This is a genomic window from Kitasatospora sp. NPDC054939 (assembly GCF_053610105.1).
Window position 1 is genome coordinate 555 of sequence record NZ_JBSGXP010000067.1, and the last position, 41042, is coordinate 41596.

The window sequence follows — 41042 nt, forward strand, 5'->3', positions numbered from 1 at the left end:
TGGTGGGGGCCCGGGGGGGCTGTGCCCCGTGGGCGGGGTGTGGCGCGTAGGGGTTGGGTCGGGGCCGGCACCCGACCCCGTGGGGCCCGCGAGACCTACCCGCGGCGGCGGTACGGCACCGGGTTGAGCTTGGCGGTGAGCGCCGAGAGGAAGGTCGGGAGCTTGTCGACCATGGCCCTGGGGACCGGGGTGGTCTGGACGCCGCCCCGCCGCAGGTCCTCGACGAGGAGGGTGTAGGTGCCGTTCTCCTCGACGAGTTCGGCGGCGTAGAGCAGTGTTCGGGTCGAGGTTTCCATCGGGGGTCCTAGGCTTGGGTGTCGTTGAGCCAGGCGTTCCACGCCTTGGTGGTCTGCTGCTCGTCGGTGTTCTCGGCGAACAGGTGGTGGCCCAGCCAGATGGGTACGTTCCAGGTGCTGCCGTTGAAGAACCGGTAGAGCGCGTCGGGGCCGCGCAGGCCGACGAAGTCGGCGCTGAGCCAGTCGACGACCACCTCCTCCGAGCCGCCGTCGGTGCCCGGGACGTGGAGCGGCAGCCGGTCGCCGACGACCGCGCCCTCGGTGAGGCCGAGGCGGCGGCGCAGGGCGGCGAAGTCGGCGGGGTCGGAGGTGGGTTCGGGGCGCGCCGCCCTGACGTAGACGGCGGGGCGGCCGGGGAAGTGCCGCAGGTACTCGGCGAGGCCGTGCTGGTAGAAGTCGACGTGCTTCTCGGCCGCGTCCGACTTGGCGTCCCACCTCCAGGTGTCGTCGACGACGCCGGTGTGCACCCAGTGGATTCCCATCCGCAGGTGGGTCGCGCCGTCGTCGCCCGGCTCGATCCGGTAGGTGAGCGTGTTGGAGAACCCGCCGTCCTGGGTCGCCCGGACCGCGAAGTGCCGCGGCGGCTCCCATGCCACGACGGTGGAGTCGCCCCGGGTGGCCTTTCCGCCGACGCGCGGCTCGACCTCCATGGGGTACAGCCAGCCGAGGTTGCCGGCGCCGGTGGCGACCGCGTCCCAGACCTGCTCGGGTGTGGCGGGCAGGTCCTGTTCCCGGCGGACCTCGAACTCTCGGGCCATGGTGGGTTCTCCTTCGTCGTCGTTCATGGGTCAGTAGGTGATCGGGAGGGCGCTCAGCCGCCGTTGCAGCGGGTTGGGCCGCCAGTCCAGTGCCGCCTTGTCGGCCAGCCGCAGCTGTGGCAGCCGGCGGACCAGGGTGCCGACCGCCACCTCGGCCTGGAGCTTGGCGAGCGGTCCGCCCAGGCAGAAGTGCGGGCCGTTGCCGAAGCTCAGGTGCCGGTTGCCGGGGCGGGTGAGGTCGAGCCGGTCGGGGTCCTCGAAGCGCTCGGGGTCGCGGTTGGTCGCGCCGAGGAACAGGTACACCAGCTCGCCCTCGCGCAGGGTCCGCCCGCCGATCTCCAGGTCCTCCGCGACGACCCGGACGATCGCCTGGGTCACCGTGTCGTAGCGGGCCAGTTCCTCGACGGCGCCGCGGATCAGCCCCGGGTCCGCGCGCAGCCGGGCCAGCTGGTCGGGGTGGCGCAGCAGGGCGAGCACGCCGTTGCCGATCAGGTGGGTGGTGGTCTCGTCGCCGGCGGTGATCAGGACGAAGCAGGTGGACAGCAGTTCGGAGTCGGTGAGCCGGTCGTCGTGCGCCTGCGTCGCGACCAGGGCGCTGATCAGGTCGTCGCCCGGGTCGGCCCGGCGGCGTCGGACGAGCCGGGCGAGGTACTCCTCGTACTGCTCGATCGCCTGCTCGGACTTGTCGATGTCCTCGCTCAGCCGGCCGAAGCGGCGGAACCACGTCTTGACCTGCGGGAGGTCCTCGGGCGGGATGCCGAAGAGCTCGCAGACGACGGACATCGGCAGCGGGGAGGCGACCGCCTCGATCAGGTCCGCGGTCGGCCCGGCCGCGACCGCCTCGTCGATGAGCCGGTCGACGATGCGCTGGACGCCGTCGCGCAGGGCTTCGACGCGCCGGGCGGTGAAGGCCCGGTTGGCCAGCTTGCGCAGCCGGGCGTGGTCCGGCGGGTCGGTGTTGGTCATCACCCGGCCGAGCCGGTCGGAGAGCCGGCTGAACGCCTTCAGGTCGCCGCCGAGTGCGACGTAGGCGCGGGTCATCCGGTCCCGGTCGTTGGACAGCCGCAGGTCGCCCAGGGCCGCCTCGACGTCGGCGTACCGGGTGAGGTACCAGATGCCCTGGGCGCTGCGGTGGACGGGGCTCTCGCGCCGCATGCGGGCGTAGAACGGGTAGGGGTCCCGCCGGGCCTCGGGGGTGAGCAGGTCCGCGGCGAGGTCGTGGGGCGGGGCGAGGTCGTGGGGCGGGGCGAGGCCCGCCGTGGGGCGGGCCTCGTCCGTGGTGTCGGTCGGGTTCACTGCGGGCCGCGCTACCGCTGGGTGTCCATGGCGTCGGCGAGGCTCCTGGGCCGCATGTCGGTCCAGGACTTCTCGACGTACTCCAGGCAGGCGGCGTTGGTGTCGGGGCCGTGGACGACGGTCCAGCCGTCGGGGACGTCCGCGAACTGCGGCCACAGCGAGTGCTGGTTCTCGTCGTTGACGAGGACGAGGAAGGTGCCGTCCTGGTCGTCGAAGGGGTTGGTCATGGGTCAGTCCTCCTGGGGGGAAAGGGTGGTGTCACCGGTGGCCTCGGCGAGCCCGGCGGCCAGGATCGGTCCGATCTGGGCCAGCGAGCCGGCTTGGGTCATCCGGTCGTGCCGGGTGGTGATCTCGTGCGATTCGATCCGGCCGGTGACGTAGGGGCGCCAGGTCTCGGGCCCGGCGTTGTCCTCGGCCCGGTCGAGCGTGGAGTTGAACAGGAGCAGGTCCCCGTCGTACCTGCCGGGGACGAAGTCGACCGCCAGCTTCGCGTTGTTGATCATGATCTCGACGATCACCTCGATCTGTCGCTCGTTCAGGCCGGCCAGCGCGCTGCCCCGCCGGTTCAGCACCTCGGCGACCTCGGTGTAGGTGATCTCGCGGTCGCCCAGCTCGTCCGGGTCGACGTCGAGCACACCGACGAGCACGTCCCGCACGGTGGGCACCGGGGCCACCTCGAACTGCACGTCCTTCACGGGGTAGGCGTCGAGGATCGCCAGCAGTGCGGTCCGCTCGCCGCGCGCCTGCAGCTCGCAGGCCAGCGCGTGGGCGATCAGCCCGCCGGCGGACCAGCCGAGCAGCAGGTACGGGCCCTCCGGCTGGATCTTCTGGATCTGGTCGGCGTAGTCGGCCGCCATCTCCTCGCAGGACGTCGGCAGGGGTTCGGGCCGGCCGAGGCCGCGCGCCTGGATCGCGTAGACCGGGTGCTCGGGACCGACGTGGTTCAGCAGGCCGCTGTACGACCAGCTGATGCCGCCACCGGGGTGGATGCAGAACAGCGGTGTGCTGGTCCCGGTCGAACGCAGCGGCAGCACCACGTCCAACGCGTCGTCGGGATTGTCCATGACCAGGCGCCCGGTGAGACCGGCCACGGTCGGTGCCTCGAACAGCATGCGCAGGCCCAACTCCAGGCCGAGGGTCTCCCGGACGCGGGAGGCCAGGCGGGCGGCCAGCAGCGAGTGCCCGCCGAGGTCGAAGAAGTTGTCGTCGATGCTCACCTGCTCCCGGCCGAGGACCTCGGCGAAGAGTCCGCACAGCAGCTGCTCCTGCGGCGTCCGGGGGCCGCGCCCGGCGTCCGACGCCCCGTACGCGGGGGCGGGCAGGGCGGCCCGGTCGAGCTTGCCGTTGGCGGTCAGCGGCAGCGCGTCCACGGTGACGAACGCCGCCGGCACCATGTAGTCGGGCAGGTCGCGGCGCAGCCTGGCGGACAGCTCGCCCGCCTCGGGCGCGCCCTCGGGGGTGGGCACCAGGTAGGCGACCAGGCGCTTGTCGCCCGGCCGGTCCTCGCGGGCGACCACGGCCGCCTGGGCGACGCCCGGGCAGCCCGCCAGGACCGCCTCGATCTCTCCGGGCTCGATCCGCAGGCCGCGCAGCTTGACCTGGTGGTCGGCGCGTCCGGCGAACTCCAGGATCCGGTCGGCCCGCCACCACGCCAGGTCGCCGGTGCGGTACATCCGGCTCCCGGGCGGTCCGTAGGGGTCGGCGGTGAAGCGCTCCGCCGTCAGGCCGGGCCTGCCGAGGTAGCCCCGGGCGACCCCCACCCCGGCGAGGTACAGCTCGCCGACCAGGCCCGTCGGTACCGGCCGCAGGTGGTCGTCGAGGACGTAGGTGCGCATGTTCGCCATCGGGCCGCCGATCGGCACGGTCGCGGCGTGTTCGGGGAGGGTGTGCACCGGGTGGCAGGTGGCCAGGGTGGTGGCCTCGGTGGGCCCGTAGCCGTTGACCACCTCGATGCCGGGGCAGGCCGCGAGCACCCGGGCCGCGGCGGCCGGGGAGACCACGTCGCCGCCGGTCCACACCTCGCGCACCCCGGCGAGCAGGCCCGGGCGCTCCTCGGCGACGAGCCGGAACAGTCCGGCGGTCAGCCACAGTCCGGTCACCCCGTGCGAGGCGATCGTGTGCTGGAGCAGGTCGAGGTCGAGCTGCTCGGGCGGCGCGACCACGATCCGGCCGCCGTTGAGCAGCGGCACCCAGAGCTCGTAGGTCGAGAGGTCGAAGGCCGTCGGGGAGTGCATCAGCACCCGCTCGTGTCCGCCGCCGCGGAATTCGGGGGTCAGTGCGTGGCCCACCACGTCATGGTGGGTGACGGCGACGCCCTTCGGCCGGCCGGTCGAACCGGAGGTGTACATGATGTATGCCAACTGGCCCGGTTCGCACGGGACTTCGAGGGCGGACCGGTCGGGCTCGGCCTGCACCAGGGCGGCCAGCACCTCCCGGGTGAGCACCAGGGCGGCCCCGCTCTCCTCCCGGATCAGGTCGATCCGGGAGGAGGGGAAGCGCGAGTCCAGCGGCACGTAGGCGCCGCCGGCCTTGAGGATCGCCAGGATCGCCACGACCAGCTCCGCCGAGCGCTCCAGCAGCACCGCGACCGGTGTCTCCGGCCGTACGCCCTGGCGGACCAGTGCGCGGGCGAGCCGGTTGGAGCGCAGGTCGAGCTCCCGGTAGGTCAGCTCGGCGGCGCCCGCCACGACGGCCACCGCGTCCGGGGTGGCCCGCACCTGGCGGGCGAACAGTTCCGGCACGGCGGCGCGGGGCAGCTCGGCCGCCGTGTCGTTGAACCCGTACAGCAGCCGGTGGCGTTCCGCGTCGGACATGATGTCGAGCCGGCTGAGCGGCCGGTCCGGGTCGGCGACCGCCGCCCGCAGCAGCCGGGCCCAGCGCTCGAACAGCAGCTCCACGGTGGCCGGGTCGAACAGGTCGGTGGCGAACTCCACCGCGCCGACCAGGCCGTCGGGGCCGGGGGCGGCTCCGTCCGGGCGGAACTGTTCGGCCAGGCTGAAGGTCAGGTCGACCCGGGAGGTGCCGGTCGGCGCATCCAGGTGGCCGGTCTCCAGTCCCGGCAGCCCGAACTCGCCCAGCGGCGCGTTCTGCAGGGCCAGCATGACCTGGAACAGCGGGTGGTGGGCCAGCGACCGGGCCGGGTTGACCACCTCGACCAGGTACTCGAACGGCACGTCCTGGTGGTCGTAGGCGGTGAGCGCCTTCTGCCGGACCCGGCCGAGCAGTTCGGCGAAGCCGGGGTCGCCGCTCGTGTCGGTGCGCAGCACCAGGGTGTTGACGAAGAAGCCGACGAGCTCGTCCAGTGCCTGGTCGGTGCGGCCGGCGATCGGGCTGCCGATCGGGAGGTCCGTACCGGCGCCGAGCCGGGTGAGCAGCGCGGCAAGACCGGCCTGGAGCACCATGAACATACTGGCGCCGCGCGCGGCGGCCAGGTCCCGCAGGGCCTGGTGCAGGTCGGCGTCCAGCCGGACCGCCACCCGGCCGCCCCGCTGGGAGGCCACCGGCGGCCGGGGCCGGTCGGCGGGCAGCTGCAGCTGTTGCGGCACGCCCGTCAGCTCCTGCTTCCAGTAGGCCAGTTGCCGGGCGAACAGGCTGTCGGGGTCGGCGGCGTCGCCGAGCAGCTCGCGCTGCCACCGGGAGTAGTCGGCGTACTGCACCGGCAGCGGGGACCACTGCGGTTCCTCGCCCCGGCAGCGGGCCGCGTAGGCCGCTGCCAGGTCCCCGGCGAGCGGGCCCATCGACCAGCCGTCGGCGGCGATGTGGTGCACCACGACCAGCAGCGCGTGCCGGTCGGGGGCGAGCGCGTAGAGCTCCGCCCGGACCGGTGGCTCCGCCGCCAGGTCGAAGCCGCGCCGGGCCGTCTGCGCCAGCCGCTCGGCCAGTGCGCCCTCGTCGAGCTCGACCACCGGCAGTGCGGGGTGTGCCTGCGCGGTGCTCAGCACGACCTGGTACGGCACGCCGTCCGTCTCGCGGAAGACCGTCCGCAGGCTCTCGTGCCGGGCGATCACGTCCGCGAGCGCGGCGTGCAGGGCCGGCCGGTCCAGTGCGCCGGTCAGGCCGAGCGCGAGCGGCATGTTGTAGGTGGCGCTCGGCCCGTCCATCCGGTGCAGGAACCACAGGCGGCGCTGGGCGAAGGACAGCGGAACCCGGTCGGGGCGCGGCTGGGCGGTGAGCGCGGGCCGCGCCGTTCCGGAGCCGTCCAGGCGGGCCGCCAGGGCGGCCACGGTCGGGGTCTCGAACAGCGTCCGGACCTCCAGCTCGGCACCGAGGGTCGCCCGGACCCGGGAGGCGAGGCGGGTCGCCAGCAGGGAGTGCCCGCCCAGGTCGAAGAAGCTGTCCTCGACCCCGACCTGCGCCAGCCCGAGCACCTCGGCGAACAGCTCGGCGAGGAGCTGCTCCTGCGGGGTGCGCGGCGCCCGCCCGACACCGGCCGAGCCGAGGTCGGGAGCGGGCAGTGCGCGGCGGTCGAGCTTGCCGCTGGTCGTCAGCGGCAGCGCCTCCAGCGCCACGAACGCCGACGGGATCAGGTAGTCGGGAAGCCGTCCGCGCAGCCAGTCGCGGAGTTCACCGATGAGGGCGCCGGTGCCCCGGCTGCCGGTCGGGCGGTTGGTCAGCGCGGACAGCGCGCCGCCGGTGGCCCGGGCCGTCCGGTACGGCTCGACCGGGGAGCCGTGGTGCGTCCGCGGGTCGGCGAAGACGACGTCCACGGCGTCGGCCTCGGTGGCCGACCAGGTGACGCCCACCCGGCGGTCGAACTCCCGCCCGAGGGCGTGGAAGTCCTCCGGGTCGGGAAGGTCGCACTCCTCCGGGGCGTGCAGCCGTTCCAGCAGCTCGGCGAGCGAGGCGTCCCCGGCCTGCACCGCCCGGGCCAGGGCGGCTTCCCGCGCCACCCGGCGGTTCGGCACCCCGGTGATCCGCAGCACCTCGGCGCGCGACTCGGCGAGCAGCGCGCGCAGCCCGGCCGGTCCGGCGACCTGCCGCCCCCACTCCAGCTCGACGCACCGGCCCGGGGCCGCCGGGGCCACCGGCGGCTTGTGCAGCGTCACGTCGTAGCGGTAGCGGCTCAGTTCGTTGTGATGGCGGCCGCGCTTGACCTCCACCACGACCGCGCCGATCTCCGTGCCCTGCTCCCGCAGGACGGTGAAGAAGTCCGGGTCGACCAGGAGTTCCTTCTCCACCCGCACGGCCTGCTCGACCGCCCGGCGCACGGCCGCGAGGTCGCCGCCGTCGCCGGTCCGGTGCAGCTGGACGGCGGTGGCCAGCGGGCGCAGCAGGCGCAGGTTGCGGACGTCGCCGATGAAGAGCGCGCCGCCGGGGGCGAGCAGCCTCATCAGCTTCTCGACGACGTCGGCGAGGTAGGCGGCGGACGGGAAGTACTGCACCACCGAGTTGATCACGATGGTGTCGAACTGCCCGGCAGGAAGGCTTTCGGTGTCGTGTGCGGGGCGGGTCTGCAGCACGACCCGCCGGGCCAGGCCGTCCTGTCGGCCCACCTGGGCGGCCAGGGCGTCGACGGCGGTGGCGGAGAAGTCGGTCGCCCAGTACGACGCGCAGTGCGGTGCGACCTGCGAGAGCAGCAGTCCGGTGCCGACGCCCACCTCCAGCACCCGGCGCGGGCGCAGGGCCAGGATGCGGGCCACGGTGGCGTCGCGCCACTCCCGCATCTGCTCGACGGGGATCGGGCCGGCGTCGTAACTGCTGTTCCAGCCGACGAAGTTCTGGCCGAAGGCGGTCTGCTCGGGGGTGATGGGCAGGGCGTCGTAGATGTCCTGCCACTCGCCCACGTGGTCCGCCTCCAGGCCGTCGTCCCGGGCGGTGTCCTGGCGCGGGACGACGTAGCCGATCAGCCGGTCGTCCTGGGCGAGGACGGCGCTCCGGGCGACGGCGGGGTGCTCGGCCAGGGCGGCCTCGACCTCGCCGGGCTCGACGCGGAAGCCGCGCACCTTCACCTGGTCGTCGGCGCGGCCCACGTACTCCAGCTGCGAGTCGGCGCGGAAGCGGACCACGTCACCGGTGCGGTACATCCTGGCGCCCGAAGGGCCGAACGGGCAGGCCACGAAGCGCCCGGCGGTCAGGCCCGGCCGGTTCAGGTAGCCGCGGGCCAGGCCGGCGCCGGCGACGTACAACTCGCCCGGCACGCCCGGGGGCACCGGCCGCAGCCGCTCGTCCAGGACGTACACCCGGGCGTTGGCGATCGGGCGGCCGATCGGCGGCACGCCCGATCCCGCGGCCAGCGGGTCGCTCATGGTCGCGCACACCGTGGTCTCCGTCGGACCGTACGCGTTGATCATCCGCCGGCCCGGCGCCCAGCGGGCCACCAGCTCCGGCGGGCACGCCTCGCCCGCCACCACCAGCGTCGACACGGTCGTCGCGCCCTCCGGCAGGGCCGCCAGGACGGACGGGGGCACGGTCGCGTGGGTGACCGCGAGGCCCGGGTCGGTCAGCGCCGCGACCGGGTCCGCTGCCGGGGGCAGCACCAGGGCCGCGCCGCACAGCAGGGCGGTGTAGATCTCCGACACCGAGGCGTCGAAGCTGGGCGAGGCGAATTGGAGCACCCGGCTGCCGGGGTCGATCGCGAACCGCTCGATCTGCCCGGCGACCAGGCTCGCCACACCGCCGTGGGCGACCACGACACCCTTGGGGCGGCCCGTCGAGCCCGAGGTGTAGATCACGTACGCCGGGTGCCGGACGTCCAGCGCGACCACCGGATCGGTCTCCGGCCACTCCCCCTCGACCACCATCGCCGGATCGTCGACCATCAGTACCGGACGGGCGTCCGCCAGCATGAAGTCGATCCGCGCCCGCGGGTACGCCGGGTCCACCGGCAGGTACGCCGCCCCGGCCTTCAGCACACCCAGGACCGCCACCACCGACTCCACCGAGCGCGGCAGCGCCACCGCCACCACCCGCTCCGGACCCACCCCCCGGGCGATCAGCGCATGCGCGAACCGGTTCGCCCGGGCGTTCAGCCGGCGGTAGGTCAACTCTTCATCGCCGCACACCAGCGCCACCGCGTCCGGCGTCGCCGCCACCTGGGCGGCGAAGGCCTGCGGCACCGGGACGGCTCCCACCTCGCGGTCGGTCGCGTTGCTCCGTTCCAGCAGGCGGTGCCGCTCGTCGGCGTCGAGGAGGTCGATGCGTCCGATCGGCCGGTCCGGGTCGGCGGTGACGGCCTCCAGCAGGAGCGTCCAGCGCCGGACGAGGGCCTCGACCGTCGAACGGTCGAACAGGTCGGTGGCGTACTCGACCGCGCCGACGATCCCGGCCGGGCTCCCGTCCGCACCGAACTGCTCGACCAGGCTCGCCCCGAGGTCGAACTTGGCGGTTCCGGTGGCCACCGCGTACGTGGCCACGTCCAGGCCGGGCAGCGAGAAGCGGCCCATCGGCGCATTCTGCACGGCCAGGACGGTCTGGAACAGCGGGTGGTGCGACAGCGAGCGGGACGGGTTCAGCACCTCCACCAGGTGCTCGAACGGCACGTCCTGGTGCGCGTACGCCGACAGCGCCGTCTCCCGCACCCGGCCCAGCAGCTCCGCGAAGCTCGGATCACCGCTCGTGTCCGTCCGCAGCACCAGCGTGTTCACGAAGAACCCGACCAGATCGTCCAACGCCTCGTCGGTGCGCCCCGCGATCGGCGAACCGATCGGGATGTCCGTCCCCGCACCCAGCCGCGTGTACAGCGCGGCCAACGCCGCCTGCAGCACCATGAACAGACTGGTGCCGGTGCTCCGCGCCAACTCCGCGAGGTCGGTGTGCAGTTCGGGGCCCAGCTCCAGGCCGACGTGGTCCCCGCGCCAGCCGGCGACGGCCGGCCGCGGCCGGTCGGCGGGCAGCTGGAGCAGCTCCGGCAGCTCGGACAGCTGCCGCTTCCAGTAGTCGAGCTGCTCGGCGAACCGGCTCCGCGGGTCGGCGGCGTCGCCGAGCAGCTCGCGCTGCCACAGGGTGTAGTCGGCGTACTGCACCGGGAGGTTCGACCAGGTCGGCGCCCGGCCCTCGCTCCGGGCGGCGTACGCCTCGGCGAGGTCCCGCGCCAGCGGGCCGGTGGACCAGCCGTCACCGGCGATGTGGTGCATGACCAGCAGCAGCACGTGCTCGTCCGGCGCGACGGCGAACAGCTCGGCCCGCAGCGGGGGTTCCGCCGCCAGGTCGAACGGCCGCCGGGCGAACCCGGCGAGCCGGTCGTGCAGTTCGGCCTGCGAGACCTCGGTCAGCCCGGCCCGGGGCCGGGCCTCGGCCGGGTCCAGGACCCGCTGGCACGGGACGCCGCCCACCTCCGGGAAGACCGTGCGCAGGCTCTCGTGCCGGGCCACCACGTCGGCCAGCGCCTGGTCCAGCGCGGACCGGTCCAGCGTCCCGGCCAGGTGCAGCGCCAGCGGGATGTGGTAGGTGGCGGCGCTGCCGTCCATGCGGTGCAGGAACCAGAGCCGGCGCTGGGCGAAGGAGAGCGGCACCGCCTCCGGCCGCTCGTGAACGGTCAGCGCCGGGCGGGTACGGCCCGCCCCGGCCAGCGCCTCGGCCAGGCCCGCGACGGTGGGCGCCTGGAACAGTGCGCGCAGCCCGAGCTCCACGCCGAGCACCGACCGCACCCGCGCGGTCAGCCGGGTGGCGAGCAGGGAGTGCCCGCCCAGGTCGAAGAAGTGGTCGTCGACCCCGACCCGCGGCAGGCCCAGCACCTCGGCGAACAGCTCGCACAGGATCTGCTCCTGCGGGGTGCGCGGCGCCCGGCCGGCCTCGGCCGTGCCGGGGTCGGGAGCGGGCAGCGCGGCGCGGTCCAGCTTTCCGTTGGGCGTCAGCGGCAGCGCGTCCAGCACCGTGAACACCGCCGGCACCAGGTAGTCGGGCAGCCGGTCGCGCAGGTGCGCCGCCAGCCCCGCCGGCCGCGGCGCCGTACCGGGACGGGCCGCCACGTAGCCGACGAGCCGGTCGTCCCGGGCCACGACGGCCGCCTGGGCGACGGCGGGGTGCTCGGCCAGGGCCGCCTCGATCTCGCCGAGTTCGACCCGGAAGCCGCGGACCTTCACCTGGTCGTCGGCGCGGCCGACGTACTCCAGCTCGCCGTCGGACCGCCGGCGCACCAGGTCACCGGTGCGGTACATCTGCGCACCCGCCGGGCCGAACGGACAGGCGACGAAGCGCCCCGCCGTCAGGCCCGGTCGGTTCAGGTAGCCGCGCGCCAGACCGGGGCCGGCGACGTACAACTCCCCCACTACGCCCGGCGGCACGATGCGCAGCCGCTCATCCAGGACGTACACCTGGAAGCCCGCGACCGCGCGGCCGATCGGCGGCACGCCGGCCCCCGGCGACAGCGGATCGCTCATGGTCGCGCACACGGTCGTCTCGGTCGGACCGTACGCATTGATCATCCGACGCCCGGGCGCCCAGCGCTCCACCAGCTCCGGCGGGCAGGCCTCGCCCGCGACCACCAGCGTGGCGGCCGTGACGTCGGCGCTGTCCACCGCTGCCAGGGCCGAGGGCGGCAGGGTCACATGGGTGACGCCGAGCCGACGGTCCGTCAGCGCCTCCAGCGGGGCCTCGGCCGGGGCGAGGACGAGGGCGGCGCCGCTGAGCAGGGCGCTGCAGAGGTCCCAGAAGGACGCGTCGAAGCTGGGCGAGGCGAACTGGAGCACCCGGCTGCCCGGCGCCACGCCGAGCCGCTCGACCTGCGCCGCCACCAGGCCCGACACCCCGCTGTGGCTCACCAGGACGCCCTTGGGGCGGCCGGTCGAGCCCGAGGTGTAGATCACGTACGCCGGGTGCCGGACGTCCAGCTCGACCACCGGATCGGTCTCCGGCCACTCCCCCTCGACCACCATCGCCGGATCGTCGACCAGCAGCGCCGGACGGGCGTCCGCCAGCATGAAGTCGATCCGCGCCCGCGGGTACGCCGGATCCACCGGCAGGTACGCCGCCCCGGCCTTCAGCACGCCGAGAACCGCCACCACCGACTCCACCGAACGCGGCAGCGCCACCGCCACCACCCGCTCCGGACCCACCCCCCGGGCGATCAGCGCATGCGCGAACCGGTTCGCCCGGGCATTCACCTGCCGATACGTCAGCTTCCGACCGGCGCACACCAGCGCCACCGCGTCCGGCGTCGCCGTCACCTGGGCGGCGAACAGCTCCGGCAGGCTGACGCCGGCCGCCCCGCCCTCGACGGCGGGCAGCAGCTCGCTGCGCTCCTCGGCCGACAGCAGGTCGATCCCGCCGATCGGCCGGTCGGGCGCGGCCGCGACCGCGGCCAGCAGCCTGGTCCACCGGGCGGCCAGGGCCTCGACCGTCGAGCGGTCGAACAGGTCGGTGCTGTACTCGACCGCACCGCTGAGCCCGGCCGGCGCGCCGTCGGGCCCGTGCTCCTCCGCGAACCCGAAGGTCAGGTCGAGCCGCGCGGTCCCGGTGAGCACGCTCACCCCGGAGACCTGGAGACCCGGCAGCTCGAAGTCACCACCCGGCGCGTTCTGCACGACCAGCCCGGTCTGGTACAGCGGGTGGTGGGACAGCGAGCGGGACGGGTTCAGCGCCTCCACCAGGTGCTCGAACGGCACATCCTGGTGCGCGTACGCCGACAGCGCCGTCTCCCGCACCCGGCCCAGCAGCTCGGCGAAGCTCGGGTCACCGCTCGTGTCGGTGCGCAGCACCAGCGTGTTGATGAAGAACCCGACCAGGTCGTCCAGCGCCTCGTCGGTGCGCCCCGCGATCGGCGAACCGATCGGGATGTCCGTCCCCGCACCCAGCCTCGTGTACAGCGCGGCCAACGCGGCCTGCAGCACCATGAACAGGGTCGCACCCGAGCGTCGCGCCAACTCCACCAGCGCCGTGTGCAGTTCGGCGTCGATCCGGAGTTCCAGCAGGTCGCCGCCGTACGACATGGCGGCCGGCCGCGGCCGGTCGGCAGGCAGCTGCAGCTGCTCGGGCAGCCCGGCCAGCGCCTGCGTCCAGTAGGCGACCTGGCGGGCGAACACGCTGTCGGCGTCGTGCTCGTCGCCCAGGATGTCGTGCTGCCACAGGGTGTAGTCGCCGTACGTCACCGGCAGCGGCGGCCAGGCCGGCGCCCCGCCGCCCTGCCGGGCGGTGTAGGCGGTGGCCAGGTCGCGGGCCAGCGGCCCCATGGACCAGCCGTCCCCGACGATGTGGTGCATGACCAGCAGCAGCACGTGCTCGTCCGGCGCGACCGCCAGCAGCTCCGCCCGCAGCGGTACCTCCGAGGTCAGGTCGAAGCCGCGCACCGCCGCCTCGCGCAGCAGGGCGGGCACCTCCGCCTCGCCGGCCGCGCGTACGGTCAGCGGGACGGCGACCTCGGCGGTGTCCAGCGTCCGCTGGTACGGCACTCCGGCGGTGTGCGGGAAGACCGTGCGCAGGGTCTCGTGCCGGGCCACCACGTCCGCGAGCGCGGCGCTCAGCGCGGCCCGGTCGAGGTCGCCGGACAGCCGCAGCGCCAGCGGCATGTGGTAGGTGGCGCTCGGCGCCCCGAACTGCTGGAGGAACCAGAGCCGGCGCTGGGCGAACGACAGCGGCATCGGTTCGCGGCGGGGCCTGGGCACCAGGGCCTGCCGCGCGGCGCCGGCGTCGTGCAGCCCGGCCGCCAGCCCGGCGGGTGTGGGGGTCCGGAACAGGCCGCGCAGCTCCGGTTCGACCCCGAGGGTGGCCCGGACCCGCGAGACCAGCCGGGTGGCGAGCAGGGAGTGCCCGCCCAGCGCGAAGAAGTCCTCGTCGACCCCGACCCGCGGCAGGCCCAGCACCTCGGCGAACAGCTCGCACAGGATCTGCTCCTGCGGGGTGCGCGGCGCCCGGCCGCCGACGGTCGTACCCGGCTCCGGCGCGGGCAGCGCCGCCCGGTCCAGCTTCCCGTTCGGCGTCAGCGGCAGCGCGTCCAGCAGCACGAACGCGGACGGCACCAGGTAGTCCGGCACCCGCTCGCGCAGGTACGCCGCCAGCTCCGCCGCGGTCGCCCCGCTCCCGGCCGGGGGGACGACGTACGCGACGATCCGGTCCTCGCGGGCGAGCACCGCGACCTGGGCGACGCCCGGGTGCGCGGTCAGCTCGGCCTCGATCTCGCCCGGCTCGACCCGGAAGCCGCGCACCTTCACCTGATGGTCGACCCGGCCGGCGAACTCCAGCTCCCTGTCGGCCCGCCAGCGGACCAGGTCGCCGGTGCGGTACATCCTGGCGCCCGCCGGACCGTACGGGTCGGCCACGAAGCGCCCGGCGGTGAGCCCGGGCCGGTTCAGGTACCCCCGGGCCAGACCCTCCCCGGCCAGGTACAGCTCGCCCAGCACGCCGGGGGCGACCGGTCGCAGCGCCGAGTCCAGCACGTACACCCGGCAGTTGTCGATCGGACGGCCGATCGGCACCGGCAGCGGGCAGTCGGCCGGGTCGGGCGGCAGCGGGTAGGCGGTGATGACGTGGGTCTCGGCGGGGCCGTAGTGGTTGTGCAGCACCCGGCCCGGCCGGCGCGCCCGGAAGCGGCGCACGGCACCGCCGAGGCGCATCGCCTCACCGGCCTGGGCGACCAGCCGCAGGCTCGGCAGCTCCAGCCCGGCCTCCTCGGCGGCCTCGGCCAGCGCCTCGACCACCAGGTTGGGCGCGAACAGCTCCTCCACCCGGTGCCGGTCCAGCCAGTGCGCGAACAGCTCGGCGCTGCGGCGCTGCTCCTCGGTCGGCACGACCAGGGTCTTCCCGTACAGCAGCGCAGAGAGCACCTCCTGCACCGAGACGTCGAAGCTGATCGCGGTGAACTGCGCGACCCGTGTGCCGGGCTCGCCGCCGACGGCCCCGTGGTGCCACGCCAGCAGGTTCAGCAGCCCTGCGGCGGGCATCACCACGGCCTTGGGCCGGCCGGTGGAGCCGGAGGTGTAGATCACGTAGGCCGGGTGCCGGGCGTCCACGGCGACGGCCGGATCGGTCTCCGGCAGGTCCCCGTCCGGTACGACGGCCGCGAGGTCGTCGAGCACCACGGCCGGACGCGCGTCCTCCAGCATGTACGCGATGCGGGCGGCCGGGTAGTCCGGGTCGACCGGCAGGTAGGCCGCACCCGTCTTGAGCACAGCGAGGACGGCGACCACCAGCTCGGCGGAGCGCGGCAGCCGCAGCGCGACGACCTGCTCCGGGCCCACTCCGCGTGCGATCAGGGCGTGCGCCAGCCGGTTGGCCCGGCGGTTCAGCTCGCGGTAGGTCAGCACGCGGGACATCGGCTCGCCGGCCTCGAACAGCACCGCCTCGGCCTCCGGGGTCGCCCGGACCTGCGCCTCGAACAGCGCCGGCAGGGTGGCCGCGGGCACCGGGCGGGCGGTGTCGTTGCGGGTGACCAGCAGCTCGTGCCGCTCCTCGGCGGTGAGGACGTCGATCCGGCTCAGCGGGCGGTCCGGCGCGGCGACCACCGCCGCCAGCAGCCGCAGCCACCGGGCGACCAGCGCCTCCACCGTGGCCGGGTCGAACAGGTCGGTGCTGTACTCGACCCGCCCGACGATGCCCTCGGCGGGCCCGCCGGTGCCGCCGCGCTCCAGCAGGTGGAAGCCGAGGTCGAACATCGCGGTCGGCGTCCGCACCAGGACGATCTCGGCGGTCAGACCGCTCAGCGCGAACTCGGTGCGCGGCACGTTCTGCAGCGCCAGCAGCACCTGGAACAGCGGCTGCCGGGCGAGCGACCGGGACGGGTTGAGGGCCTCGACGACGTGCTCGAACGGCAGGTCCTGGTGCGCGTACGCGCCGAGCGCGCCCTCCCGGACCCGGACCAGCAGCTCGGCGAAGGACGGGTCGCCGCCGGTGTCCGTGCGGAGCACCAGGGTGTTGACGAAGAACCCGACGAGGTCGTCCAGCGCCTGGTCGGTCCGGCCGGCGATCAGGCTGCCGACCGGGATGTCCGTGCCCGCGCCGAGCTTGTCCAGCAGCGATGCCAGGGCGGCCTGCAGCACCATGTACACGCTGGCGCCGTGCTCCCGGCCCAGTCGGACCAGCCCGGCGTGCAACTCGGCGTCCACCTCGATCGCGAGGTGACCGCCCGCGTAGGAGGGGGTCGCGGGGCGGTGGCGGTCGGCGGGGAGCGTGATCTGCTCCGGCAGGTCCGCCAGCGTCCGCGTCCAGTGGGCCAGCTGACGGGTGAACAGGCTGTGCTCGTCGTCCGCGTCACCGAGCAGCCGGTCCTGCCACAGGGTGTAGTCGGCGTACTGCACCGGCAGTGGCGCCCACTGCGGCTCCTCGCCCCGGCGGCGCGCCGCGTACGCGGTGGCCAGGTCGGCGGCCAGCGGGCCGAGCGACCAGCCGTCGCCGGCGATGTGGTGCATCACCAGGAGCAGCACGTGCTGGTCCGCCGAGAGCGCGAACACCTCGGCGCGCAACGGTGGTTCGGCCGCGAGGTCGAACCCGCGCGCCGCTGCCGCCGCCAGCAGCCCCGGCAGGGCCGGCTCGTCGGCCGGGGTGACCGACAGCCTCGGGCGCGCCGCTCCGGCGGCCAGCACCTGCTGGTGGGGCACGCCGTCCACGGCCGGGAAGACCGTGCGCAGGGTCTCGTGCCGGTCGGCGAGGTCGCCCAGCGCCGCCTCCAGGGCCGCCGGGTCCAGCGGTCCCGAGAGCCGCCAGGCGAGCGGCATGTTGTAGACGGAGTCGGCGCCCTCCAACTGGCGCAGGAACCACAGCCTCCGCTGAGCGGACGACAGTGGGACGAACGCGGGCCGCTCCGCCCGCTCCAGGGCGAGCCGGGCCCGGTCCGCGCCGCCCAGCCCGGCGGCCAGCCCGGCCACGGTCGGGCTGCGGAACAGGGTGGCCAGCGGCAGCTCCACGCCCAGCGTCGCCCGGATCCGGGCCACCAGCCGGGTGGCCAGCAGGGAGTGCCCGCCGAGGTCGAAGAAGTCGTCGTCGACGCCGACCGCGGACCGGCCCAGCACCTCGGCGAACAGCTCCGCCAGCACGTGTTCCTCGGGAGTGTGCGGTGCCCGGCCGGCCCGCGTCACGGTGGACTCGGGCTCGGGCAGTGCGCGCCGGTCCAGCTTGCCGCTGGCGTTCAACGGCAGGGCGTCGAGAGGGACGAACGCGGACGGCACCATGTAGTCCGGCAGCCGCTCGCGCAGGTGCGCCCGCAGGTCGCCGGGCTGGGGCTCCGACCCGGTGGTGGGCACCAGGTACGCGACCAGCCGGGCGTCCTGCGCCCGGTCCTGCCGGACGATCACGGCGGCCCGCGCGACCTGCGGGTGGTCCGCCAGGACCGCCTCGATCTCGCCGAGTTCGATCCGGAAGCCCCGGACCTTGACCTGGTCGTCGGTGCGGCCGAGGAACTCCAGGTCCCCTTCCGGGTTCCACCGCACCAGGTCACCGGTGCGGTACATCCGAGAGCCACTCGGACCGAACGGGTCCGCGACGAAGCGCCCCGCGGTCAGCCCCGGCCGGTTCAGATAGCCGCGCGCCAGGCCCGCACCGGCGATGTACAGCTCCCCCGGCACACCGGCGGGCACCGGCTGCAGCGCGCCGTCGAGCACGTGCAGCCGGACGCCGCCGAGCGGTCGGCCGATCACCGGGCGCGGGCTCGAACCCACCGGGGCGACCACCGAGTCCACCGTGCACTCGGCCGGCCCGTAGTAGTTGAGGGAGAGCACCCCGTCGGCCGCCCGCAGCTGCTCCCACAGCCGCTCCGGCACGGGCTCCCCGCCCAGCCCGACCATCGAAGGACGCCACCGCGGGTGGTCCAACAGGCCGTGGTCGACGAGGACCTGCAGGTAGGACGGGGTTCCGCCGACGGTGTCCAGCCCGGCCCGCGCGGCGTACGCGAGGTAGGCGTCCGGGTCCGTCCAGGTCGCCTCGTCCAGGACGTGCAGCTCGTGGCCTGCGAACAGGGCGAGCAGCTGGTCGCAGGAGGCGTCGAACGACACGGACGTGGTCAGCCCGATCCGCATGCGCTCCTTGATCCGCAGGAACAGCGGACCCTGGTCGGCGAACAGGTTGGACAGGCCGCCGTGCGTCGCCACCACGCCCTTGGGCTTGCCGGTCGAACCGGAGGTGTAGATGACGTAGGCCGGGTGGCCCGGGTCGACGGCCACGGCGGGGTCCGTCACCGGGCAGCCCGCCACCAGCGCGGCCGTCTCCGGGTCGTCGGTCACCAGCCACCCGGCCGGACCGTCCGGCAGCCGGCCCCGGGTGCGGGAGTCGGTCACCGCCAGGACCGGCCGGGCGTCGTCGAGCATGTACCGGATCCGTGCGGCCGGGTACTCCGGATCGACCGGGAAGTACGCGGCGCCCGTCTTCAGCACCGCGAGGATCGTCACCACCAGCTCGGCCGAGCGCGGCAGCGCCACCGCCACCAGCCGCTCCGGCCCGGCCCCCCGCGCGATCAGCGCATGCGCCAACCGGTTGGCCCGCGCGTCCAGCTCCGCGTACGTCAGCGACGCGTCCGGCCCCACCAGGGCAACGGCGTCGGGATTCGCACCCGCCTGGGCCCGGAACAGCTCCGGCAGGCTCGCGGTGAAGGCCCGGGCCGCCGGGCCGGTGCCCAGCGCCGTCAGCTCGGCGCGCTCCTCGGCGGTGAGCAGGCCGAGCCGGCTGAGCCGCCGCCGCGGGTCGGCGACCGCGGCGCGGAGCAGCCGTTCCCACCGGCCGATCATCGTCTCGACGGTGGCCGGGTCGTAGAGGTCACTGGTGTACTCGACGGACCCGTCGATGCCCTCCGGGGAACCGTCCTCCGCGTGCCGCTCCGCCATGGTGAAGATCAGGTCGAGCTTGGCGGTGGTCGACGTCGACGGCACGTCCTCGACGCGCAGCCCGGGCGGCGCGAAGTCGGCCCGGGGTGCGTTCTGCAGCACCAGCATGACCTGGAACAGCGGGTGGTGGGACAGCGACCGGGACGGGTTCAGAACCTCGACGAGGTGTTCGAACGGCAGGTCCTGGTGGGCGTACCCGGCCAGCGCGGTGTCCCGGACCCGGCCCAGCAGCTCGGCGAAGGTCGGGTCGCCCGAGGTGTCGGTGCGGAACACCAGGGTGTTGACGAAGTAGCCGACCAGCTCGTCCTGCGCCTGGTCGGTCCGGCCCGCGACGGGGCTGCCGACCGGGATGTCGTCGCCCGCGCCGAGCTTGTTCAGCAGCGCCGCCAGCCCTGCCTGGAGCACCATGAACAGACTGGTGCCGTGCGCGCGGGCGAGCTCGCGCAGACCTCGGTGCAGCTCGGCGTCCAGCCCGGCAGGCACGGAACCGCCCCGGTGCGAGGCGACCACCGGGCGGGGCCGGTCGGTGGGCAGCTGGATCCGCTCCGGCAGGCCGGCCAGCTGCCGGGTCCAGTGGGCCGCCTGGCCGGCGAACAGGCTGTCCGGGTCGGCGGAGTCGCCGAGCAGGTCGTGCTGCCACAGGGTGTAGTCGGCGTACTGGACCGGCAGTTCCTCCCACTGCGGCTCCTCGCCGCGGCAGCGCGCCGCGTAGGCGGCGGTCAGGCCCTGCGCGAGCGGGCCCAGCGACCAGCCGTCACCCGCGATGTGGTGGAGCACCACCTGGAACACGTGCTCGTCCGGTGCCAGCTCGAACAGCGCGACGCGCAGCGGCACATCGGCCGCCAGGTCGAACCGCCGGGCCTTCGCCTCCGCCATGGCGGCCGGCAGGTCGGACTCGGTGCTCCGGGCCACGAGGAGCCGCGGGCGGGCCGCCTCGACGTCCAGCACCTGCTGGTACGGCACGCCGTCCACCGCCGGGACGACGGTGCGCAGGCTCTCGTGCCGGGCCACCACGTCCGCCACCGCGGCTTCCAGGGCGCGCCGGTCCAGATCCCCGGACAGCCGCCAGGCCAGCGAGATGTGGTAGTTCCCGCCCGCGCCCTCCAGCTGGTGCAGGAACCACAGCCGCCGCTGCGCGAACGACAGCGGGATCACCTCGGGGCGCTCGCGCCGTGCCAGGGCGGCCTGAGCCGGCCCGGCCGCCACCAGGGCGGCGGCCAGGCCGGCCGGGGTCGGTGCCTCGAACAGGGTGCGCAGCGGCATCTCCACGCCGAGTGTCGCGCGGATCCGGGCGGCCAGGCGGGTGGCGAGCAGCGAGTGCCCGCCCAGGTCGAAGAAGCCGTCCTCGACGCCGGCCGACGCCACGCCCAGGACCTCGGCGAACAGCTCGCAGAGCACCTGCTCCTGCGGGGTGCGCGGCGCGCGGCCGGGGGACGCCGGGGCGGGGTCGGGGGCGGGCAGGGCCCGGTGGTCCAGCTTGCCGTTGGCGGTCAGCGGCAGGGCGTCCAGCACGACGAACGCCGACGGCACCATGTGCTCCGGCAGCCGCTCGGCGAGGTGTCCGCGCAGGTCGGCCGGGCGCGGCGTCGCGCCGGAGGCCGGTACCAGGTAGGCGACCAGCCGGGTGTCGTCGGCCCGGTCCTGCCGGGCCAGGACGGCGACCTGGGCGACGCCGGGGTGGCCTGCGAGCGCCGCCTCGATCTCGCCGAGCTCGATCCGGAAGCCGCGCACCTTCACCTGCTGGTCGGCCCGGCCGACGTAGCGCAGGCTGCGGTCGGCGGCCCGGCGCACCACGTCGCCGCTGCGGTACATCCGGGAGCCGGCCGGCCCGAAGGGGTCGGCGACGAACCGCCCGGCGGTCAGGCCGGGGCGGTTCAGGTAGCCGCGGGCCAGCCCGGGGCCCGCGACGTACAGCTCGCCGGGCACGCCCGGGGGCACCGGTCGCAGGCCGTCGTCGAGCACGTACGTCCGCAGGTCCGGGAGGGGCGCGCCGATCCGGCCGGCGGAGGTGCCGGTCCGGTCGAGTGCGGCGTACGTGACGTGCACGGTGGTCTCGGTGATGCCGTACATGTTGACCAGCCGCGGCGCGTCGTCCGGGTGGCGCTCGTACCAGCTCGCCAGCCGGGCGTGCTCCAGCGCCTCGCCGCCGAACACCACCGTACGCAGGGCGAGTTCGCGCGGGTGCTCGGCGTCCTCCGGCATCAGCTGGTAGAAGGCGGACGGCGTCTGGTTGAGCACCGTCACCCGCTCGCGGGCGAGGAGTTCCAGGAAGCGGCCGGGCGAGCGGCTGGTCTCGTGGTCCACGACCACCAGCCGGCCGCCGTGCAGCAGGGCGCCCCACAGCTCCCACACCGAGAAGTCGAAGGAGTAGGAGTGGAAGAGGGTCCAGACGTCGTCGGCGGTGAAGCCGAACAGCTCCTCCGTCGTCCGGAACAGGCGCACCACGTTGCGGTGCGGGACCACCACGCCCTTGGGGTCGCCGGTGGAGCCGGAGGTGTGGATGACGTAGGCGGGGTGGCCGGGGTCGACGGTGATGCCCGGGTCCGTGTCCGGCAGCCCGTCCAGGTCGGTGGCGTCCAGCAGCAGCCGGTCCAGGTGGTCCGCCCCCGCCGGCTCGCCGGTCCGGCTCGTCGTCACGAGCAGCGCGGGCCGGGTGTCCTGGAGCAGGTAGGTGATCCGGGCGGCCGGGTAGGCCGGGTCGACCGGCACGTAGGCGCCGCCGGCCTTGAGCACCGCGAGGACGGCCACGACCAGTTCCGCGGAGCGCGGCAGGGCCAGCGCGACCAGGTGCTCCGGGCCGATGCCCCGGTCGATCAGCGCGTGCGCGAGCCGGTTGGCGCGGGCGTTCAACTCTCGGTAGGTCAGGGTGAGTTCGCCGTCCGTGAGGGCGACCGCGGCCGGCTCGGCCCGGACCTGCCGCTCGAACAGCGCGGTCAGGCTGCTCTCCGACAGGTCCCCGCTCCGGTCGGAGTCGGCCGGGAGCAGCGTGCGGAGCTCGTCGGCGGACAGCACGTCCACCCGGCCGAGCCGTCGGCCGGGGTCGGCGACGACGGCCCGCAGCAGCCGCAGCCACCGGTCGACGATCCCGGCCACGGTGGCCTCGTCGAACAGGTCGGTGCTGTACTCGACCACGCCCGCGAGCCCGTCGGGCTGTTCGGCCAGGATGAAGGTCAGGTCGCACTTGGCCGTCCCGGTGTGCACCAGGTCGGTCGCCACCCGCAGCCCCGGCAGGTCGAAGGTGCCGAGCGGCGCGTTCTGCAACGCGAGCATGGTCTGGAACAGGGGGTGGTGGGCCAGCGTCCGAGCGGGGTTCAGGGCCTCGACCAGGTGCTCGAACGGCACGTCCTGGTGCGCGTACGCGGCCAGTGCGTCGCCGCGCACCCGGCCGAGCAGTTCGGTGAACGACGGGTCCCCGGACAGGTCGGTGCGCAGCACCAGGGTGTTGACGAAGAAGCCGACCAGGTCGTCCAGGGCCTCGTCGGTGCGTCCGGCGATCGGCGTGCCGATCGGGACGTCGCTGCCCGCGCCGAGCTTGCCCAGCAGGGCGGCCAGCCCGGCCTGCAGCACCATGAAGAGGCTGGCGCCGCCGTCCCGGGCGAGGGCGCGCAGGCCCTGGTGCAGTTCGGCGTCGATGCGCATCCGCAGGTGGGCGCCCCGGTAGGACATCGCCGCCGGCCGGGGCCGGTCGAACGGCAGCTCGACCTGCTCGGGCAGGTCCGCGAGCTGCTCGCGCCAGTAGGCCAGTTGACCGCTCAGCAGGCTGTCGGGGTCGGAGCCCTCGCCGAGTAGTTCGCGCTGCCAGAGCGCGTAGTCGGCGTACTGGACGGGCAGCGGTGACCATTCCGGCTTCGCGCCCTCGGCGCGGGCCGCGTAGGCGGTCGTGAGGTCCCGCGAGAGCGGGCCCGTCGACCAGCCGTCACCGGCGATGTGGTGCACCACCAGCAGCAGCACGTGCTCGTCGGCCGCCGTCCGGAACAGCTCGGCGTGCAGCGGCGGTTCCTCGGCGAGTTCGAAGCCGTGCCCGGCCGCCTGCGCCAGCCGGTCCGGCAGCTCGTGTTCGCCGACCTCGGTCACCCGCAGCCGCGGCCGGGCCCCGTCGAGGTCCAGCACCCGCTGGCACGGCACGCCGTCGAACACCGGGAAGACCGTGCGCAGGCTCTCGTGCCGCTCGACCACGTCGGCCAGGGCGGCTTCCAGGGCCCGCTGGTCCAGGCTTCCGGACAGCCGCAGCGCCAGCGGGATGTTGTACGTGGCGCTCGGGCCCTCCATGCGGTGCAGGAACCACAGCCGCCGCTGCGCGAAGGACAGCGGCATCGCCTCCGGCCGCTCGCGCCGCTCCAGCGCCGGGCGCGCCCGGCCCGCGACATCCACCGCCGCGGCCAGTTGGGCCACCGTCGGCGCGTCGAACAGGTCGCTCAGCCGCAGCTCCACGCCCAGCACCGACCGTGCCCGGGCGACCAGCCGGGTGGCCAGCAGGGAGTGCCCGCCGAGGTCGAAGAAGCCGTCGTCCGCGCCGACCTCCGGAACGCCGAGCACCTCGGCGAACAGCCCGGCGAGCAGGTGCTCGGTCGCGGTGCGCGGAGCGCGGCCCGGGTCGGCGGGCTGCCGGTCGGGGGCGGGAAGGGCCCGCCGGTCGAGCTTGCCGTTCGGGGTGAGGGGCAGGGCGTCCAGCACCACGAAGGCCGACGGCACCAGGTGCTTGGGCAGCCGCTCCCGGAGGTGTTCGCGCAGGGCGGTGTCGGTCACCGTGGCACCGGTCTCGGGGACGGCGTAGGCGACCAGCCGGGGCTCCTCCTCGGTGCGCACCACGACGGCGGCCCGGGCGACCTGCGGGTGCTCGGTGAGGACGGCCTCGATCTCGCCGAGTTCGACCCGGAAGCCGCGGACCTTGACCTGGTCGTCGGTGCGGCCGAGGAACTCCAGGTTTCCGGCCGCGTCCCACCGCACCAGGTCGCCGGTGCGGTACATGCGGGAGCCGGCCGGTCCGAAGGGATCGGCGACGAACCGTCCGGCGGTCGGGCCCGGCCGGTTCAGGTAGCCGCGGGCGAGCCACGGGCCGGCGATGTACAGCTCACCCGGCAGACCGGCCGGCAGCGGCCGCAGGGCTCCGTCGAGCACGTACAGCCGGGCGTTGGTGGCGGGCCGGCCGATGACCGGGCGCGGGCTCGACGCCACGGACGCGAGCACCGGATTGACGGTGCACTCGGACGGTCCGTAGAGGTTGAGGCAGGACACCCCCTCGGCTGCCCGCAGCTGCTCCCACAGCCGCTCCGGGACGGCCTCGCCGCCTGCTGCGACCAGCGCCGGGCGCCAGCCGCGGTGGCCCAGCAGCCCGTGGGCGACGAGGACCTGGAGGTAGGACGGAGTCGCCTCGATGTAGTCCAGCCCGCGGCGCGCCGCGTAGTCGACGAAGGCGTCCGGGTCGGTCCAGGTCGCGTGGTCCAGGACGTGCAGCTCGTGGCCCGCGAACAGGGCGAGCAGTTGGTTCCACGACGCGTCGAACGACACCGAGGTGGTCAGGGCCACCCGCAGCCGCTGCCGTTCCCCGAGCACCGCCGGGACGTGCACCTGGCGGAGGTCGGTGAGCAGGTTGAGCAGGCCGCCGTGGGTCGGCGCCACGCCCTTGGGCCGTCCGGTGGAGCCGGAGGTGTGGATGACGTACGCCGGGTGACGCGGGTCGACGGCCACCATCGGGTCGGCCGCGGAGCGGCCCGCCACCAGGGCGGCCGTCTCCGGTTCGTCGAGCACCAGCCGGTCCGCGGGACCGGCCTCGGGCAGGCGCTCCCCGCTGCGGGTGTCGGTGACCACCAGGGCCGGGCGGGCGTCGTCGAGCAGGTACGCGATCCGGGCGGCCGGGTACTCGGGATCGATCGGGACGTGGGCCGCCCCGGTCTTCAGCACCGCGAGGATCGCCACCACCAGGTCGGCCGACCGCGGCAGCGCCACCGCCACCAGCCGCTCCGGGCCCGCTCCCCGCTCGATCAGGGCGTGCGCCAAGCGGTTCGCCCGTACGTCCAGCTCCGCGTACATCAGCGAGAGGTCGCCGCAGACGAGGGCGACCAGCTCCGGGGTCGCCCGCACGTGCTCCCGGAACAGCTCCGGCAGGCTCGCGGCGGGTGCGGCCGCCACCGGCCCGGCACCGAGCGCCGCCACCTCGGTGTGCTCCTCGGCGGTGAGCAGGTCGATCCGGCCCAGCAGTTCGTCCTGGTCGCAGTCCGCGGCCGTGTCCAGCAGCGCGAGCAGCCGCTGCCGGTGGCCGGCGAGGTCGTCGTCGCCGTACGCCTCCGGGGAGCCGTGGAGGCGCAGGAGCGGCGGGTTTCCGTCCCGGTAGTCGAACACCCAGACGGCCAGGTCGGTGGTGGACCCCGACACGAAGTGGTGGACGGAGGCCGGGTGCCCGGCGAAGTCCGGCCGGGAGTTGAAGGCCATGATGTTGACGATCAGCGGGAACGCCGTCCCGATGCTGCCGGGCGCGCCGAGGTCCCGGAGCAGGTCCTCGCTGCGGTAGCGCTCGTGCGCGACGGCCGCGGCGACCTCCTGTGCGACCTGGGCGACGAGTTCCCCCCACCGCATGTCCGGCCGCACGGTCAGCCGCAGCGGCACCACGTTGGACATCGTGCCCGGCACCGACATCAGGTCGCGGTCGGCGCCGCGGCGGGCGGTGACGGGCATGGCGAGCACCACGTCCTGGTTGCCGGTCAGCCGGTGGGCGTAGAGCGCCGTCGCCGCGATCACCACCCGGGACCACCGGACACCGGCCCGTCCCGCCGCGGCCCGCAGGGCGTCCGGGCGGTGCAGTGCCCGCTCGTCGGCCAGCCGCAGGGCGCGGTGCGGGTCGGTCGCGGTGGTGTCGGTGAGCCGGGTCGGGGCGGGCAGGTCGGCGAGGCGCTCCGTCCAGTAGGAGCGGTCGGCGGCGAAGTCGGTGGAGGCGCGGTAGACGGCGTCGCTGTCGACCAGGTCCCGCAGTGGGCCGAACGGGCAGGGCGGCACGGCGCCGCCGCCGGCCAGTGCCGAGTACACCTCGCCGACCCGCTGCCGGAGCATGGAGCTGCTGATCGCGTCCAGCACGACGTGGTGGTAGTTCAGGTACCAGAGGAATTCGGTCGGCGACGCCTTGATCAGCGCGTGCCCGAACAGCGGGTCGCGGGTGAGGTCCAGTGGGCGCATCAGGTCCCGCTGCATCCATGCCATGGCCGCTGCCCGGGGGTCCGGTTCCCCGCTGAGGTCGAGGTGCGCGGGCGCCCAGTCCCAGCTCTCCCGGAGGACCTGGCGCGGGCCCTCGCCGGTGTCGACGAAGGTCACGTGCAGGGCGTCGACCTCGTCGACCACCCGGCGCAGCGCGGTCTCGAACAGGTCCCGGTCCACCGGCCCGTGGATCTCCAGGCACTCGCCGACGCGGTAGCCCGGGATCGCCGTGCGGGAGCTCTGCTCGGCGAGCCAGATCTCGCGCTGGGCGGCTGTCAGGGGAAGGGCGTCACCGTCGCGACGGGACATGGGGGTACCTCCGAAGGTGTGGGCAGGCGTGGTGGCAGGGCGCGCCGGGCCGCGCCGACCGCGGTGGTGTCACGCGGTCGGCGGGCGAGTGGGCGCGGGGTGCTGCGGTCAGGCGGCGGGTTCGCCGGCCTGGAGCTTCCAGAGGGATGCGTAGAGTCCGTGCCGGGCGACGAGTTCGTCGTGGGTGCCCTGTTCGGCGACGATGCCGCCCTTGTCCATGACGTAGATCCGGTCGGCGTGGCGGACGGTGGAGAGCCGGTGGGCGATGATGACCATCGTCCGGTCGGCCGCGAAGCCGCGGAGGGTGCGCTGGATGGCGGCCTCGGTCTCGTTGTCCACGGCGGAGGTGGCCTCGTCCAGGATCACGACGGGCGCGTCCTTGAGGATCGCCCGCGCCAGGGCGATCCGCTGGCGCTGGCCGCCCGAGAGTGCGGCGCCGCGCTCGCCGATCAGCGTGTCGTAGCCGTCCGGCAGCGTCGAGATGAAGGTGTGCGCCTCGGCCATCGCGGCGGCCTCGGCCACGGCCTCGTCCGAGGCCCCGAAGCTGCCGTAGCGGATGTTGTCGGCGATGCTTCCGTCGAAGAGGAACGGGTCCTGGGCGACGAACCCGACGGCGTTGCGCAGGTCCCGCCGCGGCAGGTCGCGCACGTCCCGGCCGTCGAGGAGCACGGCGCCGGAGTCGGCGTCCTGGAAGCGCATCAGCAGCTTGGCGATGGTGGTCTTGCCGGAGCCGGTGGCGCCGACGATGGCGGTGGTCCGCTGGGCGGGGATCGTCAGCGACAGGTTGTCGAGCGCCGGCGGCCGGTCGGGGTAGGCGAAGGTCACGTCGTCGAGGACGATCTCGCCCTGGACCTTCTCGGCTTCGAGCGGTTCGCCGCTGCCGTCGGTCTCGACGGGCAGGGCGTGCAGCCGCTGGACCCGGTCGTAGGAGGTGAGGGTGCGCTGGTACTGGTCGGCGATGCCGCCGAGCCGGCTCATCCGCATCAGCAGCATCTGGGGCAGCCCGATCAGTGGGCTGAACACCTCGAAGCGCAGGGTGCCGTTGAGCACCGAACGGCCGCCGATCAGCAGGGTGCCGGCCATCGAGGCGGTGGTGCAGGCGCGGACGGTCTCGGCGTGGCGGATCGTGCTCCGGTCGGTCTGCCGGTTGCTCTCCTGGGCGGCTTCGCTCAACTCGTCGATGCGTCCGGCCTCGTAGTCCTCGGTGCAGAAGCTCTTGACGGTGGCGCCGGCCTCCAGCGAGTTGATCACCTGGCTGCCCAGCCTGGCGCGGCGCTCGCCGGAGACCGCGTAGTCGGCCGCGACCTTCTCCTGGTGGTGCAGCGAGAGCCAGGCGACGACCGGGATGGGCAGGAACGCGATCCAGGCGATCTGCGGTGCCAGCAGCAGGAACGCCGGCACCAGCAGGGCGAGGCTGGTGCCCAGTTGCAGCACGTCGTTGGCCGGGCCGGCGAAGAAGGCGCCCAGCTGGCCGACGTCGTCGGTGAGGGCGCCGGCCACCCGGGTGGTCCGCTCACCCTCCAGGTGCGCCAGTTCGAGGTGCTGGACGTGCTGGTACGTACGGCTGCGCCAGTCGTGCTCGATGTCCTGGCCGAGTCGGCGCCACTGGAGGTTCGAGGAGTACGAGAGGCCCGCCACGGCGGCACAGGCGAGCGCCACCATCCCGGCCAGGCCCCAGAGTTGGGCAGACGCGGTGGTGAGGCCCAGGCCGACCAGCGGCGCCGCCTCGCCCTTGATGAGGACCAGCCCGGTCCAGCCGAGGAAGGTGCCGAGCGCCATCTCCGAGACCTGGCAGGCGACGGACAGTGCGGCGGCCCGGTAGAGCCGCCGCCGGTGCGGCCCGACGATCTCCAGCAGGGGGTGGCGCGCGGCTCCGGCCCCGCCCGCGTCCCGGGCGGTGTCGACCGCCCCCTGCCAGGCCTTCCGGACCACGGCCGCGGTCGCGGCCGCGATCCCGCCGACTGCCACCAGCTGCTTGCTCAGCGCCGACCCGCGGACCAGGGCGGCGCCGGCCGCCACCCCGCCGCCGACGGCGAGGACGGGGCGCACGACGAGGCCCCGGTCCGGTCGTGCGGCCGGTTCGGCGGCCGGACGGGCCGGCGGCGCCGGGGGTCGCGTCCTGGCCGGCCCCTGCGCGACCAGGGCGACCGCCCGGCGCATGATCCGGCCGATCTCCGCGGCGGGTACCCGGACGTCGTGTCGGACGAGGACGCCACCGGTGACCGGGTTGGCCTGGGCCGCGGTGATCCCGGGGACGCGGCGCAGGGCCGCGGCGAGGACTTCGGCCGTCCTGGGCCGCCCGATCACCAGTTTGACGTCCCAGCGCTGGCGGCCCGGAATGACCGAGCGCGGGCTCGCGCCCGAATCCACGGGGCCGAATCCGGCTGCGGCACCCAGCAGAGATGGCATGTGTACGATCACCTGTTTGCGGAGGTCGCGGGTAGTCCGTCGACGGGCACGGCAAAGTTCTGCGCACGGCGGATTACTGCGACGGAGTGGAATTCCGACGGAAGGAGGGGTGCGACCGAAAGGCCCACGGCCGACCGCCGCGTCGGCACGTCCCCCGGGAATCTGCCGGAGGACGCGCCCAGGCGGCGGGCCGGGCCGCGATTGGAGGGTCAGTGCGCCTTGCCGGGGCCGACCCCGGCGGCCGCCCGGATCTTCGGGGTCCTGGCCTCGCCCTCGACCCGGCCGGCGGCATCGCCCTTCTCGCCGTTGGGGGCGTCGCCCGTCTCGCCGTTCGAGGCCGCGCTCTCGGCGGGCCGGTGGCCGTCACCGGAGGCGAGCTGCGCCGCCACCATGTCGGCAGCCACCTCGGCCGCGAGGTCGTGGATGTTCTCCCCGGCCTCATGGGCCGCCTTCTTCACCTCCATGACGACACCGACGGAGGTCTTGACGACACCGCGCACCAGCGGCTTGAGGAGACGCTTGGCCAGTGGCGCGACGATGAGACCGATCAGGAACGGCGGAACGACGGGCGGCATGATGCTCCAACCTCTCTACGCAGACGTACGACAGGAGACCCCGGGTGCTGCGAACTCCGGAGCGCGCACAGCGGGACGGACGGAAACACCCGTTTCCGGAATTCTCGATTCCCGTGCCGGATTACCTGCCGGGTCGAATTCCTCTCGACGGGGCGCACCGCCCGTTCCTCGATCACCGTAGTCCAGGCATGTCCATCGAGGCCAAACAGTCCGGCCGGTTTCACTCATGCGAGTGCTCTCCACGTTCCGACCGCCACGGATTGCCGGAGAACCACCCACCGGGCGAATCACTTTCACTATTTACCTATTACCAGAGATCGCCTTCATGGCGGCTGCCGAGTTCGCGCGCCACCCTCCGGCGCAGGGCCGGGAACGGCAGCGCGCCGCCCCCCAGCACCGCCTCGTGGAAGGCCCGCACGTCGAACCCGCCACCCAGCTCCGCCTCGGCCCGCGCCCGCAGCCCGCCGAACTCCAGGTAGCCGGCACGGTAGGACAGCGCCTGCCCGGGCAGGTCCGTGGCGTAGCGCAGCAGGTCCGAGGCGATCTGGCCGTCCGCCTCGGTGGAGTTGGCACGCATGAAGTCCCGCGCCTGCTCCAGGTCCATCGTCCCCAGGTTGAGCCCGGTGTCGACGACCAGTCGCTGCGCGGTGAACCGCTCCTGGGCGAGGCGCCCGTAGGCGTCCCACGGGTCCTCGTAGAGGCCCATCTCCCAGCCGAGGCCGGCCGCGTACTCGGCCCAGCCCTCGTTGAACGCGCCGAACTCGGCCACCTCGCGGCGAAGTTGTGGCAACTCCCGGTTCTCCGCCTGCCGGGCGAGGTGGAAGTGGTGCCCCGGCGCCAGCTCGTGGTGGATCAGGGAGGCCGAGCCCAGCAGGGACCGCCGCTCCAGGTCCGAACCGTTGTAGCGGTAGCGCCCGACCGGGTCCGCCGCGGTCGGCGCCTCGTAGTACCCGAACGTCATCCCCGGCTCCAGCGCCGGATCCAGCCGCGCCAGCCCGTACGGAGCCTGCGGCAGCACGGCGAACCAGCGCGGCAGCACCGGGGCCAGCCGTTCGAGGTGGCCGCGGTAGCGCGCCTCCACCTCCTGCGGCGTCCGGGCGTGCAGCCGGGGCTCGGTCCGCAGCCGCTCGTGGAACTCGGCCTCGGAGCCGTGGAAGCCCAGCGCCGCGCGCACCTCCCGCATCCGCTCGGCGAGTTCGCCGCACTGCTCCCGGCCGAGCTCGTGCAGCCGCTCGGGCGCGGTGTCGCCCCCGGAGTGGGTCCGGACGAAGTCCCGGTACGCCTCCTCGCCGCCCTCGTACCGTGCCCAGCCGACCTCCTGCGGCGCCGCACGCCGGTAGGCCGGATCGTCGAGGACGGCGAGCAGCCGGTCGAAGGCCGGTGCCACGTCGTCCTCCACCAGCCGCCGTACGCCGTCCCGGAGCTGTCCGCGCCCGGCCGGCCCCAGCCCGCCGAGCCGGTCCCCGTCCACCTCCACCCGGCTCGTCACCGAGGCCCGCAGGCCCGCGACGGTGGCGCGCGCTCCGGCCAGGGCGGGTGCCGGCACCCGGAAGCCGCGCGCCGCCTGCCCCGCCACCTTGGCGCCGATCGAGCCGACCACCCGGGCCAGCTCGCGCACCAGCGCCACGTACCGCTCGGCGTCCGCCCGTTCGACGAAGCGGAAGGGGCGCAGCACCGCGTCGGTGTACAGCGACAGCGGGAACAGCCGGTACGGCGTCGCGGCGGGCGTCAGCCAGTAGCAGCGGTGCGCCCGCAGCTCCTGCTCGGCCAGTCCGGCCAGGAAGGCGGCGGTGTCGGCGTCGGCGCCGGGCAGCTCCGCGCCGTCGTGCGCGCGGACCCGGCCGAGGACGTCCTCGGCGAGCCGCGCCCGCTCCTCGGCCTCGGCGAGCGACGCGCCCGGCAGCGTCTCGACCGCAAGCCCCTGGCGGACCCTCAGCATCGGGTCGCGCGCCAGCAGGAACTCCCAGTAGTGGTCGGCCGCACGACTGATCCCCCGGCCCGGTTCGTTCGTCCTCATGCCACCATCCTGGCGACGACCGGCCACGGGGCGGCCCGGACCAGGAGACACCGACCGCGACACCCCTCGAAAGGGTGAATCGTGACCGCTCCTCCCGGCCGCCGCCCGCGGCTCCCGGCCGGGCCGCCGGGCCGCTCCGCGCGTCCGGCCGGGCCGCCGTCGCCTCGCCGCGGCCGGCACCGGTGGCACCATGGCGCCCATGCCCCGACGCACCCTGCCGGTCGCCCCGGCGGCCGTCCTCACCGCCTCGGCCGTCGCGCTGAGCGGCTGCAGCGGCGTCGCCACCTCCTCGACGACCACGCCCCTGGTGGACCGCGGGACCGTCCGGATCGCCGGGTCCAGCGAGACGCCCAGCTTCGACCCGTACTCCACCTTCGGCGCCGGCCAGGCCCGCTACGCCTACGACTCGCTGGTCAACGTCGCTCCCGACGGCACCCTGGTCTCCGGCCTCGCCACCTCGTGGCAGGCCACCACCACGGCCGCCTTCACCCTCCGGCCGGGTATCACCTGCTCCGACGGCACCCCGCTCACCGCCTCCGCCGTGACGCGGGCGCTCGACCACGCGGGCGACCCGGCCCACCGACTGCCCGGCGCCCGGACCGTCCTGCCGAACGTCCCCTTCACCACCACTGCCGACGACCGGACCGGCACCGTGTCCGTGACCACCGCAGCGCCCTTCCCGTTCCTGACCCGCACCCTCGGCCTGCTGCCGATCGTCTGCCCCGCCGGCCTCGACCGGCCCGGGTCGCTGGAACGCGCCACCCACGGCACCGGCCCGTACGTGCTCACCCGCTACTCCCCCGGCGGGCCCTACGAGTTCACCGTCCGCGAGGGCTACACCTGGGGCCCGGCCGGGGCGACCACCGCCGAACCCGGCCTGCCGGCCCGGATCGTCCTCTCGGTGGTGCCCCAGGCGTCCACCGCCGCGAACCTGCTGCTCACCGGCGGCATCGACATCGCGGGCGTCAACGGGCCCGACCGCGCCCGACTCGCCGGCCACGGCCTGACCACCTCCGACGTGGCGACCGTGGTCGGGCTGACCTTCTTCAACCAGCGCCCCGGCCGCGCCCTCGCCGACCCGGCGCTGCGCCGCGCCCTGGTGTCCGCGCTCGACCGCCAGGGCCTCGCCAACGTCGCCGTCGGCGGCACCGGCCGGCCCGCCACCGACTTCGGTGCCGAGGGATCCCTCTGCCACGCCGACCTCGCCGCCTCCCACCTGCCCGCACAGGACGCCGCCGAGGCGCTGCGCTCGGCCGGCTGGACCCGCGACGGCGCCGGCCCGCTGACCAAGGACGGCCGGCCACTGCGGTTGCGTCTGATCACCAGCCCGGACCTCGGCCCGACCCTGCCGTCCGTCGCCGAGCTGATGGCCCACACCTGGACGGCGCTCGGCGCGGACGTCACGCAGGTCACCGAGAGCCTGCCCGCCCTCGCCAACGCCATGTACCGGAGCGGTGACTTCGACATCGTGGTCGGCAGCACCCCGGGCTTCGCCCTGCCGGTCGGCTTCGTCCCGTTCTTCTCCGGCCCCACCCCCGCCCAGGGCCTCAACTTCGCCGGTGTGGCCAACCCCGAGTACGACGCCCTGGTCACCCGGGCGCTCCACGAGGCCGACACCGCCGGCTGCGACACCTGGAACCGGGCCGCCGCCGCGCTCCTCCGCTCGGCCGACGCCCTGCCGATCGCCGACGGCCGGAGCACCGTCTACGGCCACCGCACCGCCTTCGCCACCACCTTCGGCGGCGGGATCGTCCCCACCAGCATCCGCCTCCACCGGTGACCGGGGGACCCACCGTGCCCGCACCCCCGCTGCTGCGCCACCCCTGGACCGCGTTCCTCGGCCGCCGCACCGCCCGGCTGCTGCTCTCCCTCGCCGTCGTGCTCACCGCGTCGTTCGCGATGATCCGCCTCGTGCCCGGCGATCCGGTCCGCGCCGCCCTCGGGGTCGACGCCGACCCCGCCCTGGTGGCGGCCCACAGGCACAGCCTCGGGCTCGACGCGCCCTTCCTCGCCCAGTACCGGACCTACCTCGACGGCCTGCTGCACGGCGACCTCGGCACCTCGCTGGTCACCGGCACGCCGGTCGCCGAGCTGGTCCGCACCCGGCTGCCGGCCACCCTGGAGATCGCCGGACTCGCCTTCCTGGTCACCCTCGCCGTCGCCCTGCCCTGCGGTCTGCTGGCCGCCGTCCGCACCCGCGACGGGCGGCATCCGCGCACCGAACTGGCGTTCACCGTGGTCACCGCCGGCGTGGCCGGAGTACCGGACTTCGTCCTGGCGGCCGGGCTCACCGCGCTGCTGGCCGTCGGCCTCCACCTGCTGCCGGTGGCCGGAGCGGCGGGCGCCGGATCCTACGTGCTGCCCGTCCTGGCACTCGCCCTCGCGCCGACGGCCGTCCTGGCGCGCATCGTCCGGGTCGAGGCGCTGAGGGTGCTGGGCGAGGACTACCTGCGCACCGCCCGGAGCAAGCGGCTGTCCCCCGCCCGCCGCTACCTGCGGCACGCGGCGCCCAACACGGCCACCGCCGCGCTGACCGTCGCCGGGAGCCTGCTGCCCGGCGTGATCGCCGGCACGGTGCTGGTCGAGAAGGTGTTCGCCTGGCCCGGCATCGGATCGGCCCTGGCCCAGTCGGTGGCGACCCAGGACTACCCGGTGATCCAGGCCATGGTGCTGGTCCTGGGCACCACCGTGCTGCTCTGCGGCCTCCTGGTCGACGTGCTGCTCGCCCTGCTGGACCCCCGCTCGACGATCCGGGAGAGCTGAGGCCCTCATGCACCTTCTGCCGGTCGGTCTTAGCCGGTGCCCGCGCTCGCCGATGGCCTGGACCGCGGCGGCCATGCTCGCCTCGCTGCTGGTGCTCGCGCTGGCCGGCCCCCTGCTGTGGGGGTCGGCGGCCGGCCGCCCCGACCCCTCGGCGGTGCTGCAGGGCCCGTCCGCGGCACACCCGTTCGGCACCGACAACCTCGGCCGGGACGTGCTCGCCCGGGTCCTGGCCGCCACCCGCCCCTCCCTGCTGCTCGCGCTGGCCGCGACCCTGCTCGCCGCGAGCAGCGGCGTCCTGCTCGGCGCGGCCACCGCCGTCGTCGGCCCCCGCACCCGTCGGTGGCTCGGCGCGCTGATCAACCTGCTGCTCGCCTTCCCGGCGCTGCTGGTCGCCCTGTTCCTCGCGGTCGTGTTCGGCGCGGGCGCCGCCGGGGCGGTGCTCGCCCTGGCCGTCGCGGGCGTCCCCGGCTTCGCCCGGCTCGCCCAGACGCTCGCCGCCGCCGTGGCCGGCACCGACCACCTGGCCGCGGCCCGCGTCCTCGGCCTGCGCCGGCACCGGCTGCTGTGGCGACACGTGCTGCCCAACATCGCCGAACCGCTGCTGCTCAGCACCACCACGGCGGCGGGCACGGCGCTCGTCGCGCTCTCCGGGCTGAGCTTCCTCGGCCTGGGCGTCCAGCCGCCCGCCTACGACTGGGGGCAGCTCCTCAACCAGGGGCTCGACCGCATCTACGCCCAGCCGCTGCCCGCCCTCGCCCCCGGCCTGGCCGTCCTCTACGCGGCCATGGCCTTCCAACTCCTCGGCGAGGTCCTCGCAGGCCGCGCCGCCCGGCGCAGCCCGGCCCCCCGGACGTCCCCTCCGCCGATCGCACCATGGGGGTCCCCCCGGCCGATGGGGGCACCTCCCGGCCGTCAGGCTGGGGGCGCCGGGGGAGGGCCCGCCGACGGCGGCCTCGTGCTCCAGGTCGAGGACCTGAGCGTCGAACTCCCCACCCCGGACGGGGTGATCCGGCCGGTGCGCGGCGTGAGCCTGTCGCTGCGCCCCGGCGAGATCGTCGGGCTCGTCGGCGAGTCCGGCTCCGGCAAGTCGCTCACCGCGCTCGCCATCGCCGACCTGCTCCCGGACCGGGCCCGGATGACCCGGCGGACCCTGCGCCTGCTCGGCGCCGACCTCGCCGCCATGACGCCCGGGGAACGCGACCGCCACCTCGCCACCGCTCTGGCGACGGTCTTCCAGAACCCCGCCTCCGCGCTCAATCCGTCCCTGCGGATCGCCACCCAGCTCACCGAGACCGTCCGCGCCCACCGCGGCGCGAGCAGGGCGCAGGCCGCCGCGGAGGCCGCCGAGGCGCTGCGCCGGGTCGGCCTTCCCCCCGCGCTGCTGCGCTCGCGCCCCCACCAGCTCTCCGGAGGCCAGCGCCAGCGCGTGATGATCGCGTCCGGGCTGATGCTGCGGCCGCAGCTGGTCATCGCCGACGAGCCGACGACCGCACTCGACGTCACCGTGCAGCGGCAGATCACCGGCCTGCTCGCCGACCTCCGGCGGGAGACCGCCGCCGCCGTCCTGTTCATCAGCCACGACGTCGCGCTGGTCGGCGAGTTCTGCGACCGTGTCCTGGTGATGTACGCGGGCACCGTCGTCGAGGCCCTGCCCGCCGACCGGCTCCCCGACGGCGCCCGGCACCCCTACACCCGGGCCCTGGTCGCCTCGGTGCCGGACCTCACCGCGGACCGCGACCGCCCGCTGCCGACCGTGGAGGGCGCACCCCCCGACCTGCTCGCACCCGCCCCCGGCTGTCCGTTCGAGCCCCGCTGCCCGCGCCGCCACGACCGCTGCGCCGAGCAGGCCCCGCCACTGGAGGACCTGGACGCGGTCCACCGGGTCTCGTGCTGGAACCCGGTACCGGTGGGGGTGGAGGTGGCCGCGTCATGACCGCCCTTCAGGTCTGCGACCTCACCGTCCGCCACCACGGCCCGCGCGGCCCGGTCGCCGCCGTCGACGGCGTCTCGCTGGAGGTCCCGTCCGGCAGCACGCTCGGGCTGGTGGGCGAATCCGGCTCCGGGAAGTCGAGCCTGGCCCGCGCGATCGTCGGCCTCGTCCCCGTGCACGGGGGCCGGGTCCTGCTCGACGGCCGGGAGGTCCGGGTCCGCACCGTCCGCGACCGGCGCAGGCTCGGCCGCCTGGTCCAGGTCGTCCTCCAGGACCCGGACACCGCACTGGACCCGAGGATGACGGTCCGCCGGACGCTCGCCGAGGCGGCCACCGTCTTCCACCGGCTCGACCGGCAGGCCCGGGCCGACCGGGTCACCGGGCTGCTCGAACTCGTCGGCCTCGACCCCCGGCTCGCCGACCGCCTGCCGCGGGAGCTGTCCGGCGGCCAACGCCAGCGGGTCGCCGTCGCCCGCGCCCTGGCCGTCGGACCGGGCCTGCTGATCGCCGACGAGATCACCTCGGCGCTCGACGTCTCGGTACAGGCGGCCCTCCTCAACACGATCCGCGACCTCCAGCGGCGGCTCGGCCTGACCATGCTGTTCATCGGCCACAACCTGCCCGCGGTCTGCCACGTCTCCGACACGGTGGCGGTCATGCGGCACGGCCGGATCGTCGAGACCGCCGCCACCGACGCCCTCCTGCACGCACCGCACCACCCGTACACCCGGACGCTGCTCGCCTCCGTACCGAGCCTGAGGGGCCCCCGATGACCATCCGCCCACCGGACGCCGTCGTGGTCGGCGCCGGCGTGATCGGCGCCGCCGTCGCCCTGGAACTCGCCCGCACCGGGCGGCGGGTGCTCGTCGTCGACAAGGCCGGCGCCGTCGGCCACGGTTCCACCAGCGCCTCCAGCGCGATCATCCGGTTCAACTACTCCACCTTCGACGGCGTCGCCACGGCCTGGGAGGCCCGGCACCTCTGGACGTCCTGGCCCGACCACCTGCGGCTCACCGGCCGCCGCCCGCTCGCCGCCTTCCACCGCACCGGCGCCGTGCTGCTCGACTCCCCGAACGCCGAGCCCTCCGCCGTCACCGCCCTGTTCGACCGCGCCGGCGTCCCGTACGAGCGCTGGGACGCCGCCGCGCTGCGCCGGCACCTGCCCGGGATCGACGCCGGGCGGTACTGGCCGCCGAAGCCGGTGGACGACGACGCCTTCTTCGCCGGACCGACCGGCGAGCTCGGCGCCCTGTTCACCCCGGACGCCGGGTTCGTCGACGATCCCCAGCTCGCCGCCCAGAACCTCGCGGACGCGGCGGCCGAGCTGGGCACCCGCTTCCTGTTCCACGCCACCGTGGCCGCCGTCGACCGGACCGCCGACCGGGTGAGCGGCATCCGGCTCGCCGACGGCACCCGGATCGCCGCACCGGTCGTGGTCAACGCCGCAGGGCCGTGGTCCGGAGCCCTCAACCGGTTGGCGGGCGCCGGGGGCGACTTCACCATCGGCGTGCGCCCGATGCGCGAGGAGGTCCACCAGGTCCCCGCTCCGAGCGACTCCGCCGCCGGTCCCGTCGTCGCCGACCTCGACCTCGGCACCTACCTCCGACCGGCCCCCGGCGGCCGCCTCCTGGTCGGCGGCACCCAGCCGGACTGCGACCCGCCCGAGTGGATCGACGACCCGGACCGGGCCGACCCCCGCCCCACCGCCCGGCGCTTCCACAACCAGGTGACCCGGGCCGCGCGCCGCTTCCCGGCGATCGGCGTCCCCAACCGGCCCCTCGGGATCGCGGGCGTCTACGACGTCGCCGACGACTGGACCCCGATCTACGACCGGACCGCCCTCGACGGCTGGTACGTCGCCATGGGCACGAGCGGCAACCAGTTCAAGAACGCCCCACTGGTGGGCCGCTACCTGGCGACCCTGATCGACCGGGTCGAGGCCGGCCACGACCACGACGGCGACCCGGTCCGCCACCGCTGCGAGCACACCGGCACCGTCGTGGACCTGGGCGCCTTCTCCCGCCGCCGCCCCGTCCGGACCGGCTCCGCGCGCACGGTCATGGGCTGATCACCCGCAGGTCCCGCACCAGGTCATCGACGACACCGACCACGAACCCGGGCGCCTCGCGCGGGAAGTCGTGGCCGGTCCCCTCCGGCGTGTACACCAGCCGGGACGCCGACGACGCCGCCAGGTACCGGACCCTGGTCCGCAGGTAGAAGCGGCTGATCCGCTCGGCCTCGACCGCGTCCCGGGCGCCGGCCAGCACCGCCTCACCGCCGATGAGGTCCCGGGGTATCACCAGCACCAGTGGCAGGTCCCCGAGATCCCCGTCGTACACCACGGTCTCCCAGCCCACCCGCGCCAGCCCGGACGGCGACAGCTCGGCGAAGACCGACGCGGCGGCGCAGCCCTGCCCGGTCCGGCTTCCGGGGCTTCCGGGTGCACCGAACAGCTGCCGCACCGCCGTCAGCAGGAAGCCGCGGCGCATCCCCGCGACCAGCCGGTTGGTCGGCGCGAACGCGATCACCTCCAGCGGAGTCGGGTCCAGCAGCACCAGCCCGGCCACCAGATCCGGCCGACGCCTGGCCACGTTCGCGACCAGTAACCCTCCGAAGGAATGGCCGACGAACACGAAAGGGGCCCGCTCCCCCGCCGCCTCCAGCGCTGCCGGCAGCTCCTCCGCCTCGGCCGCCGTCGTCCGCGGGAAGGGCCCGACATCGCTCCAGCCCGTCCCGAAGCGGTCGACCAGCACCGACCGGGCGCGGGCCGACAGCATCCTGTGCAGTTCCCGGAACTCCGCACCGGGGGCGTGCCCGCCGGGCACCCAGACCACCGTCGGCCCGCCCGCGGCCTCCCCCTCGCCCAGGATGTGCATCCGGTGGCCGCCCACGTCCACCAGCCGCCCCGGCGGCGGATTCACCCGCGCCTCCCGGGCCACCAGCAGCAGGTGACGAGCGGCCCCCGCCGCCAGCAGCACACCGACGGCCATCACCAGACCACCGAGCGCCACCGCCCAGGCCGCCCCCACCCCGAGCAGCGCGCCACCCACCCCCACCACCAGCACCGCGACCAGTACCCCGAGCCAGTCCCGGCTCAGCGCTGCGAGCAGGAGGCCCGCCATGCGTCCGTCCCGTCGCATCGGCCCTCCGCAACGGCACTCGACAACCGATCCCTGCCAGTGTCATCCCCCCGTTCACCCGGCACAACGCAGGGCCGTCCCCGGCCATCGCCCGACCGCCCCCGGCGGCTCCCGTGTCACGTCGCAGCGCCGGCCGTTCACGGACGAGTGAACTCCCGGCCGCCGGCTGGCCCATCGGCTGCCGCGAACGCCAGCATGGGCGGCATGACCACCACGTACCCCCGAGCCGAGCGGGCCTCCCGGGCCCGGGAGGCCGAAGCCCAGCTCGCCGCCACCGGAATCGACGGAGTGGTGTTCGGCTGGGTCGACAACGCCGGGCTCACCCGGGTGAAGTCCGTTCCGCTCGCCCAGCTCGAACACGCCGCCGAGTACGGTGTCGGCGCCGTCCCCTGCTTCGACGTCGCCCTGGTGGACGACACCTTCACGACGACGCCTTCGAGCACCGGCCCGGTGGGCGACCTGCGGCTCGTCCCCGACCTCGACCGGCTCACCCCGCTCGCCGCCCAGCCCGGCTGGGCCTGGGCCCCGGCCGACCGCTACACCCAGGACGGCACCCCGCACCCCGGCTGCCAGCGCCACTTCGCCCGCCGGGTCACCGAGGCCGTCGAACGGCGCGGGCTCTCGGTGCGGGCCGGGATCGAGATCGAGTGGGTGGTGGCCGACGCCGCCGGGGCCCCCGCGACGACCGGCCCCGCGTACGGGATGACGCGCTTCGTCGAGCACTCCGACTACCTGCGGGAGGTGCTGCGCGCCCTCACCGCCCAGGGGTTGGCCGTGCTCCAGCTCCACCCCGAGTACGGCGCCGGGCAGTTCGAGGTCTCGGTCGCCGCCGAGGGGCCGGTCGAGGCGGCCGACACCACGATGCTGGTGCGCCACACCGTCCGGGCCGTCTCCGCCCGGCACGGCCTGCGGGTCTCGTTCGCACCCGTCTTCACCGAGGGCGCGATCGGCAACGGCGCCCACCTGCACCTCAGCCTCTGGCGAGCGGGCCTGAACCTCGGGCACGGCGGCCCCGGCCGCCACGGTCTGCACCCCGAGGCCGAGCAGTTCCTCGCGGGCGTCCTGGCCGAGCTGCCCTCCCTGCTCGCCCTCGGCGCACCCAGCGCCGCCTCCTACCTGCGGCTGGTCCCCTCCCACTTCGCCGGGGCCTACCGCTGCTGGGGCCTGGAGAACCGTGAGGCGGCACTGCGTCTGATCACCGGCTCCACGGCCCGGCAGGCCAACGCCGAAGTCAAGTGCTTCGACGCCGCGGCCAACCCGTACCTGGTTATCGGCGGCGTGCTGGCCGCCGGACTCGCAGGCCTGGACGCCGGCCTGCCCCTCCCGCCCGAGACCACGAGCGACCCCGCCGCCCTCGACGCCGCCGAGCGCCTCCCGGCGAGCCTGCCGGAGGCGGTCGACGCGTACGAGAAGTCCGCACCGCTGCGGCGGGCACTCGGCCCCGAGCTGTACGAGACCGTGCTGGCCGTCCGTCGGGCGGAGGCGGAGGTGTTCGCGATGCACACGGACGCCGAGCTCATCGAGGCCGTCCGCTGGCGCTACTGACGAGCTCCGGCTCCACTCCGCCGGCTCCCCGGCGGCGGGTCTCCGATCGACCCCCCCCCCGGGAGCCCCAACGAAAACACCCAGCAGGGGCCCCCGGACGGGCCGGGCCGTTATGAGTCGGTTAGGGGGCACCCGGTTGC

At 74.9% G+C, this 41042-nt stretch carries 15 protein-coding genes; 6 read left to right on the plus strand and 9 right to left on the minus strand.

Features of this window, described 5'->3' with window-relative positions; genetic code table 11:
* Positions 1-95: 95 nt before the first annotated feature.
* The 8 genes from ACWGB8_RS20185 to ACWGB8_RS20220 form a co-directional block, all read right to left on the minus strand.
* Positions 96-296 (minus strand): hypothetical protein, encoded by a 201-nt coding sequence (locus ACWGB8_RS20185; RefSeq protein WP_452214888.1) that lies wholly within the window; start codon positions 294-296, stop codon positions 96-98.
* A gap of 8 nt (positions 297-304) precedes the next feature.
* A complete protein-coding gene (locus ACWGB8_RS20190) occupies positions 305-1054 on the minus strand; it encodes an SRPBCC family protein (RefSeq protein ID WP_452214889.1) in 750 nt (249 codons plus the stop codon).
* Between the two features lie 30 nt (positions 1055-1084).
* Positions 1085-2350 carry a cytochrome P450 gene (locus ACWGB8_RS20195; protein WP_452214890.1) on the minus strand — a complete coding sequence of 422 codons (1266 nt, stop codon included), beginning with the start codon at positions 2348-2350 and terminating at the stop codon, positions 1085-1087.
* 11 nt (positions 2351-2361) lie between these two features.
* The gene (locus ACWGB8_RS20200) at positions 2362-2577 is read right to left on the minus strand and encodes an MbtH family protein (protein WP_359901310.1); all 216 of its coding nucleotides are present in this window, start codon (positions 2575-2577) and stop codon (positions 2362-2364) included.
* A 3-nt stretch (positions 2578-2580) separates the two neighbouring features.
* Positions 2581-26523, minus strand: a complete 23943-nt coding sequence (locus ACWGB8_RS20205; RefSeq protein WP_452214891.1) for a non-ribosomal peptide synthase/polyketide synthase — start codon at positions 26521-26523, stop codon at positions 2581-2583.
* 108 nt (positions 26524-26631) lie between these two features.
* Positions 26632-28932, minus strand: coding sequence for an ATP-binding cassette domain-containing protein (locus ACWGB8_RS20210; RefSeq protein ID WP_452214892.1), 2301 nt, complete (start codon positions 28930-28932; stop codon positions 26632-26634).
* A gap of 209 nt (positions 28933-29141) precedes the next feature.
* Positions 29142-29507, minus strand: coding sequence for a DUF5132 domain-containing protein (locus tag ACWGB8_RS20215; RefSeq protein WP_452214893.1), 366 nt, complete (start codon positions 29505-29507; stop codon positions 29142-29144).
* Between the two features lie 307 nt (positions 29508-29814).
* Entirely contained in the window at positions 29815-31524 is a 1710-nt protein-coding gene (locus ACWGB8_RS20220) for a DUF885 domain-containing protein (RefSeq protein WP_452214894.1), read from the minus strand.
* A 199-nt stretch (positions 31525-31723) separates the two neighbouring features.
* Between ACWGB8_RS20220 and ACWGB8_RS20225 the strand changes: the two genes are divergently transcribed.
* From ACWGB8_RS20225 to ACWGB8_RS20245, 5 genes are read left to right on the plus strand one after another with little or no spacing between them, the layout of a single operon-like run.
* Positions 31724-33304 carry an ABC transporter substrate-binding protein gene (locus ACWGB8_RS20225; RefSeq protein ID WP_452214895.1) on the plus strand — a complete coding sequence of 527 codons (1581 nt, stop codon included), beginning with the start codon at positions 31724-31726 and terminating at the stop codon, positions 33302-33304.
* Positions 33301-34287 carry an ABC transporter permease gene (locus ACWGB8_RS20230; RefSeq protein WP_452214896.1) on the plus strand — a complete coding sequence of 329 codons (987 nt, stop codon included), beginning with the start codon at positions 33301-33303 and terminating at the stop codon, positions 34285-34287. Before ACWGB8_RS20225 ends, ACWGB8_RS20230 begins: the two co-directional genes overlap by 4 nt.
* 52 nt (positions 34288-34339) lie before the next feature.
* On the plus strand, positions 34340-36220 hold the full coding sequence (locus ACWGB8_RS20235; protein WP_452214901.1) for a dipeptide/oligopeptide/nickel ABC transporter permease/ATP-binding protein: 1881 nt from the start codon (positions 34340-34342) through the stop codon (positions 36218-36220).
* Positions 36217-36990, plus strand: coding sequence for an ABC transporter ATP-binding protein (locus tag ACWGB8_RS20240; protein ID WP_452214897.1), 774 nt, complete (start codon positions 36217-36219; stop codon positions 36988-36990). The genes ACWGB8_RS20235 and ACWGB8_RS20240 overlap by 4 nt, the downstream gene beginning before the upstream one ends.
* A complete protein-coding gene (locus ACWGB8_RS20245) occupies positions 36987-38285 on the plus strand; it encodes an NAD(P)/FAD-dependent oxidoreductase (RefSeq protein ID WP_452214898.1) in 1299 nt (432 codons plus the stop codon). Before ACWGB8_RS20240 ends, ACWGB8_RS20245 begins: the two co-directional genes overlap by 4 nt.
* On the opposite strand, the gene ACWGB8_RS20250 is transcribed toward ACWGB8_RS20245, so the two are convergent.
* A complete protein-coding gene (locus ACWGB8_RS20250; RefSeq protein ID WP_452214899.1) occupies positions 38275-39339 on the minus strand; it encodes an alpha/beta fold hydrolase in 1065 nt (354 codons plus the stop codon). The genes ACWGB8_RS20245 and ACWGB8_RS20250 overlap by 11 nt on opposite strands.
* A gap of 222 nt (positions 39340-39561) precedes the next feature.
* Between ACWGB8_RS20250 and ACWGB8_RS20255 the strand changes: the two genes are divergently transcribed.
* Positions 39562-40902 carry a glutamine synthetase family protein gene (locus ACWGB8_RS20255; RefSeq protein ID WP_452214900.1) on the plus strand — a complete coding sequence of 447 codons (1341 nt, stop codon included), beginning with the start codon at positions 39562-39564 and terminating at the stop codon, positions 40900-40902.
* The last annotated feature ends 140 nt before the right edge of the window (positions 40903-41042 follow it).

Coding starts and splice junctions, on each gene's coding strand:
- ACWGB8_RS20210 (WP_452214892.1), bottom strand. CDS start 28,932: ATGCCATCTCTGCTGGGTGCCGCAGCCGGATTCGGCCCCGTGGATTCG.
- ACWGB8_RS20240 (WP_452214897.1), top strand. CDS start 36,217: ATGACCGCCCTTCAGGTCTGCGACCTCACCGTCCGCCACCACGGCCCG.
- ACWGB8_RS20185 (WP_452214888.1), bottom strand. CDS start 296: ATGGAAACCTCGACCCGAACACTGCTCTACGCCGCCGAACTCGTCGAG.
- ACWGB8_RS20205 (WP_452214891.1), bottom strand. CDS start 26,523: ATGTCCCGTCGCGACGGTGACGCCCTTCCCCTGACAGCCGCCCAGCGC.
- ACWGB8_RS20250 (WP_452214899.1), bottom strand. CDS start 39,339: ATGGCGGGCCTCCTGCTCGCAGCGCTGAGCCGGGACTGGCTCGGGGTA.
- ACWGB8_RS20215 (WP_452214893.1), bottom strand. CDS start 29,507: ATGCCGCCCGTCGTTCCGCCGTTCCTGATCGGTCTCATCGTCGCGCCA.
- ACWGB8_RS20200 (WP_359901310.1), bottom strand. CDS start 2,577: ATGACCAACCCCTTCGACGACCAGGACGGCACCTTCCTCGTCCTCGTC.
- ACWGB8_RS20225 (WP_452214895.1), top strand. CDS start 31,724: ATGCCCCGACGCACCCTGCCGGTCGCCCCGGCGGCCGTCCTCACCGCC.
- ACWGB8_RS20245 (WP_452214898.1), top strand. CDS start 36,987: ATGACCATCCGCCCACCGGACGCCGTCGTGGTCGGCGCCGGCGTGATC.
- ACWGB8_RS20190 (WP_452214889.1), bottom strand. CDS start 1,054: ATGGCCCGAGAGTTCGAGGTCCGCCGGGAACAGGACCTGCCCGCCACA.
- ACWGB8_RS20255 (WP_452214900.1), top strand. CDS start 39,562: ATGACCACCACGTACCCCCGAGCCGAGCGGGCCTCCCGGGCCCGGGAG.
- ACWGB8_RS20235 (WP_452214901.1), top strand. CDS start 34,340: ATGGCCTGGACCGCGGCGGCCATGCTCGCCTCGCTGCTGGTGCTCGCG.
- ACWGB8_RS20220 (WP_452214894.1), bottom strand. CDS start 31,524: ATGAGGACGAACGAACCGGGCCGGGGGATCAGTCGTGCGGCCGACCAC.